The organism is Nocardioides sp. Z21_20, from assembly GCF_059766585.1.
In genome coordinates, this window is record NZ_JCBAJX010000002.1 from 500,681 (window position 1) to 556,231 (window position 55,551).

The 55,551-nt window shown below is 73.1% G+C and carries 56 protein-coding genes (2 of these 56 only partly in view); 36 read left to right on the plus strand and 20 right to left on the minus strand.

Features of this window, described 5'->3' with window-relative positions; genetic code table 11:
* Positions 1-1,467 carry the 3' portion of a VanW family protein gene (locus tag AC6EH9_RS06085; protein WP_498421566.1) on the plus strand. The gene continues 369 nt to the left of window position 1, outside the view, so the window shows 1,467 of its 1,836 coding nt (coding positions 370-1,836); the start codon falls outside the window, past its left edge; the stop codon is at positions 1,465-1,467.
* Here the strand turns inward: AC6EH9_RS06085 and AC6EH9_RS06090 are convergent.
* Positions 1,449-2,447, minus strand: coding sequence for a GNAT family N-acetyltransferase (locus tag AC6EH9_RS06090; RefSeq protein ID WP_498421568.1), 999 nt, complete (start codon positions 2,445-2,447; stop codon positions 1,449-1,451). The two genes, AC6EH9_RS06085 and AC6EH9_RS06090, sit on opposite strands and share 19 nt — an antisense overlap.
* Before the next feature lie 58 nt (positions 2,448-2,505).
* On the opposite strand from AC6EH9_RS06090, the gene fdxA reads away from it, so the two are divergent.
* Together fdxA and dapC are read left to right on the plus strand one after the other, a co-directional pair.
* A complete protein-coding gene (gene fdxA, locus AC6EH9_RS06095; protein WP_498421570.1) occupies positions 2,506-2,829 on the plus strand; it encodes a ferredoxin in 324 nt (107 codons plus the stop codon).
* Positions 2,826-3,947: a succinyldiaminopimelate transaminase gene (dapC, locus tag AC6EH9_RS06100; protein WP_498421572.1), complete on the plus strand. Its 1,122-nt coding sequence runs from the start codon at positions 2,826-2,828 to the stop codon at positions 3,945-3,947. Before fdxA ends, dapC begins: the two co-directional genes overlap by 4 nt.
* A gap of 37 nt (positions 3,948-3,984) precedes the next feature.
* On the opposite strand, the gene AC6EH9_RS06105 is transcribed toward dapC, so the two are convergent.
* Positions 3,985-4,956 carry a VldE C-terminal domain-containing protein gene (locus tag AC6EH9_RS06105; RefSeq protein ID WP_498421574.1) on the minus strand — a complete coding sequence of 324 codons (972 nt, stop codon included), beginning with the start codon at positions 4,954-4,956 and terminating at the stop codon, positions 3,985-3,987.
* Between the two features lie 64 nt (positions 4,957-5,020).
* Entirely contained in the window at positions 5,021-5,965 is a 945-nt protein-coding gene (gene dapD / locus AC6EH9_RS06110; protein ID WP_498421577.1) for a 2,3,4,5-tetrahydropyridine-2,6-dicarboxylate N-succinyltransferase, read from the minus strand.
* Between the two features lie 193 nt (positions 5,966-6,158).
* Here dapD and AC6EH9_RS06115 point away from each other — a divergent pair, with 193 nt between their 5' ends.
* From AC6EH9_RS06115 to AC6EH9_RS06145, 7 genes are all read left to right on the plus strand, one after another.
* Entirely contained in the window at positions 6,159-6,989 is an 831-nt protein-coding gene (locus AC6EH9_RS06115; RefSeq protein ID WP_498421580.1) for a hypothetical protein, read from the plus strand.
* Positions 6,990-7,358: 369 nt separating this feature from the next.
* On the plus strand, positions 7,359-10,700 hold the full coding sequence (gene ileS / locus AC6EH9_RS06120; RefSeq protein ID WP_498421582.1) for an isoleucine--tRNA ligase: 3,342 nt from the start codon (positions 7,359-7,361) through the stop codon (positions 10,698-10,700).
* 27 nt (positions 10,701-10,727) lie between these two features.
* Positions 10,728-11,810 carry a succinyl-diaminopimelate desuccinylase gene (dapE, locus tag AC6EH9_RS06125; protein WP_498421584.1) on the plus strand — a complete coding sequence of 361 codons (1,083 nt, stop codon included), beginning with the start codon at positions 10,728-10,730 and terminating at the stop codon, positions 11,808-11,810.
* The gene (locus tag AC6EH9_RS06130; protein ID WP_498421587.1) at positions 11,807-12,610 is read left to right on the plus strand and encodes an LOG family protein; all 804 of its coding nucleotides are present in this window, start codon (positions 11,807-11,809) and stop codon (positions 12,608-12,610) included. Before dapE ends, AC6EH9_RS06130 begins: the two co-directional genes overlap by 4 nt.
* A gap of 4 nt (positions 12,611-12,614) precedes the next feature.
* Positions 12,615-12,917, plus strand: a complete 303-nt coding sequence (locus AC6EH9_RS06135) for a DivIVA domain-containing protein (RefSeq protein WP_498421589.1) — start codon at positions 12,615-12,617, stop codon at positions 12,915-12,917.
* Between the two features lie 14 nt (positions 12,918-12,931).
* Positions 12,932-13,357 (plus strand): hypothetical protein, encoded by a 426-nt coding sequence (locus AC6EH9_RS06140; RefSeq protein ID WP_498421591.1) that lies wholly within the window; start codon positions 12,932-12,934, stop codon positions 13,355-13,357.
* 23 nt (positions 13,358-13,380) lie between these two features.
* Entirely contained in the window at positions 13,381-14,157 is a 777-nt protein-coding gene (locus AC6EH9_RS06145) for a DUF2817 domain-containing protein (RefSeq protein WP_498421593.1), read from the plus strand.
* A gap of 6 nt (positions 14,158-14,163) precedes the next feature.
* Here AC6EH9_RS06145 and AC6EH9_RS06150 read toward each other — a convergent pair whose 3' ends face one another.
* Positions 14,164-14,973: an enoyl-CoA hydratase/isomerase family protein gene (locus AC6EH9_RS06150; RefSeq protein WP_498421596.1), complete on the minus strand. Its 810-nt coding sequence runs from the start codon at positions 14,971-14,973 to the stop codon at positions 14,164-14,166.
* A gap of 259 nt (positions 14,974-15,232) precedes the next feature.
* Between AC6EH9_RS06150 and AC6EH9_RS06155 the strand changes: the two genes are divergently transcribed.
* Genes AC6EH9_RS06155 through AC6EH9_RS06165 form a run of 3 tightly spaced genes read left to right on the plus strand, consistent with a single transcriptional unit; the run spans position 15,233 to position 17,333 of the window.
* On the plus strand, positions 15,233-15,400 hold the full coding sequence (locus AC6EH9_RS06155; protein ID WP_081795029.1) for a DUF3117 domain-containing protein: 168 nt from the start codon (positions 15,233-15,235) through the stop codon (positions 15,398-15,400).
* 5 nt (positions 15,401-15,405) lie between these two features.
* Positions 15,406-16,998 carry a leucyl aminopeptidase family protein gene (locus tag AC6EH9_RS06160; RefSeq protein WP_498421599.1) on the plus strand — a complete coding sequence of 531 codons (1,593 nt, stop codon included), beginning with the start codon at positions 15,406-15,408 and terminating at the stop codon, positions 16,996-16,998.
* Positions 16,995-17,333, plus strand: a complete 339-nt coding sequence (locus tag AC6EH9_RS06165) for a hypothetical protein (protein ID WP_498421602.1) — start codon at positions 16,995-16,997, stop codon at positions 17,331-17,333. Before AC6EH9_RS06160 ends, AC6EH9_RS06165 begins: the two co-directional genes overlap by 4 nt.
* Before the next feature lie 185 nt (positions 17,334-17,518).
* Here the strand turns inward: AC6EH9_RS06165 and AC6EH9_RS06170 are convergent, their stop codons facing one another.
* Positions 17,519-18,079 (minus strand): O-methyltransferase, encoded by a 561-nt coding sequence (locus AC6EH9_RS06170; RefSeq protein ID WP_498421604.1) that lies wholly within the window; start codon positions 18,077-18,079, stop codon positions 17,519-17,521.
* Between the two features lie 334 nt (positions 18,080-18,413).
* Here AC6EH9_RS06170 and sigE point away from each other — a divergent pair, with 334 nt between their 5' ends.
* Genes sigE through AC6EH9_RS06185 form a run of 3 tightly spaced genes read left to right on the plus strand, consistent with a single transcriptional unit; the run spans position 18,414 to position 21,005 of the window.
* Entirely contained in the window at positions 18,414-19,013 is a 600-nt protein-coding gene (gene sigE, locus AC6EH9_RS06175; RefSeq protein ID WP_498421606.1) for an RNA polymerase sigma factor SigE, read from the plus strand.
* Positions 19,010-19,591, plus strand: coding sequence for an anti-sigma factor (locus tag AC6EH9_RS06180; protein WP_498421608.1), 582 nt, complete (start codon positions 19,010-19,012; stop codon positions 19,589-19,591). Before sigE ends, AC6EH9_RS06180 begins: the two co-directional genes overlap by 4 nt.
* 1 nt (position 19,592) lies before the next feature.
* Positions 19,593-21,005: a S1C family serine protease gene (locus AC6EH9_RS06185; RefSeq protein WP_498421610.1), complete on the plus strand. Its 1,413-nt coding sequence runs from the start codon at positions 19,593-19,595 to the stop codon at positions 21,003-21,005.
* A 12-nt stretch (positions 21,006-21,017) separates the two neighbouring features.
* Here AC6EH9_RS06185 and AC6EH9_RS06190 read toward each other — a convergent pair whose 3' ends face one another.
* Positions 21,018-21,260: a helix-turn-helix domain-containing protein gene (locus tag AC6EH9_RS06190; RefSeq protein WP_498421612.1), complete on the minus strand. Its 243-nt coding sequence runs from the start codon at positions 21,258-21,260 to the stop codon at positions 21,018-21,020.
* Positions 21,261-21,359: 99 nt separating this feature from the next.
* On the opposite strand from AC6EH9_RS06190, the gene AC6EH9_RS06195 reads away from it, so the two are divergent.
* Both AC6EH9_RS06195 and AC6EH9_RS06200 read left to right on the plus strand, forming a co-directional pair.
* Positions 21,360-22,022 carry a hypothetical protein gene (locus AC6EH9_RS06195; RefSeq protein WP_498421615.1) on the plus strand — a complete coding sequence of 221 codons (663 nt, stop codon included), beginning with the start codon at positions 21,360-21,362 and terminating at the stop codon, positions 22,020-22,022.
* Positions 22,023-22,025: 3 nt separating this feature from the next.
* Positions 22,026-23,315, plus strand: a complete 1,290-nt coding sequence (locus tag AC6EH9_RS06200; protein ID WP_498421617.1) for a CpaE/TadZ family protein — start codon at positions 22,026-22,028, stop codon at positions 23,313-23,315.
* On the opposite strand, the gene AC6EH9_RS06205 is transcribed toward AC6EH9_RS06200, so the two are convergent.
* Entirely contained in the window at positions 23,278-24,624 is a 1,347-nt protein-coding gene (locus AC6EH9_RS06205; RefSeq protein ID WP_498421620.1) for a hypothetical protein, read from the minus strand. The two genes, AC6EH9_RS06200 and AC6EH9_RS06205, sit on opposite strands and share 38 nt — an antisense overlap.
* Position 24,625: 1 nt before the next feature.
* Positions 24,626-25,078, minus strand: coding sequence for a hypothetical protein (locus AC6EH9_RS06210; protein WP_498421622.1), 453 nt, complete (start codon positions 25,076-25,078; stop codon positions 24,626-24,628).
* Between the two features lie 117 nt (positions 25,079-25,195).
* Between AC6EH9_RS06210 and AC6EH9_RS06215 the strand changes: the two genes are divergently transcribed.
* From AC6EH9_RS06215 to AC6EH9_RS06230, 4 genes are read left to right on the plus strand one after another with little or no spacing between them, the layout of a single operon-like run.
* The gene (locus tag AC6EH9_RS06215; RefSeq protein ID WP_498421624.1) at positions 25,196-26,641 is read left to right on the plus strand and encodes a WS/DGAT/MGAT family O-acyltransferase; all 1,446 of its coding nucleotides are present in this window, start codon (positions 25,196-25,198) and stop codon (positions 26,639-26,641) included.
* On the plus strand, positions 26,638-27,060 hold the full coding sequence (locus AC6EH9_RS06220; protein ID WP_498421626.1) for a DUF6912 family protein: 423 nt from the start codon (positions 26,638-26,640) through the stop codon (positions 27,058-27,060). Before AC6EH9_RS06215 ends, AC6EH9_RS06220 begins: the two co-directional genes overlap by 4 nt.
* 37 nt (positions 27,061-27,097) lie before the next feature.
* Positions 27,098-28,726: an L-glutamate gamma-semialdehyde dehydrogenase gene (pruA, locus tag AC6EH9_RS06225; protein WP_498421627.1), complete on the plus strand. Its 1,629-nt coding sequence runs from the start codon at positions 27,098-27,100 to the stop codon at positions 28,724-28,726.
* Between the two features lie 30 nt (positions 28,727-28,756).
* Positions 28,757-28,960 (plus strand): hypothetical protein, encoded by a 204-nt coding sequence (locus AC6EH9_RS06230; protein ID WP_498421628.1) that lies wholly within the window; start codon positions 28,757-28,759, stop codon positions 28,958-28,960.
* On the opposite strand, the gene AC6EH9_RS06235 is transcribed toward AC6EH9_RS06230, so the two are convergent.
* Together AC6EH9_RS06235 and AC6EH9_RS06240 are read right to left on the minus strand one after the other, a co-directional pair.
* A complete protein-coding gene (locus AC6EH9_RS06235) occupies positions 28,939-30,012 on the minus strand; it encodes an alkene reductase (RefSeq protein WP_498421629.1) in 1,074 nt (357 codons plus the stop codon). The genes AC6EH9_RS06230 and AC6EH9_RS06235 overlap by 22 nt on opposite strands.
* A gap of 87 nt (positions 30,013-30,099) precedes the next feature.
* Positions 30,100-30,582 carry a DUF2505 domain-containing protein gene (locus AC6EH9_RS06240; RefSeq protein WP_498421630.1) on the minus strand — a complete coding sequence of 161 codons (483 nt, stop codon included), beginning with the start codon at positions 30,580-30,582 and terminating at the stop codon, positions 30,100-30,102.
* A gap of 110 nt (positions 30,583-30,692) precedes the next feature.
* Between AC6EH9_RS06240 and AC6EH9_RS06245 the strand changes: the two genes are divergently transcribed.
* From AC6EH9_RS06245 to AC6EH9_RS06260, 4 genes are all read left to right on the plus strand, one after another.
* Positions 30,693-31,508 (plus strand): tryptophan 2,3-dioxygenase, encoded by an 816-nt coding sequence (locus AC6EH9_RS06245; RefSeq protein ID WP_498421631.1) that lies wholly within the window; start codon positions 30,693-30,695, stop codon positions 31,506-31,508.
* A 68-nt stretch (positions 31,509-31,576) separates the two neighbouring features.
* Positions 31,577-36,499 (plus strand): NAD-glutamate dehydrogenase, encoded by a 4,923-nt coding sequence (locus tag AC6EH9_RS06250; protein WP_498421632.1) that lies wholly within the window; start codon positions 31,577-31,579, stop codon positions 36,497-36,499.
* A 30-nt stretch (positions 36,500-36,529) separates the two neighbouring features.
* Positions 36,530-37,045 carry a DUF2238 domain-containing protein gene (locus tag AC6EH9_RS06255; protein WP_498421633.1) on the plus strand — a complete coding sequence of 172 codons (516 nt, stop codon included), beginning with the start codon at positions 36,530-36,532 and terminating at the stop codon, positions 37,043-37,045.
* Positions 37,042-37,827 (plus strand): glycosyltransferase family 2 protein, encoded by a 786-nt coding sequence (locus tag AC6EH9_RS06260; protein ID WP_498421634.1) that lies wholly within the window; start codon positions 37,042-37,044, stop codon positions 37,825-37,827. Before AC6EH9_RS06255 ends, AC6EH9_RS06260 begins: the two co-directional genes overlap by 4 nt.
* Here the strand turns inward: AC6EH9_RS06260 and AC6EH9_RS06265 are convergent.
* The 7 genes from AC6EH9_RS06265 to idi are packed head-to-tail and all read right to left on the minus strand — an operon-like array spanning position 37,790 to position 43,486.
* Entirely contained in the window at positions 37,790-38,695 is a 906-nt protein-coding gene (locus tag AC6EH9_RS06265) for a prenyltransferase (RefSeq protein WP_498421635.1), read from the minus strand. The genes AC6EH9_RS06260 and AC6EH9_RS06265 overlap by 38 nt on opposite strands.
* Positions 38,692-38,997 carry a lycopene cyclase domain-containing protein gene (locus tag AC6EH9_RS06270; RefSeq protein WP_498421636.1) on the minus strand — a complete coding sequence of 102 codons (306 nt, stop codon included), beginning with the start codon at positions 38,995-38,997 and terminating at the stop codon, positions 38,692-38,694. The genes AC6EH9_RS06265 and AC6EH9_RS06270 overlap by 4 nt, the downstream gene beginning before the upstream one ends.
* Positions 38,994-39,353, minus strand: a complete 360-nt coding sequence (locus AC6EH9_RS06275) for a lycopene cyclase domain-containing protein (protein WP_498421637.1) — start codon at positions 39,351-39,353, stop codon at positions 38,994-38,996. Before AC6EH9_RS06275 ends, AC6EH9_RS06270 begins: the two co-directional genes overlap by 4 nt.
* A complete protein-coding gene (crtI, locus tag AC6EH9_RS06280; protein ID WP_498421638.1) occupies positions 39,350-40,933 on the minus strand; it encodes a phytoene desaturase family protein in 1,584 nt (527 codons plus the stop codon). Before crtI ends, AC6EH9_RS06275 begins: the two co-directional genes overlap by 4 nt.
* Entirely contained in the window at positions 40,930-41,844 is a 915-nt protein-coding gene (locus AC6EH9_RS06285) for a phytoene/squalene synthase family protein (protein ID WP_498421639.1), read from the minus strand. The genes crtI and AC6EH9_RS06285 overlap by 4 nt, the downstream gene beginning before the upstream one ends.
* A complete protein-coding gene (locus AC6EH9_RS06290) occupies positions 41,841-42,944 on the minus strand; it encodes a polyprenyl synthetase family protein (protein ID WP_498421640.1) in 1,104 nt (367 codons plus the stop codon). Before AC6EH9_RS06290 ends, AC6EH9_RS06285 begins: the two co-directional genes overlap by 4 nt.
* Positions 42,917-43,486 (minus strand): isopentenyl-diphosphate Delta-isomerase, encoded by a 570-nt coding sequence (idi, locus tag AC6EH9_RS06295; protein ID WP_498421641.1) that lies wholly within the window; start codon positions 43,484-43,486, stop codon positions 42,917-42,919. Before idi ends, AC6EH9_RS06290 begins: the two co-directional genes overlap by 28 nt.
* A gap of 86 nt (positions 43,487-43,572) precedes the next feature.
* Between idi and AC6EH9_RS06300 the strand changes: the two genes are divergently transcribed.
* The 4 genes from AC6EH9_RS06300 to AC6EH9_RS06315 are packed head-to-tail and all read left to right on the plus strand — an operon-like array spanning position 43,573 to position 47,503.
* Positions 43,573-44,094 (plus strand): MarR family winged helix-turn-helix transcriptional regulator, encoded by a 522-nt coding sequence (locus AC6EH9_RS06300; protein WP_498421642.1) that lies wholly within the window; start codon positions 43,573-43,575, stop codon positions 44,092-44,094.
* A gap of 9 nt (positions 44,095-44,103) precedes the next feature.
* Positions 44,104-45,525 carry an amidase gene (locus AC6EH9_RS06305; protein ID WP_498421643.1) on the plus strand — a complete coding sequence of 474 codons (1,422 nt, stop codon included), beginning with the start codon at positions 44,104-44,106 and terminating at the stop codon, positions 45,523-45,525.
* Positions 45,522-46,439: an ABC transporter ATP-binding protein gene (locus AC6EH9_RS06310; protein ID WP_498421644.1), complete on the plus strand. Its 918-nt coding sequence runs from the start codon at positions 45,522-45,524 to the stop codon at positions 46,437-46,439. The genes AC6EH9_RS06305 and AC6EH9_RS06310 overlap by 4 nt, the downstream gene beginning before the upstream one ends.
* Entirely contained in the window at positions 46,436-47,503 is a 1,068-nt protein-coding gene (locus AC6EH9_RS06315; RefSeq protein WP_498421645.1) for an ABC transporter permease, read from the plus strand. Before AC6EH9_RS06310 ends, AC6EH9_RS06315 begins: the two co-directional genes overlap by 4 nt.
* A gap of 64 nt (positions 47,504-47,567) precedes the next feature.
* Here the strand turns inward: AC6EH9_RS06315 and ku are convergent, their stop codons facing one another.
* Positions 47,568-48,497 (minus strand): non-homologous end joining protein Ku, encoded by a 930-nt coding sequence (ku, locus tag AC6EH9_RS06320; protein WP_498421646.1) that lies wholly within the window; start codon positions 48,495-48,497, stop codon positions 47,568-47,570.
* A gap of 121 nt (positions 48,498-48,618) precedes the next feature.
* Here ku and ligD (AC6EH9_RS06325) point away from each other — a divergent pair, with 121 nt between their 5' ends.
* From ligD (AC6EH9_RS06325) to AC6EH9_RS06345, 5 genes are all read left to right on the plus strand, one after another.
* Entirely contained in the window at positions 48,619-49,557 is a 939-nt protein-coding gene (gene ligD, locus AC6EH9_RS06325; protein WP_498421647.1) for a non-homologous end-joining DNA ligase, read from the plus strand.
* Positions 49,554-50,462 (plus strand): non-homologous end-joining DNA ligase, encoded by a 909-nt coding sequence (gene ligD, locus AC6EH9_RS06330; protein WP_498421648.1) that lies wholly within the window; start codon positions 49,554-49,556, stop codon positions 50,460-50,462. The genes ligD (AC6EH9_RS06325) and ligD (AC6EH9_RS06330) overlap by 4 nt, the downstream gene beginning before the upstream one ends.
* A gap of 70 nt (positions 50,463-50,532) precedes the next feature.
* The gene (locus tag AC6EH9_RS06335) at positions 50,533-51,228 is read left to right on the plus strand and encodes a response regulator transcription factor (RefSeq protein ID WP_498421649.1); all 696 of its coding nucleotides are present in this window, start codon (positions 50,533-50,535) and stop codon (positions 51,226-51,228) included.
* Positions 51,229-51,268: 40 nt separating this feature from the next.
* Complete coding sequence (locus AC6EH9_RS06340) at positions 51,269-52,060, plus strand: HAD-IIA family hydrolase (protein WP_498421650.1); 792 nt, start codon at positions 51,269-51,271, stop codon at positions 52,058-52,060.
* A 59-nt stretch (positions 52,061-52,119) separates the two neighbouring features.
* A complete protein-coding gene (locus AC6EH9_RS06345) occupies positions 52,120-52,755 on the plus strand; it encodes a DUF2238 domain-containing protein (RefSeq protein WP_498421651.1) in 636 nt (211 codons plus the stop codon).
* Here AC6EH9_RS06345 and AC6EH9_RS06350 read toward each other — a convergent pair.
* Positions 52,752-53,687, minus strand: a complete 936-nt coding sequence (locus tag AC6EH9_RS06350) for a GGDEF domain-containing response regulator (protein WP_498421652.1) — start codon at positions 53,685-53,687, stop codon at positions 52,752-52,754. The genes AC6EH9_RS06345 and AC6EH9_RS06350 overlap by 4 nt on opposite strands.
* Positions 53,688-53,791: 104 nt before the next feature.
* Positions 53,792-54,244 carry a MarR family winged helix-turn-helix transcriptional regulator gene (locus AC6EH9_RS06355; protein ID WP_498421653.1) on the minus strand — a complete coding sequence of 151 codons (453 nt, stop codon included), beginning with the start codon at positions 54,242-54,244 and terminating at the stop codon, positions 53,792-53,794.
* A 73-nt stretch (positions 54,245-54,317) separates the two neighbouring features.
* On the opposite strand from AC6EH9_RS06355, the gene AC6EH9_RS06360 reads away from it, so the two are divergent.
* On the plus strand, positions 54,318-55,551 hold the 5' portion of the coding sequence (locus AC6EH9_RS06360) for an MFS transporter (protein ID WP_498421654.1). 308 nt of this gene lie beyond the right edge of the window; 1,234 of the gene's 1,542 nt are visible here — the first part of the coding sequence; the start codon lies at positions 54,318-54,320; its stop codon lies beyond the right edge, outside the window.

Here is a 55,551-nt window from a genome sequence, read left to right on the forward strand (position 1 = left end):
ACCGGCGGCGACGCGCTCGACGCCGTGGTGAGCACCGACGACGACGCCCTGGCCCGGGTCGTGACGCGGCTGGACAAGGGCGTCGGCACGCCTCCGGTCGAGGGCGCGATCGCGTTCAAGGCAGGCAAGGTCAAGGTCACCGAGCCCGTCGTCGGCGAGGGCGTCGACCCCGACGAGGCCCGCGACGCCCTGGTCGCGGCGTACCTGTCCATCGACGGGCGCGCCGAGCTGGACCTGCAGCCGGCCCAGCCCGAGATCGACGCCGACGACCTGCAGGAGGCGCTCGACGGGTTCGCGAACCCGGCCGTCTCGGCGCCGATCACGCTGGTCTTCGACGCCACCCGGGTCACCCTGCGCCCCGTCGACATCGGCCGCGTCGTCACGATGGTCGCCGAGGACGGCGAGCTGGTGCCCGAGCTCGACGAGAAGCGCCTCACCGCCCGCGTCGACCGCCAGATCGGCGACGCCGGTGCGCCCGTGGACGCGCGCGTGGAGCTGGTCAACGGCAAGCCGAAGGTGATCCAGGGCAAGCCCGGGATCGACTACGACCCCGCCGACATCAGCGACGCCTTCCTCGAGACCGCGGTCGCGGCCTCGGGCAAGCGCGAGATCGCGGTCGAGGCCAAGGTCGCCGAGCCCGAGTTCACCACCCAGGACGCCCGTGACCTGAAGATCACCGAAGAGGTCTCCTCGTTCACCACGTACTACCCCTACGCGGAGTACCGCAACATCAACATCGGCCGGGCCGCGGAGCTCATCGACGGCACCGTGCTCGAGCCCGGGGAGACGTTCTCGCTCAACGACACGGTGGGGGAGCGGACCCGCGAGAACGGCTTCACCGAGGGCTTCATGATCAGCAACGGGATCTTCAAGGAGGACCTCGGCGGCGGCGTCTCGCAGATGGCGACCACGCTGTTCAACGCGATGTTCTTCGCCGGTCTCGAGGACGTCGAGCACAAGCCGCACTCGTTCTACATCGACCGCTACCCGGTCGGGCGCGAGGCGACCGTGGCCTGGGGCTCGGTCGACCTGCGGTTCAAGAACGACACCCCCTACGGCGTGCTGATCAGCGCGAAGGTGTCCCCGGCCAGCTCGGCCGGCCAGGGCGCGGTCACCGTCAGCATGTGGTCGACGAAGGTCTGGGACGTCTCGTCGGTGACCGGGGAGCGGCACAACTTCACCCAGCCGCAGACCCGGACGATGACCACCCCCGACTGCTACCCCAACAGCGGGTACGGCGGCTTCGACATCGACGTCACCCGGATCTTCAAGAAGCCCGGCTCCTCGGCCGTCGAGCGGCGCGAGGTCTTCTCGACCACCTACACGCCCTCGGACTCGGTGATCTGCCAGGACCCCGAGCCGGAGCCCAAGCCGAAGCCGAAGCCCAAGCCGAACGCGAAGCCCAGCACCGAGCCCGCGGCCGAGCCGGCCGGGCGTCAGGCGGGGCGTCAGGCCGGGGTGAGGTAGCGCGCGGCGTGGTGGCGCACCAGCCCCAGCGCGCCGTAGAGCGCCACCGCGGCTGAGTTGTCGGGCTCCACGTGCAGCCACACGGTGCCGGCGCCGGACTCGCCGGCCCAGTCGAAGAGCTCGTCGAGCACCAGCCCGGCCAGGCCGCGGCGCCGGTGCCCGGGCTCGACCTCCAGCGCGTGCAGCCCCAGCCAGTCGCCGTGCAGGGTGCCGCGGCCGACGGCGACCAGGGCGTCGCCGTCGTGGGCCTGGACCAGGGCGTGGTCGCCGTCGGCGGTCAGCTCTGTCTGGAACCGGGGGCCTGGAGAGGAGGAGCGCCGGGAGGAGGCGCGTCGGGAGCGCCTGGCCTTGGCTAGCGAGCCGACCCAGAACTCCGAGTCCCCGTGGCCCAGCGGACGCCAGCCGCGGTCGAGGAACGCGCGCTCGGCCTCGCTGCCGACCTCCACCTGGGCCAGCGGCTCGCGGCCGTGCTCGGAGTAGAAGGCGCCCACCGCGGCGACCGCCTCGTCGTACGACGTGCCGGGCTCGCCCATCGCCAGGCACGAGTTGGCCCGCTTCAGCGGCCGCCCGCGCGGCGCCGGGTCCAGGCGCAGCACCCACTCGCCGCCGTCGGCCACCGCGACGCGCTCCAGGCCCGGCCACAGGGCCAGGGTGTGCTCCTCGCAGGCGCGCGCCGAGAGCCGGTGGTGCACCGAGGGGCGCGGCGGCACCGGCTTGCCCGAGACGATGTCGGCGATCGCGATCCGCACCGCGACGCCGTCCTCGCGGCGTACCACCACCTCGCCGGAGCCCCAGGACTCTGCCGTGCCGAGCACGTCGGTCATCGCCGGGCCGCCGGTGGGCCCGCTCTCGCCGCGGACCAGGCGCCGGATCACCACCCGCTGCCCGACCACGTGCGGGCCGAGCAGGTGCTCGCCGGTGGCGGGCTGGTCGGGGCCCCGTTCGGTATCAGGAATGCCGGGTTCCGAGTGATCAGGCATGGGGGGATACTAGGGTTTGCCGAGCATCCGCTCTCGCAAGTGCTCTCAGGAGGAACTGGTGACCTACGTCATCGCCCAGCCGTGTGTCGACCTCAAGGACCGCGCGTGTGTCGACGAGTGTCCGGTCGACTGCATCTACGAGGGCAAGCGGATGCTCTACATCCACCCCGACGAGTGCGTGGACTGCGGCGCCTGCGAGCCGGTGTGCCCGGTCGAGGCGATCTTCTACGAGGACGACACGCCGGAGCAGTGGAAGGACTACTACACCGCCAACGTCGGGTTCTTCGAGGACCTCGGCTCGCCCGGTGGCGCGGCGAAGATGGGTGAGATCGACAAGGACCACCCGTTCATCGAGGCGCTGCCCCCGCAGAACCAGGAGTGAGCTCGCGCCGGGTCGGTGACGACCCCGTCTCGCGACGGCTTCCGGACTTCCCCTGGGACAAGCTCACCTCGTACGCCGCGCAGGCGCGCGGGCACGCCGAGGGGATCGTCGACCTCTCGGTCGGGACGCCCGTCGACCCGACCCCCGAGGTCGTCCAGGCGGCGCTGCGTGGAGCCGCCGACTCGCCGGGCTACCCGCAGACCATCGGCCTGCCGGAGACCCGCCAGGCCGTGATCGACTGGCTCCAGCGGCGCCTGGGCGTCACCGGCGTGGGCCTGGATGCGGTGCTGCCGGTGACCGGCTCCAAGGAGCTGATCGCGAACCTGGCCCTCCAGCTCGGGATCGGCGCCGGCGACCTGGTCGCCTACCCGGAGCTGGCCTACCCGACCTACGAGGTCGGCGCCGCGCTGGCGGGCGCCCGGGCGGTGGCGACCGACTCGCTGACCGCGCTCGGCCCCGAGGTGCCGGCGCTGCTGTGGATCAACTCGCCGTCCAACCCGACTGGCAAGGTGCTGCCGCTGGAGCACCTGCGCAAGGTCGTCGCGTGGTGCCGTGAGCGGGGCACCGTGCTGGTCTCCGACGAGTGCTACATCGAGATGGCCTGGGACCCGAGGAACCGGCCGATCTCGGTGCTGCACCCCGACGTCTGCGGCGGCTCCCACGAGGGGATCCTCGCGGTGCACTCGCTGTCGAAGCGCTCCAACCTGGCCGGGTACCGCTGCGCGTTCGTGGCCGGCGACCCGGCGCTGGTCGGCGAGCTGCTGGCGGTGCGCAAGAACCTCGGGCTGCAGATGCCCGGACCCCAGCAGGTCGCGATGGCCGCCGCGCTGGACGACGACGCCCACGTCGCCGAGCAGCACGCCCGCTACGCCGAGCGCCGGGCGGCGCTGGGTGCGGCCTTCGAGGGTGCTGGCTTCCGCATCGACCACTCCGAGGCCTCGCTGTACCTGTGGGCGACCCGCGACGAGGACTGCTGGGAGACCGTCGCCTGGCTCGCCGAGCGGGGCATCCTGGTCGCGCCCGGCGCCTTCTACGGCCGGGCCGGTGGGCGGCACGTCCGGATCGCCTTCACCGCCACCGACGAGCGGGTCGCTCAGGCTGCTCGCCGGCTGGCCTGAGTCGCTGCTCAGTCGGCTCTGGTCTGTCGGCTCTGCTTCAGTCGGCGACGTCGACGTGCACGTGGTCGCGGTGCTCGAGGATCGCGGCCGTGGCGGCGTCGCGCCCGCTGGTGTCGATCTTGTAGTCGCGCCAGCCCGCGGTGGAGCGCCGCGCGGTCCAGATCTTGCCGTCGAAGATCACGGTGTCGATGTCGAGGCGCTGGGCCTGGGCCACCAGGTAGCCGGCGATCGCCCAGCCGCGGCGCTTGTTGTCGCGGTTGATCGGGCGCACGAACACGTCCACCGCGCGGCCCTCGTAGTGCGCCGAGCCCTCCTTGTGGCCGCTGGAGACGCCCTCGGGGTCGAAGCCGCCCATCGGCAGCGGCCCGAAGACGGCGCGCAGGTCGCGTCGTACGGCGGCGGCGCGGTCGGTGAGCCCGGCCTCGTCGAGGTCGTCGGACTCGCGCTCCCGGTCCCCGCTGACCACGCAGGTGAAGGTGCCGCCCGGCGAGTTGCCGGTCAGCGCCGAGGCGAGCGCCCGGCCGTCGGCGGCGTGGTCGGCGTAGGCGTCGGGGAACCCCGAGCGCTGCACCTCCTGGGCGGCCTCGGTGATCGGCATCGACTCGTAGCCCTCGACCCGCTCCAGCGCGTCGTAGAACTTGTTGGTCGCGTAGACCGGGTCGAGCACCTCCTCCTCGGTGCCCCAGCCCTGCGAGGGGCGCTGCTGGAACAACCCGAGGGAGTCGCGATCGCCGAAGTCGATGTTGATGATCTTCGACTCCTGGTAGGCGGTCGCCAGTGCGATCGACGCCGCCCGGGCCGGCATCTGGCGCTGCACCGCGATCGCGGTGATCAGCGCGGCGTTCTCGGCCTGGTCGGTGGTCAGCTCGACCTCGCGCCCGTCCACGCTCGCCGTGCAGCCGCTCTGCCCGGGCAGCCGGACGACGCCCTCCTGGACCGCGAGGACCGAGACGGCGAGGACGGCGAGCAGGCCGACGCCTGCTCCCGTCCAGCGCAGTGCCTTGCCCATGCGTGTTCCTCGGGTGACTGGGGGAGTGGGTGTTGCGGGGGTGGGTGTGGGAGCGGGGCGGGGCTCAGTTCGCGTGCAGGATCGCGTTGAGCTCGACGCCCTCACCGCGCCACGGCACGGCCTCGATCGCGCCGGTCACCGAGTTGCGGCGGAACAGCACGTTCGAGGCGCCCGACAGGGTGACCGCCTTGACCACCTGCGGCTTGCCGTCCATGTCCTTGACGGTGACCTTGGTGCCGGCGGTGACGTAGCAGCCCGCCTCGACCACGCAGTCGTCGCCCAGCGAGATGCCCAGGCCGGAGTTGGCGCCCAGCAGGCAGCGCTCGCCGACGCTGATCACCTCCTTGCCACCGCCGGACAGGGTGCCCATGATCGAGGCGCCGCCGCCGACGTCGGAACCGTCGCCGATCAGCACGCCGGCCGAGATCCGGCCCTCGACCATCGAGGCGCCGAGGGTGCCGGCGTTGAAGTTCACGAAGCCCTCGTGCATCACCGTGGTGCCCTCGGCCAGGTGCGCGCCGAGGCGGACCCGGTCGGCGTCGGCGATGCGCACCCCGGACGGCATCACGTAGTCGACCAGGCGGGGGAACTTGTCCACCCCGTACACCGTCACGTGCTGCCCGGCGGCCTGGAGCCGGGCCCGGGTGCGCTCGAAGCCGGCGACCGCGCAGGGGCCGGCGGAGGTCCACACCACATTGGTGAGCAGCCCGAAGACGCCGTCCATGGAGATCTGGTGCGGCACCACCAGCCGCGAGGAGAGCAGGTGCAGGCGCAGCCAGGCGTCCTCGGTGCTCGCGGGGGCGGCCGAGAGGTCCGTGATCTGCACCAGCCGCACCTCGCGCCGTACGGCGCGCACGTCGTCCTCGCCCTCCAGCGCGCTCAGCTCGGCGGGCGCCGTCGGGTCGGCGGGGGCCGCGCCGAGCGCCGGCTCGGGGAACCACACGTCGAGGATGGTGTCGTCAGCGGTCACGGTGGCCAGGCCGAAGCCCCAGGCGTTAGCAGCAGTCACGCTCCCCAACTCTACGTAACGCCATCCACCCCGGCCGCCCCGCCGCGCCTCCACCCGGCTGTAACGCGGGGTTATGCCCACTCCCTCAGTGAAATAACGCTGGGGTAGGAGTGATAACCCCGCGTTACAAGCGGGTGGGGCGCGGCGGTGGCAGGATCGGGAGGAGGAGCGGGATCACACACACGGGGGCGACATGAGGCGACGTACGACGCGGTGGATCGGTACGGGGGCGGCGGTCGGGCTGCTGGCTGGGGGACTGGTGCTCGCAGGCCCTGCGGCGTCTGCCGATGTCCAGGTCACCTATGACTATCCCGAGCACGCGGCGGACATGCCGACCTCGGTGATCCCGGCGCAGACGCTGGTCTCGGCCCGGTCATCCGAGCACGTCGGTCCAGAGGGCCGGCGCGTACGGGCGACGGTGGTGCTCGGTGGTGTCCCGGACGCGGACACCGACGCCGACCTGCACCTGGTGTTCGGGACGCTGGCCGAGGACGGACAGTGCGTGGCCGAGGACGAGGTCGTCGTGTCGACCTTCGCGCCGAGCGGCGGGGCCACTCGGGCAGTCGACACGATCTCGCTGGAGACGGACCGGCCGGCCCGCCCTTTGGGGCAGGGGCTGTGCACGTTCGTCAGCCTGACGCCCGGTGACAGCGGCGTCTCGCCCTACGACCGGCTCGACGGGAAGCTCAAGTGGTACGTGATTGCGGACCCCGCCGGAGTGATCTCGATGGATCGGATCCCGGCCCGGACGGTACGCACCAAGCGCTGGACGACGGTGCGGGTGCGGATCACCGCGGTGACCGACGCGAGCCACTTCCGAGTGCGGGGCTACGGGAAGGGGCTGAAGACGCGGGAGGTGCGCGTGAATGACTCCGTCGAGGCGGGCGAGCGGATCGTCGTACGCCTGCCCGTCAAGCTCCTCGTCAACCGGAAGCGGAAGCTGAAGATCACCGCCACCGCCGCGGCCAGGGCCTTCGGCGCCCAAGCGAGCCGCCAGGTCTGGATCAAGCCCCGCCGCCGCTGACCGCCGCCCGCCAGCGCCCGCACCGCCCGCCCGCGCCTCCACCCAGCTGTAACGCGGGGTTATGCCCACTACCTCAGTGAAATAACGCTGGGGTAGGAGTGATAACTCCGCGTTACAAGGGGGGTTGGGGCCGGCAGGGGCGCGGGCGCGCGGCGCGGGCGGCGCGGGGCCGCGCGGTGGGCGGGAATGGATTGGTGGGGCGGGGATGCGCGGGCTAATCTGGGAGGCAAGGCGTCTGAGCCGTCATCAGCGGCGAGCCTCCGGAAGAACGGCGCGCGAGCGCTCACTAGAACCGGACGGGTGGGCCCGTCACAGCCTGCGATGAAGTGGTCGCCCGCGTGCGGGTGGCAAGCGAGGTGGTACCGCGGCGTGAGTCGTCCTCGTGGTCTGGACACGATCGACCCGACCCGCCACCAGGAGAAGCCACCGATGACCTACCCGAAGGTCGCCACCAGCGGCACCAGCAACGTCCCGTCCTCCCCGCGCTTCCCGGAGATCGAGGAGCGGGTGCTGGCGTACTGGAAGGACGACGAGACCTTCCAGGCCAGCGTGCAGGCGCGCGAGGCCGGTGCGAACGGCGAGAACGAGTTCGTCTTCTACGACGGCCCGCCGTTCGCCAACGGGCTGCCGCACTACGGCCACCTGCTGACCGGGTACGTCAAGGACATCGTGCCGCGCTACCAGACGATGCGCGGCAAGCGCGTCGAGCGCCGCTTCGGCTGGGACACCCACGGCCTGCCCGCCGAGCTCGAGGCGATGCGCCAGCTCGGCCTGAAGACCACCGACGAGATCCACGAGCTCGGCGTGGAGAAGTTCAACGCCGCCTGCCGCGAGTCGGTGCTGCGCTACACCGGCGAGTGGCGCGAGTACGTGACCCGCCAGGCGCGCTGGGTCGACTTCGACCACGACTACAAGACGCTCAACCCCGACTACATGGAGAGCGTCATCTGGGCGTTCAAGAGCCTGTACGACAAGGGGCTGGTCTACGAGGGCTTCCGCGTCCTGCCCTACTGCTGGAACGACGAGACGCCGCTGTCGAACCACGAGCTGCGGATGGACGACGACGTCTACAAGAGCCGCCAGGACCCGGCCGTCACGGTCGGCTTCCGCCTCGAGCCGCTGCCCGGGCGCCCCGACCCGGTCCTCGACGGCGCGCACGTGCTGATCTGGACCACCACCCCGTGGACGCTGCCCTCGAACCTCGCGGTGATGGTCGGCTCCGACATCGACTACGTCGTGGTCGAGGCGCCCGTGCCCGGCACCGAGGAGACGGCGCGCTACCTGCTGGCCGAGGCCCGGCTGGCGTCGTACGCCCGCGAGCTGGCCGGCGAGGACGGCGAGTTCACGATCCTCGGCCGCTACCGCGGCGCCGACCTGGTCGGGCGCCGCTACACGCCGCCGTTCTCCTACTACCTGGGCCACGAGAACGCCTTCCGCGTGGTCGCCGCCGACGACGCGGTCACCACCACCGACGGCACCGGCGTGGTGCACACCGCCGGCGCGTTCGGTGAGGTCGACAAGGAGGTCACCGACCGCGAGCACATCGAGGCGGTGATGCCGGTCGGCAAGGACGGGCGCTTCACCCACCCCGTCGACGACTACGCCGGGATGCTGGTCTTCGACGCCAACCTGCACGTGATCGACCACCTCAAGGCCGCCACCCGCGGCGCGAGCGAGGGGACCGGCTCGGTCACCCCCGGCACGGTCCTGCTGCGCCGCGAGACCTACGACCACTCCTACCCGCACTGCTGGCGCTGCCGCGAGCCGCTGATCTACAAGGGCGTCTCGTCGTGGTTCGTCGAGGTCACCGCGATCAAGGACCGGATGGTCGAGCTCAACCAGCAGATCCACTGGGTGCCCGAACACATCAAGGACGGCCAGTTCGGCAAGTGGCTGGAGAACGCCCGCGACTGGTCGATCACCCGCAACCGCTTCTGGGGATCGCCGGTGCCGGTGTGGAAGAGCGACGACCCGGCCTACCCCCGCATCGACGTCTACGGCTCCTTCGAGGAGCTCGAGCGCGACTTCGGGGTCACCGTCACCGACCTGCACCGCCCCTACATCGACGAGCTGACCCGGCCCAACCCCGACGACCCGACGGGGCGGTCCACGATGCGCCGCGTCGAGGACGTCCTCGACGTCTGGTTCGACTCCGGGTCGATGTCGTTCGCGCAGGTGCACTACCCGTTCGAGAACGCCGAGTGGTTCGAGCACCACTTCCCCGGCGACTTCATCGTGGAGTACATCGGCCAGACCCGCGGCTGGTTCTACACGATGCATGTGCTGGCCACCGCGCTCTTCGACCGCCCGGCGTTCAGCTCGTGCATCAGCCACGGCATCGTGCTCGGCTCCGACGGCGCCAAGATGAGCAAGTCGCTGCGCAACTACCCCGACGTCAGCGAGGTCTTCGACCGCGACGGCGCCGACGCGATGCGCTGGTTCCTGATGTCGAGCCCGATCCTGCGCGGCGGCAACCTGGTCGTCACCGAGGCCGGCATCCGCGACTCCGTGCGCCAGGTGCTGATGCCGCTGTGGAGCAGCTGGTACTTCTTCACCCTCTACGCCAACGCCGCCGGCGAGAGCGGCTACGAGGCGACGCCGCGCACCGACTCCGCGCACCCGATGGACCGCTACATCCTGGCCAAGCTGCGCCAGTACGTCGCGCAGGCCACCGGCCAGCTCGACGAGTACGACATCGCCGGGGCCTGCGAGTCGACGCGGACCTTCGTCGATGTGCTCACCAACTGGTACATCCGCCGCTCGCGCGAGCGGTTCTGGGCCACCGGCGCGGTCGAGGAGAGCGAGGCTCACGACGCCTTCGACACCCTGGCCACCGTGCTGGACGTCCTCTGCCGGACCACCGCTCCGCTGCTGCCGCTGACCACCGAGGAGATCTGGCGCGGGCTGACCGGCGGGCGCTCGGTGCACCTCACCGACTGGCCGACGCTCGACACGCTGCCGGCCGACGACGCGCTGGTCGCCGCGATGGACGCGGTGCGCGAGGTCTGCTCGGCGGGCTCGGCGCTGCGCAAGGCCGCCAAGCTGCGCAACCGGCTGCCGCTCGCGCAGCTCACCGTGGTGGTGGGCGACGCGCAGGCGCTGGCCGGCTTCGAGGAGATCATCGCCGACGAGCTCAACGTGAAGTCGGTGCGGCTGCTCGACCTGGCCGCCCCCGAGGCCGCGTCGTACGGGGTGTCGCAGAAGCTCAACGTGAATGCCCGCGCCGCCGGCCCGCGGCTGGGCAAGGACGTGCAGCGCGCGATCAAGGGCTCGAAGTCCGGGGACTGGTCGGTCGCCGAGGACGGCACCGTGACCTCCGGCGGGCTGGCGCTGGTGGAGGGGGAGTACACCCTCGAGACCGTCGCCGCGGGCGCCGCGGACGGCTCGGCCACCGGGGTGCTGCCCGGCGGCGGGTTCGTCGTGCTGGACACCGGCGTCTCGCCGGAGCTGGCCGCCGAGGGCCTGGCGCGCGACCTGGTCCGCGCCGTGCAGCAGGCGCGCCGCGAGGCCGGTCTGGAGGTCTCCGACCGGATCACGCTGACGGTGGACGGCCCCGGAGCCGTGCTCGAGGCCGTGCGCACCCACCAGGCGCTGGTGGCCGGGGAGACCCTGGCCACCGAGGTCGTCATCGGCGCCGGCGCGCCCGAGGGCGCCACCGAGGCGCCGGTGGGCGAGGGGGAGACGGCCACGATCTCGGTCGCCCGGCGCTGAGGGGGCGGTGGCTGGTTGGATGGCACCATGACGCAAGCCGCTGTGACCCCGCTGGACCTCGAGGCCGACGTCGTGGCCCTGACCGAGCAGCTGGTCAACATCGAGTCGGTGAGTCGTGCCGAGGGCCCGATCGCGGACGCGGTCGAGGCCGCCCTGCGCGCCTACCCGCACCTGCGCGTGACCCGGCACGGTCACACGGTGGTGGCCCGCACCGAGCTGGGGCTGCCCGAGCGGGTGGTGATCGCCGGTCACCTGGACACCGTCCCGCTCAACGACAACCTGCCGGCGCGCCGCGACGGCGACCTGCTGCACGGCCTGGGCACCTGTGACATGAAGGGCGGCGACGCGGTCATCCTGCACCTGGCCGCGACGCTGCCCGAGCCCAACCGCGACGTCACCTACATCCTCTACGAGGCCGAGGAGATCGAGGCGGTGCACAACGGCCTCAAGCTGCTCGCCGAGAGCCACCCCGAGCTGCTCGAGGCGGACTTCGCGATCCTGATGGAGCCCTCCAACGCCTCGGTCGAGGCGGGCTGCCAGGGCACGCTGCGCGTCGAGGTGCGCACCTCAGGGGAGCGCGCCCACTCCGCGCGCAGCTGGCGCGGCGTCAACGCCATCCACAAGGCGGGCGCGATCCTGCGCACCCTGGAGGAGTTCGAGCCCCGCAAGCCGGTGATCGACGGGTTGGAGTACCACGAGGGCCTCAACGCCGTCTTCGTCTCCGGTGGCGTCGCCGGCAACGTGCTGCCCGACGAGTGCGTCGTCACCGTCAACTACCGCTTCGCCCCGGACCGCTCCGAGGCCGAGGCCGAGGCGTTCTGCCGCGAGCTCTTCGCCGGCTACGACGTACGCCTCACCGACACCTCACCCGGAGCGCTGCCCGGCCTGACGGTGCCCGCCGCCGCGGCGTTCGTGGAGGCGGTCGGCGGCCAGGTGGCGCCGAAGTTCGGCTGGACCGACGTGGCGCGCTTCAGCGCGCTGGGCATCCCGGCGGTCAACTTCGGCCCCGGCGACCCGGTGCTGGCCCACAAGCAGGAGGAACACGTGCCGATCGAGCACATCACCCGTTGCGAGCAGCAGCTGCGGCGCTGGCTGGGAGGCTCCCGATGACCACACCCCCGGCCACCGACCCCGTCGGAGAGCACGACCGCACCCGGGTGCGCCGTCGCGGCGCCGAGGTGATGCGGCGCAGCCAGGTCGACCACGGCACCACCGACCAGCGGCTGCTCGACTCGCGCGGGCCCAGCGACTGGGTGCACACCGACCCGTGGCGGGTGCTGCGGATCCAGGCCGAGTTCGTCGAGGGCTTCGGCGCGCTGGCAGAGCTGGGCCCGGCCATCGGCGTCTTCGGCTCCGCGCGCACCAAGGCCGACCACCCGCACTACGCGATGGCCGAGGAGGTCGGGCGCAAGCTCGCCGAGGCCGGCTTCGCGGTCGTCACCGGCGGCGGTCCCGGCGCGATGGAGGCCGCCAACAAGGGCGCCTCGGAGGCCGGCGGGGTGAGTGTCGGACTCGGCATCGAGCTGCCCTTCGAGACCGGGCTCAACCAGTGGGTCGACAAGGGCATCAACTTCCGCTACTTCTTCGCCCGCAAGACCATGTTCATCAAGTACTCCCAGGGCTTCGTGGTCCTGCCCGGCGGCGTCGGCACCTTCGACGAGCTCTTCGAGGCGCTGACCCTGGTCCAGACCGGCAAGAAGACGTCGTTCCCGATCGTCCTGCTCGGCGTCGACTACTGGCAGGGGCTGATCGGGTGGCTGCGCGAGACGGTGATGGCCGAGGGCAAGATCTCGCCGCAGGACCTCGACCTGATCACGCTGACCGACGACGTCGACCACGCCGTCTCGCTGATGGTCGAGGCCCGACACGGCGACTGGCCCGCCGACCCCGTTCCCGAGCAGCCGGAGTGACGCCATGGTCTGGTTCTTCGCGGTCCTGATCGTGCTCGCCATGGGCGGGGTCGCGCTCGTCGCCGCCGGGCGGGGCGACCCGCTCCTCGACGTGTACGACGACCGTCCCGACGCCCTGGTGCCGGCCGAGGGGCCGCTGCGCCCCGAGGACCTGCGCCGGGTGCGCTTCTCGGTGGCCTTCCGGGGCTACCGGATGTCCGAGGTCGACGCCCTGCTCGACCGGCTGGCCCGCCAGCAGGAGGACGCCGCCGGCGGGCCCGGCGCCGTACCGCCCGCGGACTCGCGTGGCGGCCCCGACCCGGACTAGGGCACACTGCCCGGGTGTCCACGCAGGTGATCATCTACATCCTGACCGCCCTCGCCGCGGTCGTCGTCGTGCTCACGAGGGTCCGGCTGGGCTCGGAGACCGGAGGTGCGGGGCAGTTCCGGGTCGGCCGAGCGCTGCTGAACCTGCACACGGTGGTCGGTGCGCTGGCCATCGTGACATGGCTGGTCTTCCTCCTCGCCCCGAAGGACTCGGCGCTGGGCGGAGCCGGGTTCGGCGTCGTCTCGCTGGGCCTGTGGTGGGTGGTCGCGCTGGCCGGCCTGGCGATCCTGCTGCGCTGGGCGCCCACCCGCGGCAAGCACGCCTCCGGCAGCCGTGAGGACACCTGGAGCGACGGCCCCGCGCTGTCGCTCCTCGCCCACGTCGGCATGCTCGTCGGCGCCTGCGTGTTCACAGGCGCCTACCTGGTCGCCGCGGTCTGACCCGCGAAGGCTCAGGCTCTCGGATGCTGCGCTCACGTCTCCTGGTCCTCGTCGCCGCCCTCGCCCTGGCCACCGGGCTGACCACCGGGCTGGCCACGCCGTGGGCCCCGGCGGTCTCGGTTGAGGCCGCGTCGTCGCAGAGTGCCGCTGAGCGGTCCGCGGTGGTCGAGACCCGGGTGATCGGCCGCTCGGTGCGCGGGCGCGCGATCCGGGCCTTCCGCCTCGGCGAGCCCGGGCGGAAGCGGGTCGTGCTGATCTCGACCATGCACGGCAACGAGCGCCGGACCAAGCAGATCCTCGAGGCGCTGCGCGACGGCCCGGCGATCCGCGGGGTCGACCTGTGGGTGATCCCCACCTACAACCCCGACGGCTTCGCCCGAGGCACCCGCAAGAACGCCCGCGGGGTCGATCTGAACCGCAACTTCCCCTACCGGTGGGCCGACCTCGACGGCAACTACGAGTCGGGCCGGCGACCGGCCTCCGAGCCTGAGACCCGCGCCGTGATGGGCTTCCTCGACGACGTCGAGCCGCACCGCGTCCTGAGCTTCCACCAGCCGCTGCACGGGGTGGACACCGACACGAAGTCGAAGGGCTTCGCGCGGCGGGTGGCGCGTGGGCTGCGGCTGCCGCGCAAGACCTTCTCCTGCGGCAGCGTGTGCCACGGGACGATGACGATGTGGTTCAACCACACCTTCGCCGGGTCCGCGCTCACCGTCGAGTACGGCGCCGCCCCGCGCCGGCGCACGATGCGCGTCGACGCGCCCCGACAGGTGCTGAGGATCTTCGGGGCGCGTCGCTGACGGGCCTCAGCGGCCCTGGAACTCCGGCTTCTGCTTGGCGATGAACGCGGCCACCGCGCTCTCGTGGTCGGCGGTGGCCCCGGTGCGCTGCATCATCCGGCTCTCGAAGGCCAGCGAGTCCTCGAAGCCGTGACCGGCGGCGTAGGAGACCGACTGGCGGATCGAGGCGAGCGCGACCGTCGGGCCGGCGGCCAGGCGGACGGCCAGCTCGCGCACGGTGCTCTCGAGCTCGGCGGGGGGCACCACGCGGCTGGCGAGGCCGATCTCGAGCGCCTCGGCGGCCGGCACCGTGCGGGGGAAGTAGAGCAGGTCCAGCGCGCGGGCCGGACCGACGAGGCGCTGCAGGGTCCAGCTGGCGCCGGTGTCGCAGGAGAGCGCCACCCCGGCGAAGGCCAGGTTGAAGCCGGCGGTGTCCGCGACGATGCGCAGGTCGCAGGCCATCGCCAGGCTCGCGCCGGCCCCCGCGGCGACGCCGTTCACGGCCGCCAGCACCGGCTTGTCCATCGTGGCCAGTGCGGTGACGATCGGGTTGTAGTGCTCGTCGACGGTGCGGAACAGCTGCTCGCTGGAGTCGCTGTGCAGGATCTCGATGTGCTCCTTGAGGTCCTGGCCCACGCAGAACGCCCGCCCGGTGCCGGTCAGCACCACGCAGCGCACCGCGGGGTCCTCGGCGACGCTGGTGACGGTCTCGCGCAGGGCGACCTTCGTGGCCACGTCGAGGCTGTTCATCGCGCCGGCGCGGTTGAGGGTGATCGTGGCGACGCCCTCGGTGACGTCGAGCAGGACGGGGGACTCGGGTGACTGCGTGTCGGACATGGCGTGACCCTATCGGTGGGCGAGCGCTCGGAGGGTTCGATCCCGCGCAGGTGGGTACGGTGCCCAGCGCCCCGGGTGCCGCGACGAGCGTGTCGCAGCGCCGCGCAGACCCCCTCGCGAGACCGTGGCCCGACCTGTGGTCGGCGTCACTTCGCTGATGGGGGATAATGGTGCGGCGCACGGCCCCCCCCCGGACCTCCGGGGAGGACGCACGGGGCGCGCAGGTACCACAACACGTACTCACAGAAGAGGTGCACGGATGGCGGCAATGAAGCCTCGGACGGGTGACGGTCCACTGGAGGTCACCAAGGAGGGCCGGGGCATCGTGATGCGCGTGCCTCTCGAGGGCGGCGGCCGCCTGGTGGTGGAGCTCAACGCCGAAGAGGCCGGGGCTCTGGGCAACGCCCTCAAGGACGTCGTCGGCTGATCGCCGTGACATCCCCCGCATCGACCGCAGTGACGCCCCAGCTTCCCAGCCAGGTCTCGCCGCCGGAGTTCGCGCTCAGCGCCACCGCCGCCCACGCCATCCTCGGCGTGGAGGTGGTGGCGCTGCCCGTCATCCCCGCACCCGGCGCGTCCGCCTCCGAGGACAGCGGCGCAGTGCTGCTCGGCCCCGGGGGCGCGGAGCTCTCCGAGGCGCTCGGGGTGGACCTCCTCGAGCTGCTCGAGCAGCAGGAGGCGACCGGCCGCACCGGTGAGATCACCTCGTTCCCGGTGCTCGGCACCCAGGGACTCGACAACGACCGGCTGAGGACCGTTCTCCTGGTCGGCGTCGGCGAGCAGCAGCCCGTCGACTTCCGGCGCGCCGGCGCCGCGCTGGCCCGCGCCACCCGGGACCGCTCCAGCCTGGCCACGACGCTGCCCGCGATCGCCCCCGACGGCGGCCTGGAGGCCTTCGTGGTGGGCGCGATGCTGGGCTCCTTCGTCTTCCACTGGCGCTCGGAGGGACCCGAGCACCACCCGGTCGGCCGGATCGTGCTCGCCGGCCTGCCGGACGCGGACGACGACGCGCGGGCCCTGGAGCTCGACCGGGCCCTGGCCCTCGGCGGTGCCGGCTGGCGGGCGCGGGTGCTGGCCACGGTGCCCTCGAACCTGAAGAACCCGGGCTGGCTGGCCGAGCAGGCCCGCCTCGTCGCCGACGAGGCCGGCCTCGAGATCACCGTGCTCGACGAGACCGAGCTGGCCGCTGAGGGCTTCGGCGGCATCGTCGCGGTCGGGCAGGCCTCCGCCACGCCGCCGCGGCTGATCCGGCTCGACTACACGCCGCCCGGCGCCGATCGTCGTACGCCGCGGGTGGTGCTGGTCGGCAAGGGCATCACCTTCGACACCGGCGGCCTGTCGATCAAGCCCGGCGAGGCCATGGTCAACATGAAGCGCGACATGACCGGCGGCGCCGTGGTGATCTCGGTGCTCGCCGCGCTGGCCGACGTGGGCTGCCCGGTGCGTGTCACCGGCCTGATCGCGGCCGCCGAGAACGCCGTCAGCGGCAACGCGCTGCGCCCCGGCGACGTGATCCGTCACTACGGAGGGCGCACCAGCGAGGTCACCAACACCGACGCCGAGGGGCGCCTGGTGATGGCCGACGCGCTCGCCTTCGCCGCCCGCGAGCTGAAGCCCGCCGCGCTGGTCGACATCGCCACGCTGACCGGCGCGATGAAGGTGGCCCTGGGGCTGCGCACCGGCGGCTTCTTCGCCAACGACGAGGCGCTGGCCGCGTCGATCCGCGAGGCCGGCGAGGTCTCGGGGGAGACGCTGTGGCGGATGCCGCTGGTCGCCGACTACGAGGAGAAGCTCGCCTCGAAGGTCGCCGACGCCGACAACGCCGCCGGCGGGGCCGGCGCCATCACCGCGGCGCTGTTCCTGCAGCACTTCGCCGGTGACGTGCCGTGGGCCCACCTCGACGTCGCCTCGGTCGGCGACTCGCCCGAGGACGTGCACGAGTGGACGGCCGGTCCGACCGGCTTCGGCGCCCGGGCCCTGCTCACCTGGCTCGGCCGGCCCGACCCGCTGGACGGGGTCTCGTGAAGGGGCTGACCGTCCGCTGGTCGCTGCATGAGGCTCCGGCCGGAGTCGAGGAGGAGCTCGCGTCGTACGTCGCGGACTCCTCGCACGCCCGGTTCACCGGGATGGCCGGGCTGCGCTTCAAGACCTGGCGGATGCGCCCGGGGGAGTGGTTCGAGGGCTGCTACGTCTTCGCCACCGATCAGGCGCGCGCCGACTTCCAGGCTGGCTTCGCCGCCGGGGCCGCCGACGCCCCCGGCTCGAAGATCATCGGCAGCGCCCCGGTCCTCATCGAGGAGTGCGACATCGTCGCCATCGCCGAGGGCTGGGACGGCTTCCACGCCACCCCCCGCGCCTGACCCGCCGACTCGGCGCGAGCTCGCACCCAAAGCACGCCGAGTCGGCGTGAACTCGCACCCGCAGCGTGCCGAGTCGGCGCGAACTGCGGAGTTCGCGCCGACTCGCGTCGCACGGCGAGTGAGTTCACGCCGACTCGCGTCGTACGGCGGGTGAGTTCGCGCCGACTCGGCGTAGGGCGGGTGGGTCAGGCGCCGGCTTCGGGGGACCAGACCTTCTTGGCGGCGAGCAGGCCGTCGCCGACGGGGAGCAGGACCGAGAGCAGGGCGTCGTGCTCGGCGATGCGGTGGCCCAGGGAGCGGATGGCGACGGTGTCGGCGTCGCGCTGGGACGGGTCCGCCACCCGGTCGTGCCACAGGGCGTTGTCGAAGACCACGATCCCGCCGGGGCGCAGCAGGCGCAGCGCCTCGTCGAGGTAGGCGCCGTACTCCTGCTTCTCGCCGTCGCAGAAGACGAGGTCGTAGTGCCCGTCTGTCAGCCGCGGGAGCACGTCGAGGGCCGAGCCGGAGATCGTCCGGGCCCGCTGGGCGGGGATCCCCGCGTCGCTGAAGCTCCGCTTGGCCAGGCGCTGGTGCTCGGCCTCGATGTCCACCGTGGTCAGCACGCCGTCCGCGCGCATGCCGCGCAGCAGCCACAGCCCGGAGACACCCGTCCCGGTGCCGATCTCGACGACGGCGCGCGCCTCGAGCAGGGCGGCCAGGAAGCGCAGGGTGGCGCCGGCGCCGGGGCTGACCGGCACCACGCCCATCTCGTCGGCCCGGCTGCGGGCAGCCGCCAGGACGTCGTCCTCGGCGACGAACGCCTCGGCGTAGGACCAACTCGCGGGCTTGATCGGGGTGGTGATGATGACCTCCTGGGGCGAATGCCTGCACTGGCCGGGCAGACGACCGACTCGGGTGGACTCTATCGCGACCGGTCACAGGGAGGATCGGAACAATCGTGTCACCCCAGGCGTTGAACGCAGGGAAGTGGGGGAGCAACCCGTGGCTGGTTCACAGGCTCCTCTCAGCAGCGGTTCCTAGGGTGAGGAGGCACGACGCTTGTTCACCTCGAGCACGCGCAGCAACGCACAGGAGGCCCCGGTGGGCACCACCGAGACCGGCAACCAGTCCGGACTGAGCTGGGACGAGATCGTCGAGCAGCACTCGGGACGGGTCTACCGGCTCGCCTACCGGTTGACCGGGGACCGCCACGACGCCGAGGACCTCACCCAGGAGGTGTTCGTCCGCGTCTTCCGGTCGCTGTCGACCTACACCCCGGGCACCTTCGAGGGCTGGCTGCACCGGATCACCACGAACCTCTTCCTCGACCAGGCCCGGCGCAAGCAGCGGATCCGCTTCGACGCGCTCTCCGACGAGCGCGCCGGCCGGCTGGAGAGCAGCACCCCCAGCCCGGACGCGGCGTTCGCCGAGCGCACCTTCGACGACGACGTCGAGCGCGCCCTGGCCACCCTGCCGCCGGACTTCCGCGCCGCCGTGGTGCTCTGCGACGTCGAGGGCCTGAGCTACGAGGAGATCGCCGACATCCTGGGCGCGAAGATCGGCACGGTGCGCTCGCGGATCCACCGTGGCCGCGCCATGCTGCGTACGGCGCTCGCCCACCGCGCGCCCGCCGCCGGCCGGGTGCGCTACGCCGGTCCCGCTCTCGGCGAGAGCACCAGCGGCGCCGGAGGGGACCGATGAGGCAGCCGCTGGGCCACCTCGGCGACCGGGTCAGCGCCCTCCTGGACGGCCAGCTGCCGCCGGAGGAGGAGGAGCGCGCCTGGGCCCACGTGCACCGCTGCCACCCGTGCCGTGACCTCGTCGAGCGCGAGGGCTGGGTGAAGACCCGCCTGGCCGGGCTCGACCTCTCCTCCGCCGACCCCTGCCCGGACCGGCTCAAGGGGTCCCTGCTCGACGCCTCCCGCCTGCACGCCAGCGCGTACGGCTCGGCCGGCGATTCCGCGGCCGCGGAGCCGGGCGCCGTGTGGGTCGTCCACCGCTCGCGGCACCGCACCGGGCTCGTCGTGCTCGGCACCGGGGCTCTCGGCGCGGCGATGGTCGGGATGCTGGCGCTGGGCACGGTCTCCGGTGGCTCCACGGGCGTGGACCGTCGCACGCCGCCCGCCGAGATCAGCCCCGGCCGCCAGATCGCCCCCGCCTCCCCAGGCTCCGTGCAGAGCCCCAGCACCTCGCCTTCGCGCCCGAGGGCGAGCACCTCGACGCGGTCGCGTCAGCCACGCAGTGGTCCCGCTCTGGCCCGCCAGCACACGATGGAGTGAGATGGACCCCGTGAACCCGGACGACGAGCCCCGCCACCAGCGCGACGACGCCCCCAGCGACGCCCCCCGCGACGACCTCGCGGCGCCGTCGGCCGACGAGCCGCACGACGTCGAGCAGACCTTGCCCCTGCAGGGCCACCAGTGGACCCCGCCGGGCGCCCCGCCCCGCGTCCAGCAGCCCTGGGGCTCCCCGCCGCCCGCGCAGCCGCAGGACGGGCCGCCGCGTGGTGGCACGCAGCCGTACCCGATGGCACAGCCGCCCCCCGGCTCGCCGTACGTCTTCGCGCCCCGGCCGATGACGCCCCCGCCGCCGAAGGGCCGGGTGCCGGGCTGGCTCTGGCCCGCGGTCGCGGCGCTGGCCCTGGTGGTCGGACTGGCCGGTGGGACGATCGGCGGCGCCCTGGTCCAGGACTCCGAGGACGGCAGCGGCCTGGTCAGCGGCGGCCTCGACAGCGTCGACACCCGCACCGAGGCGCCGCTGGAGCCCGACAACGGCTCGGTCGCCGCGGTGGCCCAGGAGCTGCTGCCCAGCACCGTCCAGGTCGTCGCCGAGTACGGCGGGGAGGAGGGCGGCGCCACCGGCTCCGGCTTCGTGCTCGACGAGCAGGGCCACATCGTGACCAACAACCACGTCGTCGCCGAGGCCGCCCAGAAGGACGGCACGATCGAGCTGATCGACCACGAGGGCAAGCGCTACGAGGCCACCGTCGTCGGGCGCAGCCCGGTCTACGACCTGGCGGTCCTGGTGACGAAGAAGCCCGGCTCCCTGGTGCCCGCGGCGCTGGGTGCCTCGGAGTCGCTGCTGGTCGGCGAGAGCGTGATCGCGATCGGCTCCCCGCTCGGCCTGAGCTCCACGGTGACCTCGGGGATCGTCAGTGCGCTGAACCGCCCGGTGACCACCGGCGACAGCGACAACGAGTCGTCGTACATCAACGCGGTGCAGACCGACGCCGCGATCAACCCCGGCAACTCCGGCGGCCCGCTGGTGAACCTGAGCGGCCAGGTCGTCGGGGTGAACTCCGCGATCGCCACCACCGGCGGCGGCTTCGGCGGCGAGTCCGGCAACATCGGGGTGGGCTTCGCGATCCCGATCGAGCAGGTGCGCACCACCGCCGACCAGATCCTCCGGAGCGGCGAGGCGCGCTACCCGGTGATCGGCGCCGAGGTGCGCATCGGCGGCAGCGATGGCGCGGGCGCGGAGATCCAGAAGGTCAACGCAGGCACACCCGCCGAGAAGGGGGGCCTGCGTGAGGGGGACATGGTCACCGCGGTCGACGGCGACCCGGTCACCGACGGCATCTCCCTGATCGTGGCCATCCGGACCCACCAGCCGGGCGAGACGATCGCGTTCACGGTGCAGCGCGACGGCTCCGAGCGGGAGGTCGAGGTCACCCTCGGCTCCGAGGTGGGCTGAGCCCGCCGCGGCTCAGGCCTCGGGGCGACCCTCGGCCTCCACGAACGGGTGCTGGTCGACGAAGTCGCGGGTCTCGGCGTACATCCGCTCGATGAACTGCTCGAGCTGCGCGGCCTCCACGCGCCACTGGCCCCGCCCGCCGATCTTGATCGCGGGCAGGTCTCCGCGGCGCACCAAGGCGTAGACCTGGGCGCTGGAGGTGTTCAGGACCTCGGCCACGTCGGCCAGCGTGAGAAAACGGGGGGATGCGGCCATAGGACAACTCTGCCACCTTGCCGGGCAGCGGGGCGCGCTGGCGGGTCCCCTGTGGACAATCGGATGACCGAAGCGCCCCTCTGACGCCATGATGAGCGGGTGAGTCAGTCTCTCGAGGCGTACGACGCCCCCGCGGCCGTGCGGGCCACGGCGCCCGGCTGGCGCGATCCTCGGCTGTGGATCGGTCTCGTCATCGTGGCGGTGTCGGTGCTGGTGGGGGCTCGCGTGGTGGGCGGCGCCGACGCGACCGTCGCGGTGTGGGCGGTCGCCGAGGAGATGGGCGCCGGCGACACGGTGCTGCCCGAGGACCTGGTCCAGCGCCGGGTCCACTTCGACTCCGACGACGACGCGGCGCGCTACCTCGCCGCCGCGGAGCCGCCCCCCGACGGCAGCCGGCTGACCCGCAGCGTCGGCGCCGGGGAGCTGCTGCCGGTCTCGGCGCTGGGCTCGCAGGAGGACAGCGGCGCGGTGGAGGTGCCCCTCGCGGCGGCGCTGGTGCCCCCGTCGGTCGGGTCCGGCTCGGTGGTGAACGTCTGGGTGACGCCCCCGCCCGGCAGCGCCGACGCCGAGGGTCAGACGGACGACGCGGTGCTGGTCCTCGAGGAGGTCGTGGTGATCGAGGCGCCCCGGGCCAGCGCCGAGTTCGGCGGCAGCGGGCAGCGACAGCTGGTGGTGGCGGTGCCCCCCGAGCAGGCCGAGCGGCTGGGGGACGCCCTCGGCGCTGCGGCCGCCGGCACCGTGACCGTGACCCGGCAGGGCTGAGCGGTGATCTGCGTGCTGGTGGTCGCCTCGGGCGCGACCTGGGAGTCGGGCGCCCTGCGCGTGCTGCAGGAGCGCCCCGGCGTCGTGGTGCTCAAGCGCTGCGTGGACGTCGACGACCTGCTGGCCTGCGCCGCCGCCGGACAGGCCGACGTCGCCGTGGTCGCGCTCGACGCCCCGGGGCTCGACGTGGCTGCCGTGGACCACCTGCGCCGTCACCGCGTCCGCGCCGTCGGCGTCGTACCGGACCCGCTCGCCGAGGAGGCCGCCCGGCTCCGGGCCGGACGGATCGGGATCCACATGCTGGTGCCGGCGCGCGCGCTGGACCAGCTGGCCGACACCGTCTCCGCGCTCGGCGCGGACCCCGGTTGGGGCCCCGGTCCGCGCGTCGAGCTGCCGCCCAGCCTCACCCCGGAGCCGGGTGCCGCCGACCCGGAGCCGGCGGACCCGCCCGAGGAGGGGCGCGTGGTCGTGGTGTGGGGTCCTGCCGGAGCTCCCGGGCGGACCCTGCTGGCCACCTCGATCGCCGCCGAGCTGGCCCGCCGTGCGGTGCCCACCACGCTGGTCGACGCCGACCCGCAGGGCGCGTCGGTGGCCCAGCAGCTCGGCATCCTCGACGAGGTCTCCGGGCTGCTCTCCGCGTCCCGGCTGGCGGGCAGCGGCGAGCTGGCCGGCAGGTTCGCCACGGTCCAGCGCGCCCTCGGCGCGCACCTGCGCGTGGTCACCGGGCTGCCGCGCCCGGACCGCTGGGTGGAGGTGCGCTCCGGCACCGTGGAGCACCTGCTGGAGCTGGCCCGCGCGAGCGGCCACGTCGTGGTCGACACCGGCTCCGGGCTGGAGGACGACCTGGGCGCCGAGATCGGCGGCCGGCCGGGGCGTCACCAGATGACGCTGGCGGCCCTCGAGTGCGCCGACGAGCTGGTGGTGGTCGGCAACGCCGACCCGGTCGGGCTGTCCCGGCTGGCCCGCGGGCTGGTCGAGCTGCGCGAGGTCACCGGGGGAGTGCCGGTGCGGGTGGTGATCAACCGGATGCGCCCGACGCTGGGTTGGGCCGAGCGGGAGATCGCCGCGATGGTCGAGGGGTTCGCCCGGCTGCGCGGGCTGCACTTCCTGCCCGAGGACCGGGCCGGCGCCGACCGGGCGCTGGTCGCGGGACGCAGCGTGGTGGAGACCGGCGACTCGGCGCTGGCCCGGGGGCTGGTCGCGCTCACCGACGCGCTGGCCCCGCACACCGTCGCCGCCGGCCCGCGGCGCACGATCAGGAGGAGAACAGCAGGTACAGCCCGCCTCCGGTGAACGCCACCATCGCGATCAGCATCGGCAGCTGGCCGACGAGCTGGTGACGCTTGGGCAGCAGCCGCACCGCCCGGTCGTGGCTGGCGATCACGCCGAGCACGTGGCCGATCACGATCGCGATCACCTTGGTGTTGGCCAGGAACGTCGGGTGGTAGGTCAGCCAGGTGTTGGGCTGCAGGTCGGCGGTGCCGAGCAGGTCGCTGCCGTTGCTGAGCGGGTCGCTCATCTGGATCAGCGTCTGCTGGCCGTAGCCGACCAGCATGCTCAGGTAGTGGGCGACGATGTAGCCCACGATGATCGGCACCATCGCGTGCGCGAAGAGGTCCGGCAGCGTGCCGCGCCGTACCCCGGGGCCGACGCCGGTGGCCATGCTGGCGACGCTGAGGATGACGCCGACGCCGACGCAGAACGCGAGCAGCGCCAGGTTGTTGAGCAGGCCGGTCGCGATCTCGCTGGACTGGGTGTAGCTGACCCAGGTGGGGGACTCGCTGAAGGAGTCGTACGCCGTGCTGCCGAAGAGCACGGCGGCCACCGCGACCAGCCCCGGCCTCACCTCGACGGTGTCGAGGTTGGCCAGCGGGCTGCGCAGCACCAGCTCGCGCGAGTCCTCGCCGCTGCGATGCCACCCGAAGACCGACAGCTTGCCGACCAGCGTCGAGTAGACCTCGAAGGGGTCCGCGCTCTCGTAGAAGCGGTTGCCGAACAGCGCCCCGCCGATCAGCATCGCCGCCACGTAGACCGCGCACCACAGGCGGGTCGGGCCCACCTCGCTGGAGTAGGGGTAGACCAGCTCCAGCCAGACGAACGCGAACAGGCCCAGCGCCGCCGGCCAGTAGCCGAGCCGCTCGGGGTAGCGGAACAGCCCGTGCCCGGGGTCGGTGCCGCTGACCCGGGCGATCAGCGCGTTGATCGTGCGCAGCGGGCTGATCGCCTTCCAGAACGGCCCGAACAGCAGCGAGAGCGGGACCAGCCCGACCCAGACGTAGACGTAGAAGATGCCCAGGAACGGGTTGGTGGCCAGGTCCTGGCCGAAGATCGCGGCGACGGCGGTGTAGAGGAAGAAGGCCAGGCCGAAGACCCGCAGCGCGCCGCGGAACCACGGCGACGCCACCAGCTCCCCGAGCCAGGCCGGGGCCGGGCGCCCGCCGCTCTCGCCGGTGTAGCGCGGCGAGCGCCAGGCCAGCGCCAGCACCGTGAACGACACCACCAGCGCGGCGACGGCGCCGACGATCGCCAGCTCGGGCGGGATCGGGAGGTCCTTGGCGCCGCCGATGCCGTGCGCTCGGAGCGCGGAGGAGGGGTCGCCCACCTCAGCGGACTTCGAGCTGGACCACGGTCAGCGCCGGGTCGTGCAGCTCGACGGCGACCACGCCCGGGGTCTCGATGGTGAGCTCGTGCTCGGTGGTCCCGGGCGTGAAGGCGATCTCCTGCTCCGGGGCGGAGTGCACGTGCATCTCGCCGGCCACGTCGGAGGTGATCGCGAAGACGATGGTCTCGCCCACGGCCGCCTTGACCCGGTCGCCGCTGGGGGAGACCTTGCCGTCCTCGATGGTGACGTCGATGGTGTTCGCCGCCGGGGCCTCGGCGCTGGCGCTGGGCGAGCCGCTCGCGGCCGACTCCGAGCCGGACTCCGCCGGGGCCGACGAGGACGAGCCGGACGCCGGTGCGTCGCTCTCCTTCGAGTCGTCCCCGCAACCGCCGGTCACCAGCACCATCAGCGCGGCGACGGCGGCAGCCGACACCTTTCCGGCCCGAACCACCACGTCTTGCTCCGTTCTCGTCAACCAACTCTGTGTCTACGCCAACCGCTCGGTCGCGGCTCTGCCAGAATGCCATGTCCGTGTATCGCCGGACGAAGCGGCGCGACGAAAGGGAACCCCATGACCGAGCGGCTCCGACCGCGCGACCTGGCGTTCCTCGCCGGGGAGTCCGCGACCGCTCCGCTGCACAACGCGACCCTGGAGATCTTCGAGCCGGGCCGCTCCGGCTTCGAGTACGGCCAGGCGGTGGACCTGGTCCGCGACCGGATCGCGTTCGTGCCCCGTTACCGCCAGCGGATCCAGCCGGTCCCCGGGCGGCTCGCGAACCCGCTCTGGGTCGACGACCAGTCCTTCGACCTCGGCTACCACGTGCGCCGCTCGGCCCTGCCGCGCCCCGGCACCATGGACCAGCTGCGCGAGCTCACCGCCCGGATCGTCTCGCGCCCCCTCGACCGCAGCCGGCCGCTGTGGGAGATCTACTTCATCGAGGGCCTCGAGGGCGGCCGGGTGGCGGTGCTGGCCAAGTCCCACCAGCTGCTGGTGGACGGGGTCGAGACCGTCGACCTGGGGCAGGTGGTGCTCGACGTCACCCCCGACGTCGCCGAGCTCGACGCCGACGAGTGGCGCCCGCGCAGCCACCCCAGCCCGGCCGCCCTGGTCGTCGACGCGCTGCGCGAGTCCGCCGCCGACCCGTCGCTGGTCGCCAGCACCGTGATCGGCAACACCGAGTCGGCGCTGCGGGCGGTCGGCTCCGTGGCGCACGGGCTCGGGGTGGTGGCGAGCGCGCTGGCCAACCGGCGTACCACCCCGGAGTCGCCGATCCACGCCGAGCTGTCCCAGCAGCGGCGCATCGTCACCGTGCGGACCAGTCTCGAGGACTACCGCAAGGTCCGCCGGGCGCACGGCGGCACGGTCAACGACGTCATCCTGGCCACCGTCACCGGAGGGCTGCGGGCGTGGCTGATGGCCAGCGAGGAGGTCGTCCGCCTGCCCCGGCAGCTGCGCGCGATGGTGCCGATGTCGGTGATCGACGACGAGCTCGAGGCGACCTCGCTGGGCACCCAGATCGCCGGGCACCTGGTGGACCTGCCGGTCGGCGAGCCCAGCCCGGTGGTGCGCCTGCACCAGGTCTCCTACTCCTTCAAGGCCCACGGCGAGACCGGCCGCGCCGTCGGTGCGCGCCGTCTCGCCGGGATCGCCGGCTTCGCGCCGACGACGTTCCACGCGCTCGGCTCGCGGGTGGTCGCCAGCGAGCGGCGGGCCTTCGACCTGTCGGTCACGAACGTGCCCGGGCCGCAGTTCCCGCTCTACGCGGCCGGCGCCCAGATGCTGGAGAGCTACCCGCTGCACCCGCTGCTGCCCGGCCACGCGCTCGCGATCGGCGTCACCTCCTACGACGGCTGCGTCTACTACGGGATCACCGCCGACCGCGACGCGCTGCCCGACGTCGACGTGCTGGGCCAGTGCGTGCTGGAGGCGCTCGACGAGCTGGTCGACAGCGCCAGCGAGACCCGCCCGCGAGCCCCCCGCGGACGGCGTACGACGAGGAAGAAGACGGAGCCATGAGCGTGCGGATCTACCTGCCCACCACCGCGACCGGGCTCGCGACCCTGGTCGAGCAGGGCCGCCTGGCGGGCCCGCTGCGCGCCCACGCGGTCACCGAGGGGCTGCGCCGCGAGTGGAGCGAGGGTGACGACGAGGGCTGGGAGTACGCCGCGCTGATGGCCGCCGCGGCCGACTCGGCGCGCCTGCGCACCGGCTCGGAGCGCCCGCGTCGCTACGTCGTCGCCGCGGACGTGCCCGAGGCCTGCGTCGCGCCGGCCACCGGGGACGCGGACGTCACGCTCGTCGAGGTGAGCGCGGACGTGGTCTGGAAGAACGTCGCCGCCGCCCACGTCGACACCGAGGACTGGCCCGGCGACGCACCCGACCCCGACGAGGACCTGGCCTGGTTCGCGACCCAGGAGATCCGCCACCTGGTGTGACGTTGAGCGCGTCGTGCGGGTCTGACACCATCACACGATGGACGCCATCTCGTTCCCGCCGCCCCCCACCAACGAGCCGAACCTGACCTACGCACCCGGCAGCGCCGAGCGCGAGACGCTGGTCGCGGAGCTGGACCGGCTCGAGGCGCACCAGCGCGAGCTGCCGGCGTACATCGGCGGCGAGTGGCGTCCCGGCGGCGGCGCGGAGATCCAGGTCGTGCAGCCCCACGACCACGCGCACGTGCTGGGGGTGACCCACGACTCGACCACGGCCGACGCGCGGGCCGCCGTCGAGGCCGCCGCGCAGGCGGCCCCGGGCTGGCGGGCGATGCCCTACACCGAGCGCGCCGCGGTGCTGTTGCGGGCGGCCGACCTGCTCGCCGGGCCGTGGCGCCAGCGGCTCAACGCGGCCACCATGCTCGGTCAGTCCAAGACCGCGGTGCAGGCCGAGATCGACGCCGCCTGCGAGCTGATCGACTTCTGGCGCTTCAACGTCCACTACGCCGGCCAGATCATGGCCGAGCAGCCGATCGCGCACGCGCCGGGCGTGTGGAACCGCACCGACCACCGCCCGCTGGAGGGCTTCGTCTACGCGATCACGCCGTTCAACTTCACCGCGATCGCCGGCAACCTGCCCACCGCGCCCGCGCTGATGGGCAACACCGTGATCTGGAAGCCGTCGCCGACCCAGCAGCTGGCCGCCAGCCTCACCATGGAGCTGCTCGAGGAGGCCGGGATGCCGCCGGGCGTGATCAACATGCTGCCCGGTCACGGCCGCGACGTCTCCGAGGTCGCGCTCGCGCACCCCGACCTGGCCGGCATCCACTTCACCGGCTCCACGCCGACCTTCCAGCACCTGTGGGGCACGGTGGGCGCGAACATCGCCGGGTACCGCTCCTACCCGCGGATCGTGGGGGAGACCGGTGGCAAGGACTTCATCCTGGCCCACCCCTCGGCCGACCCGGACGTGCTGCGCACCGCGATGGTGCGCGGCGCCTTCGAGTACCAGGGCCAGAAGTGCTCCGCCGCCTCGCGCGCCTACGTCCCGCGCTCGCTGTGGAGTCGCATCGGCGACGACCTGGTCGCGGAGGTGGAGGCGATCGAGATGGGCGACGTCACCGACCTGTCGAACTTCATGGGCGCGGTCATCGACGCCCGCGCGTTCGCCAAGCACCGTGAGGCGATCGCCCGGGTGCAGGGCGTGGCGCACCTCGACCTGGTCGCCGGCGGGCAGACCGACGACTCCAAGGGCTGGTTCGTCCGGCCCACGGTCGTGGTCTCCACCGACCCGACCGACGAGATGTTCTCCACCGAGTACTTCGGGCCGATCCTCGTCGTGCACGTCTACGAGGACGACGAGTTCGAGGCGGTGGCCCGCCAGCTCGAGTCCGTCGCGCCGTACGCCCTCACCGGCGCGATCATCGCCCGCGACCGGCGCGCGGTGGCGTGGGCGGCCGAGGAGCTGCGCTTCGCGGCCGGCAACTTCTACGTCAACGACAAGCCCACCGGCGCCGTCGTCGGCCAGCAGCCCTTCGGCGGGGCCCGGGCCTCCGGCACCAACGACAAGGCCGGCGCCCCGGCGAACCTGCTGCGCTGGACCTCGCCGCGCTCGATCAAGGAGACGTTCGTGGCGCCGACCGACTACCGCTACCCGCACATGGGCTGACAGCGGGCCCCGGGACTACCATCGGGGGCGATGAACACCGTCTCGCTGCCGTTGCACATGGGGGCCCTGCACGCCTACGAGCAGGCGCTGGTGGTGGGCCTTGCGTTCGGGCCGTTCGTGCTCCTCGGCGTGGTCGCGTTCTTCCTGCGCCGCCGCGACGCCCGTGAGGAGAGCGGCACGGCCGACGGGCCCGCCCAGACCCCGCCCTCGGATCAGCCCTCCAAGAACGGGTAGTCGGTGTAGCCCGCGGCCCCGCCGGAGTAGTAGGTGTGCGAGTCGGGCCGGTTGAGCGCGGTGCCCAGCGCCCAGCGCCGCGGCAGGTCCGGGTTGGCGAGGAACGGGCGGCCGACCGCGACCGCGTCGGCGAGGTCCTCGTCGACGAAGGCCTCGGCCTCCTCGCAGGTGGTGATCGAGGCGAAGCCGGTGTTGACCACGGTGAACCCGTCGAAGCGCTTGCGCAGGTGCTGCACCAGCTCCAGGCGCGGGTCCGCGAGGATGCTGAGGTAGGCCAGGCCGAGGGGCGCGAGCGCCTCCAGCAGCGTCGTGTACGTCGCCTCGACGTCGGCCGGGTCGTCCTCGCCTGCGCCCTGGATGTTGTTGGCCGGGGAGATCCGGATGCCCACCCGCTCGGGACCGATCGCCGCGGCGACGGCCTGGGCCACCTCGATGGTGAGCCGGGCCCGGTTGGCCGGCGAGCCGCCGTACTCGTCGCGGCGGTGGTTGGCGCCGGGGGCGAGGAACTGGTGGAGCAGGTAGCCGTTGGCGGCGTGGAGCTCCACCCCGTCCAGCCCGGCCTCCACGGCGTTGCGCGCCGCCTGCACGTACTCCGCGACGATGCCGGGCAGCTCCTCGGCCGCCAACTCCCGCGGGACCGGGTAGGCCTGCATGCCGGTGGCGGTGAAGATCTGCCCGGGTGCCGCGACGGCGCTCGGCGCGACCGTCTCGGCGCCCTGCTTGTTGTCGGGGTGCGCGACCCGGCCGGCGTGCATCAGCTGCATCACGATGCGCCCGCCGCGCGCGTGCACGGCGTCGCTCACCCGGCGCCAGCCGGCCACCTGCTCGGCGGTGTGGATGCCGGGGGTGTCGGCGTAGCCCTGGCCGACGGCGCTGGGCTGGGTCCCCTCGGTGACGATGAAGGCCGCCGAGGCCCGCTGCGCGTAGTACTCCACGGCCAGGTCCGTGGGGACCATGCCCGCGCCCGCCCGGCTGCGGGTCAGGGGCGCCATCACCACCCGGTGGGGCAGCTCGCCGAAGGCGGTGCGGACGGGGGTGAAGAGGTCGGTCACGTGGATCAGGCTCCTGCCGGTGGGGGATGCTCGTGCCCTGGGCCCAACCCGGGCCGGGAGCGGACCATTCCCGCGCCGCGTCGGGCCTCAGCCGGCGAGGTGCTCTCGCCCGACCTGCTCCTCGATGCGCAGCGCCTTGAGCAGCAGGTCGCTGACCAGGCCCTCGATCTTGCCGCCGACGATCGGGATGGCGACCTTGATCTCCAGGTCGACGGTCTCGGTGGTGCGGCCCTCGGCCTCGACCAGCCGGATCGTCCCGTGGATCTCGCCGGGCTTGTGCGGGATCGTCACGTGCACGTCGGCGTGCTCCGGCGACGTCCAGGTCTCGGTCTGCACGACGTTGATCTCGTCGCCGACGAACTTCCGGGCGAAGCCGGGGATCGACTCGGCGCTCTCGTGCTCGTCGACGGTGACGACGGTGGCCGCGCCGTCGGGCACCACGCTCACCTGGTGGCGCAGCACGTGGCGGGCCTCGCAGACCCGGTCGCGGAAGCCCTGGTCGCGCAGCATCGCGGAGACCTGCGCCAGCGGCGCGTCGTAGGTCAGCTCGTGGGTCAGCCGCCGGGCCATCTCAGCGGACCCCGTTGCGGCGGGAGGGGACGGGACAGGACACGACGACTCGATTCATGGGGGACATGATGACCTAACCACCGGCACCGGCGCGGGGTTACGGTCGGTGGATGACCACCGAGGAACGGTCCCGCCGGCACGACAGCGACGTCTCCTTCGGCGAGCAGGGCGCCCAGCTCACCTACGGCAGCTACCTTCGCCTGCCGCAGCTGCTGGACTGCCAGCACCTGGAGTCCGAGCCGCCCGCCCACGACGAGCTGCTCTTCATCACCGTCCACCAGGTCTACGAGCTGTGGTTCCAGCAGCTGCTGCACGAGCTGGACGCCGCCCGCGCCGCGCTGGTCCGCGGCGAGCTGTGGTGGGCCCAGCACCTGCTCGCCCGGGTGCACGTGATCGAGCGGACGCTGATCGGGCAGATCGACGTGCTGGAGACGATGACGCCGCAGGACTTCCTCGAGTTCCGCCAGCGCCTCGCCCCGGCCAGCGGCTTCCAGTCGGTGCAGTTCCGCGAGCTGGAGTTCCTCTCCGGGGCCGGCGATCGCGGCTACCTCGAGCGGTTCCGCGCGATCACCGACGAGGAGCGGGCCCGCCTCGAGCGCAGGCTGGCCGAGCCGACGCTGTGGGACGTCTTCGTCGAGGTGCTCGCCGCGCACGGGCTGGACGTCGACGACGACGCGGAGGTGCTGTCCGCGCTGCACACGATCGCCCACGACCGCGCGGCGTACGCCGAGCTGTGGGCGCTCGCCGAGGCCCTGCTGCAGCACGACGAGCTCGCCGCCGCCTGGCGCGCCCGGCACGTGGTGATGGTGGAGCGGATGATCGGCGACCGGTCGGGCACCGGCGGCTCCAGCGGCGCCGGGTACCTGCGCTCGCGCCTGGATCTGCGCTACTTCCCGCTGCTGTGGCAGGCCCGCTCCGGGCTCTGAGCGGCCCCTGGGCCGGCCGCCACCGGGCGGTGTTGTCCCGCTCACGGCGGCGTCCTAGGGTCGGGTACGTGCCCATCACCCTCGAGGACGACAAGGCAGAGCTGCTCCGGAGGGCCACCGACCTGGCCCTGGAGGACACCAGGCCCGGCGGCCCACCGCGCGAGGACGTGGCGGCGCTGTTGCGCAGCTACTACCGCCACGTGGCGCCGGAGGACGTCTGCGATCGCGAGGACGTCGACCTGTACGGCGCGCTGGCCTCGCAGTACCGGCTCGCCGCGGACCGGCCCCAGGGCACCGCCCGGGTCCGGGTAATCACCCCGACCGCGGCCGAGCACGGCTGGACGGCGTGCGGGCACTCGGTCGTCGAGGTGGTCACCGACGACATGCCCTTCCTGGTCGACTCGCTGACGATGGCGCTGGCCGGGCAGGACCGCGGCGTGCACGTGGTCGTGCACCCCCAGTTCGAGGTGACCCGCGACGTGGCCGGCGCCCTGCGCTCGGTCACCCCCGCCGAGGAGGGCGTGGTGCCCGGCGGCCGGGAGGACCCCAGCCGCAAGGGCCCGGTCCCCGGCGGCGAGTCGCTGCGCGAGTCGTGGATGCACATCGAGATCGACCGGCTGGGCGAGGACGAGGACGTCGCCGCGCTGGAGGCCCAGCTGCAGAGCGTGCTGCGCGACGTGCGCGAGTCGGTCGAGGACTGGGACAAGATGCGGGCCCGGGCCCTGCAGATCGTGGCCGACGTCGAGCAGTCGCCCCCGGCGCTGCCCGCCGACGAGCTGGAGCAGAGCCTCGGCCTGCTGCGCTGGCTGGCCGAGGAGCACTTCACGTTCCTGGGCTTCCGCGAGTACGACCTGGTCCGCGACGGCGAGGACGACGTGCTGCACGCCGTACCCGGCTCCGGGCTCGGCATCCTGCGCGCGGACCCGGACCTGAGCGACACCACGCCGCTGCCTGCGGAGGTCGCCAAGCGGGCCCGCGAGAAGACGCTGCTGGTGCTGTCCAAGGCCAACTCGCGCGCCACCGTGCACCGGCCCGTCCACCTCGACTACGTGGGCGTCAAGCGCTTCGACGCCTCCGGTGAGGTGGTCGGCGAGCACCGCTTCCTGGGCCTGTTCTCCAGCGCCGCCTACACCGAGTCGCTGACCCGCATCCCGCTGCTGCGCGAGAAGGCGCTCGACGTGCTGCGCCGGGTGGGCTTCGACCCCCGCAGCCACGCGGGCAAGACCCTGCTCTACACGTTGGAGAACTACCCCCGCGACGAGCTCTTCCAGGCCCCGGTCGAGGAGCTGGCCCCGATCGCCGAGGCGGTGATGTACACCCGCGAGCGCCGCCAGCTGCGGGTCTTCGTGCGCCGCGACACCTACGGCCGCTACCTCTCGGTGCTCATCTACCTGCCGCGCGACCGCTACAACACCGGCGTCCGGGAGAAGTTCGCGGCGATCCTCACCGAGCACCTGGGCGGGGACAACATCGAGTTCAACGCGCGCGTCGCGGAGTCCTCGCTGGCCCGCGTCCACTTCGTGGTGCGGCCCCCCGAGGGCCAGCTGATCGCGGACGCCGACATCGAGGACCTCGAGCGGGCCCTGGCAGAGGCGGCGCGCTCGTGGCGCGACGACTTCATGGCGGCCGTCGTCGCCGAGTACGGCGAGACGCTGGGCGCCCGGCTGGGGCGCCGCTACGCCGGCTCCTTCCCCGAGGCCTACAAGGAGGACTTCAGCCCCCGGGTGGGCGCCAGCGACGTCGGCCGTCTCGAGGAGCTCGCCGCTCGGGCGGGCGACGAGGGCCTGGACCTGATGCTCTACCGCCCCGAGGGTGCCGGGCCGCGGGAGGGCCGGCTCAAGGTGTTCCGCACCGGCTCGCCGCTCTCGCTCTCGCAGATCCTGCCGATGCTGTCCTCGATGGGCGTGGAGGTCGTCGCCGAGCGGCCCTACGCGCTCGAGGGGCTGGACAAGCCGGTCCACGTCTACGATTTCGGCCTGCGCTACGCCGCCGAGCCGCGCCCGGGCTCGGCCGAGCTCTTCGAGGAGACCCTGCTCGCGATCCGCGACCGCGCCGCCGAGATCGACGGGTTCAACCAGCTGGTGCTCGCCGCCGAGCTGAGCTGGCGCCAGGTGACGGTGCTGCGCGCCTACGCCAAGTACATGAAGCAGGGCGGCACGCCGTTCGCGCTCTCCTCCATCCAGAACGCGCTGGTCGCCAACGTCGACATCACCCGTCTGCTGGTGCGCCTCTTCGAGGCGCGCTTCGACCCCGGTCTCGCCGGCGCCGGCGCGGACGACGAGGCGCGCCACGCCCTGATGGCGGAGGTGGAGCACCGCATCGAGCAGGCGCTCGACGACGTGGCCAGCCTGGACCACGACCGGATCCTGCGCTCCTACCTGGTGCACATCCGCAGCACCCTGCGCACGAACTTCTACCAGCAGCGCAGCACCGGCGGGTGGCACCGCTACCTCTCCCTCAAGCTCGACCCCACCGAGATCCCCGACCTGCCCCAGCCGCGGCCGCGCTTCGAGATCTTCGTGCACTCCCCGCGCGTCGAGGGCGTCCACCTGCGCTTCGGGCCGGTGGCGCGCGGCGGCCTGCGCTGGTCGGACCGGCGCGACGACTTCCGCACCGAGGTGCTCGGGCTGGTCAAGGCGCAGATGGTGAAGAACACCGTGATCGTGCCGGTCGGCGCCAAGGGCGGCTTCTACTGCAAGGACCTGCCCGACGCCGGCGACCGCGACGCGTGGATGGCCGAGGGGATCGCCTGCTACCGCACGTTCATCTCCGGCCTGCTCGACATCACCGACAACCTCGTCGAGGGGCGCACGGTGCGCCCCAGCGACGTGGTCTGCCACGACGGCGACGACGCCTACCTGGTGGTGGCGGCGGACAAGGGCACCGCGACGTTCTCCGACATCGCCAACGAGGTCGCCGCCCAGTACGGCTTCTGGCTGGGCGACGCGTTCGCCTCCGGCGGCTCGGTCGGCTACGACCACAAGGCGATGGGGATCACCGCTCGCGGCGCGTGGGTCTCGGTGCGCCGACACTTCCGCGAGATGGGCATCGACTGCCAGCGCGAGGACATTACGGTGGCCGGCATCGGCGACATGTCCGGCGACGTGTTCGGCAACGGGATGCTGTGCTCGGAGCACATCCGCCTGGTCGCGGCCTTCGACCACCGCGACATCTTCCTCGACCCCGCTCCCGACGCGAAGACGTCGTACGCCGAGCGCCGGCGGCTCTTCGAGCAGCCCCGGTCGAGCTGGCGCGACTACGACCCCGAGCTGATCTCCGAGGGCGGCGGGGTGCACAGCCGCACCGCCAAGTCGATCCGGATCACCCCGCAGGTCCGCGACGCGCTCGACCTCGACGACTCCGTGGTCAAGCTGACCCCCGCTGAGCTGATCCGCGCGATCCTGCTGGCGCCGGTCGACCTGCTGTGGAACGGCGGCATCGGCACCTACGTCAAGGCCTCCACCGAGAGCCACGCGGACGCCGGGGACAAGGCCAACGACGCGATCCGCGTCGACGGGGGACAGCTGCGCGCGCGCTGCGTGGGCGAGGGCGGCAACCTCGGCCTGACCCAGCGCGGCCGCATCGAGTACGCCGTCGGCGGCGCGGACGGGCGCGGCGGCCGGATCAACACCGACTTCATCGACAACTCCGCGGGCGTGGACACCTCCGACCACGAGGTCAACATCAAGATCCTGCTGGACCGGGTGGTGACGGCCGGTGAGCTGAGCGGCCCGGAGCGCGACACGCTGCTGGCCTCGATGACCGACCAGGTCGCCGAGCTGGTGCTGCGCGACAACTACGAGCAGAACCTGGCGCTGTCCAACGCCGCCAGCCTGGCCGCGCCGCTGCTGCACGTGCACGAGGACTGGATCAAGCGTCTCGAGCGCGAGGGGATCATCGACCGGGACCTGGAGGGGCTGCCCTCCCGCTCGGAGGTGCGCCGCCGCCTCGAGGCCGGCGAGGGGCTCAGCGTCCCGGAGCTCTCGGTGCTGCTGGCCTGGACCAAGATCGTGCTGGCCGACCAGCTGCTCGCCTCCGACCTGCCCGACGACCCGTTCCTGCGCGCCGACCTGTACTGCTACTTCCCCGAGAAGATGCGCCACGCCTACCGCGAGCAGATGGACCAGCACCCGCTGCGCCGCGAGATCGTGGTGACCCAGGTGGTCAACGACCTCGTCAACGGAGCGGGGATGACCTTCTGGCCCCGGCTGGAGGGCGAGACCGGGGCCGGCCCCGCGGAGCTGACCCGCGCGAACTTCGTGGCGCGCGAGATCTTCGGCTCGCTGGCCATGCGCGACGAGCTGGCCTCCTACGACAACGTGCTGGACGCGCAGGTCCAGACGCACATGCGCCTGGAGATGCGCACGCTGGTGGAGCGCGCCTCGCGCTGGCTGGTCGACAACCGGCGCCCGCCGATGGACTCCGAGGCGGTGGTGGACTTCTTCGACGTCACCGTGCAGCAGGTGATGGCGCAGCTGCCCGAGCTGCTCACCGGCCACGAGGCCCAGGCGTTCACCACGCGCCGCGACGCGCTGGTCGAGCGCGGCGTGCCCGAGGACCTGGCCACCCGCGTCGCGGTGCTGCCCCCGGCGTACATGCTGCTGGGGATCGTCGAGACGGCGACCCGCGAGGAGCTGGACCCGCTGGAGGTGACCCGGGTGCACTTCGCGGTGGGGGAGCGGCTCGGCCTGCCGCCGCTGGTCGGGCGGATCCTGGCGCTGCCGCGGGGCGACCGGTGGCAGACGATGGCCCGCGCCGCGCTGCGCGACGACCTGCACGCCGTGCACGCCCAGCTCACCGCGCAGGTGCTCGCCTCCACCCCGGCCGGCGGGGCACCCGAGGAGCGGGTCGCGGCCTGGGACGTCCCCGGCAGCGTCCACGTCGAGCGCGCGGCCGCGACGCTGGAGGAGATCTGTGCCGACGACGGGGCCGACCTGGCCCGGCTCTCGGTCGGGCTGCGGGTGGTGCGGGGCCTGCTCGCGCACGGGTAGCGGTGTGAGCCGGCTGGCTAGGGTCGAGGCGTGAACCGCCCGCTCCTCGCCTGCGACCTGCTGCGGGGGGCGACCGCGCTCAGCGTCGTGGTGGCGGCTCTGGAGTACGGCGCGGTGCCCGCCGCGCTGTTCTTCCTGGTCCTCGGCGGGGCGATGGTGCCGCGGGCGCTCGGCGCCCCGTGGCCGCTGGACCTGTCCTACGTCGCCGCGCTGCTGCTGGCCGGGTGGGCGGCGGTGCTCGACCTCTACCGCAGCGTGCCCGGCCTCGACCTCGTCGTGCACGCGGTGGCGACCGGGCTGGTGGCGCTGATGGTGCACCTGCTGCTGGTGCGGGTGGGCCCGCGCGCGGGCCTCGGCGGTGAGCCCGGCTCGGCGTTCCTGGCCGTCGGCCTCGCGCTGGTCCTCGCGGTGCTCTGGGAGGCGGGGGAGTGGTGGGGACACCTGACCCTCGACGACCGGATCCAGGTGGGGGTCCGCGACACCCTCGGTGACCTGGGGGCCGGCGCGCTCGGGGCCGTGGGCGCGCTGTGGGTGGCGCGGCGATGAGCCGGCCCAGCGTGTCGGTGGTGATCCCGGTCCGTGACGACGCCGAGGCCCTGGCGCACTGCCTGGCCGCGCTGGCCCGCCAGCGGGTCGCGCCGCTGGAGATCGTGGTGGTGGACAACGCTTCCAGCGACGACAGCGCCGCCGTCGCCGCGGCGTACGGCGCGCGGGTGGTGCGCGAGCCGGTGCGCGGCATCCCGCCGGCCGCCGCCACCGGCTACGACGCCGCCCGCGGTGACGTGATCGCGCGCTGCGACGCCGACTCGCTGCCCGGCCCGGACTGGGTGCGGCGGATCGCCGACACGATGGCGCGCGACCCCGGCCTCGACGCGGTCACCGGCACCGGGTTCTTCCACGACGTCGCGCCCGCGTGGCGCTGGCTGCTCGAGCTCGGCTACCTCGGCTCCTACTACCTGTTCACCCACCTGGCGCTGGGCCACACCCCGATGTGGGGCTCCAGCATGGCGCTGCGCCGGGCGACCTGGGAGCAGGTGCGCTCCGACGTGCACCGCGACGACCCCGAGGTCCACGACGACATGGACCTGGCCTTCGTGCTGGGGCCCACGCGGCGGATCCGCTTCGACGCGCGGCTGCGGGTCGGCGTCTCCGGGCGCTCGCTGGTCGGACGCGTCCAGCGCCGGCGCCGGCTGGAGCGCGCGCGCCGCACGCTGGCCGCCAACTGGGCCGTCGCCCCGCCGTGGGTCCGCTGGCAGCGACGCCTGGAGCGGGCGGCTGCGTCGAGGAGTATCAGTCGAGCAGGGCGGCGAAGAGAAAGAGCTGGGTGAGCAGGAACCCGCTCAGGTAGTTGAGCCACAGGAACCGCCGCCAGCCGGCGTTGGCCCGCTCACAGTCGTCGTCGGCCAGGCCCAGGTACGGCGCCACGTTGGCCAGGTAGGGCAGCGCCAGCACCGCGCTGAGCAGCCACGGCCAGCCGGTGCTCAGCAGCAGCGCCGCCGCCGCGAGGTACGCCGCGGCGGCCAGCCGCACGGTCCGGGCCGCGCCGAGCACCGTGGCGATCGAGGCGATGCCGGCGCCGCGATCGGCCTCGATGTCCTGCACCGCGCCGAAGGCGTGCGAGGCCATCCCCCACCCGAAGAAGCCGGCCAGCGCCGCGAACGCGGTCCAGCTCAGCGGCGCCCCGGCCAGCGCCAGCCCGTAGACCGCGGGGCTGACGAAGTGGGTGCTGGAGGTCAGCGAGTCGAGGAACGGGCGCTCCTTGAAGCGCAGCACCGGGGCCGAGTAGGCGATCACCGCGAAGACGCTGAGCGCGAGCACCAGGTTCGCGCCCACCGAGCCGATCGCGACCAGCACGAGGAGGAACGGGAGGTTGAGCCCGGCGGCCAGCCACAGCGTCAGCCGGTGCACCCGGCGGTCGAGGACCACGCCCTCCACGCCGCCCTTGCGGGGGTTGCGCAGGTCGGACTCGTAGTCGAAGACGTCGTTCACGCCGTACATCAGCAGGTTGTAGGGGACCAGGAACCAGATCGTGCCGAGCACCAGCGCCAGGTCGGGCCCGCCCCCGTCGAGCCCGCCGGCCAGCAGGTACGCCGCGGCGAAGGGGTAGGCGGTGTTGACCCAGCTCAGTGGGCGGGAGGCGCCGACGACCTGGCCCAGCAGCCGGGCCGGGCTGCGCTCGGTGAGGTCCGCGCTCATCGCCGGCTCCCGCCGAGCAGCAGCCACAGCGCCGGCAGCCCGGCGACCACCGCGACCGGCCAGGCGAAGTCCTCGATCGGCGCCAGCCCGACGTGCAGGCCCGAGATCTGCGCGTCGGAGTAGCGGAACAGGTCCAGGCCGATCATCAGGTTGTCGAAGACGCCGGTGAGCACCAGCAGCACGACGGCGGTGGCGCCCATCGCCGCCCACCAGGCGCGCCCCGGTCGGCAGCGCAGCGCCGCGGCGAGCAGGACGAGCAGGCTGGCGGCCACGAAGAGCGCGGAGAGCGCGAGGTAGGTCATCGGGGCTGCACCGCCCGATGGACGCCGGCCCGAGGCCGGCTGCGGGCGGTGAGCAGGCGCAGGGCGCCGGTGTGCACGACCATCGTGTGGTAGCACAGGAAGACGATGAAGAAGAGCTCCTCCAGGGGCAGCTCGGGGGCCAGCTCGAGGCCGGTCATCGCCGCGGACTCCCCGCGACGGTAGATCTCCAGGCCGATCGCCAGCAGGTCCCAGAGCAGGAACGCGACGGTGCCCGCGCCGAGCACCAGCAGGGCCGGCCCGGGCCGGGCGAACAGGAAGAGCCGCCAGCGCCGGTCGATCAGCCCCATGCAGAAGGTCGCCCCCACGATCGCGAGCAGGTAGAGCCACTCGGTCATCGCCGGGCTCCCGCCGGGGCCGCCGGGCCGGTCGAGCGGTCCCCGCGCAGCCGCTTGAGGACGAGCTCGGCGCTGATCAGGCACATCGGCAGGCCGATGCCGGGGATGGTGCTGGAGCCGGCGTAGTAGAGGCCGTCGACGCGCTTGGAGACGTTGCCGGCGCGCAGGAACGCGCTCTGGCGCAGCACGTGGCCGGGGCCCAGCGCGCCGCCGGACCAGGCGTTGAGGTCGGCGGCGAAGTCGCCGGGACCGAGCGTGCGGCGCACCTCGATGCGCTGGGCCAGGTCGGGGATCCCCGCCCAGTCGGCCACCTGCGCGATCGCCGCGTCGGCGACCTTCTCCACCGCGGGGTCGCCCGCCCCGTCCACCCCGCCGCGGCCCAGGGTGACGTCGGCGGGCACCGGCACCAGCACGAACAGGTTCTCGCTGCCGGGTGGCGCCACGCTCGGGTCGGTGGCCGAGGGGCGGCACACGTAGGTCGAGGCGGGGTCGGGCACCCGCGACGGCGAGCCGAAGATGTCGGCGAAGTTGCGCGCCCAGTCCGTGGTGAAGAACAGCGAGTGATGCTCGAGCTCGGGCAGCTCGCCGCGGACCCCGAGGTAGGCGAGCACCGCGCCCGGGCCCGGGTCGCGCCGGTCCCACCACGACTGCGGGTAGGTCTGCAGGGCCCGCGGCAGCAGCCGGGTCTCGACGTGGTGCAGGTCGGCGGCGGCGACGACCACGTCGGCGGGCAGCCGGTGCTCGACGCCGTCCGCGCCGGTGTGCACCACGCCGGTGACGCGCGCGCGGCGCCGCCCGGGCCGGGTGGTGATCGCGGTGACCTCCGCTGAGGTGTGGATCCGCACGCCGTGCGCGCGGGCCAGCCCGGCGATCGCGTCGATGAGCCGGCTGAACCCGCCCTGGGGGTAGTGCACGCCGTCGGCGAGGTCCATCCAGCTCATCAGGTGGTACAGGCTCGGCGTCCGGTCGGGGGAGGAGCCGAGGAACACGGCCGGGTAGCCGAGGATCTGGCGCAGCCGCGGGTCCTCGACGTACGACGCGACGTGGGCCTGCAGGGAGCGGGTGAGCAGGCGGGCCAGGCGCGGCCCGCGGCGCAGGATGTCGGGGTGCAGCAGCGAGGTGGGCGACTCGAAGCTGGTGTAGAGGAAGCGGCGCACCGCCATCTCGTAGGCCTCGCGCGCCGAGGTCAGGTAGTCGCGCAGGCGCTGCCCGGCGCCGGGCTCGAGGGACTCGAAGAGCGCGACGTTGGCCTCCGCGGTGGCGCCGATCAGCACCGGCTCCCCGCCGGACTCGAAGCGGACCTGGTAGCCCGGGTCGAGGCGGACCAGGTCGAGCTGCTCGGCCGCGGAGGTGCCCATCAGCGCGAAGAAGTGGTCGAACACCTCCGGCATCAGGTACCAGGAGGGGCCGGTGTCGAAGCGGTACCCGCCGTGCTCCCAGGACCCGGCCCGGCCGCCGACCTCGTCGCGCTGCTCGAGCAGGTCGACCGACCAGCCGTCGCGGGCCAGCAGCGCGGCGGTGGCCAGCCCGGAGATGCCGGCGCCGACGACCACCGCGGTGCGGGCCGGCGGCGGGCTCACCGGGCGCCTCGCAGCAGCGACGCGGCGACCACCCGCGCCTTGACCGGGTTGGGCACCCGGACCCGCTCGGAGCGGATCCGGGTGGCCGGCAGCCGGCGCATCCGGTGGGAGAGCTCGGCGAAGAGCGCGTGCGCGGCGCCCACCGCGCGACGGCTGCTGTCGGGCAGCTGCGGGATCACCCGGGCGGCCTGCGCGAGGTCGGCGTCGATGTCGTCGAGCAGCGCGTCGCGCTGGGCGTCGGTGAGCCGGGCCGGGTCCAGGCCGGGGAAGTAGCGTCTGCCGAGCGCGTCGTGGTCCTCGGCCAGGTCGCGCAGGAAGTTGACCTTCTGGAACGCCGCGCCGAGGCGCTGCGCGCCGGGGGCCAGGTCGGCGTAGGAGACGCTCGCGGCCGGGTCGGTGACGAAGACCCTCAGGCACATCAGCCCGACCACCTCCGCGGAGCCGTAGACGTAGCGCGCGAAGCTCTCCGGGTCGTGGCGGTCGGTGACCAGGTCGGTGCGCATCGCCTCGAAGAAAGGCGTGACCAGGCCGGGCTCGATCCCGCAGCGCTGGGCGGTGCGGGCGAACGCGTGGACCACGAGGTTGGCGCTGTGGCCGCTGCACATGGCCTGCAGGGTCTCGCGCTCGAGGGCGTCGAGCAGCCGGGCCTGCTGCTCGGCGCTGCCGCCGGGGCGGGGCGCGTCCACGATCTCGTCGGCGACGCGGACCAGCGCGTAGACGTTGCGCACGTGGGTGCGCACCGGCTCGGCGAGCAGCCGTGAGGCCAGGCCGAAGGAGGTGGAGTAGATCCGGATCACCAGCGCGGCGGAGGCGTCCGCGGCGGCGTCGTAGGTGAGGTGGGCGGGCGCGGTCGCGCGGCCGGCGCGGGTCGCGCCCCCGGACGCACGCTCGCGAAGACCCATGACGCTCATGCTGCCCCCTTGACCAGCTCGTCGGACAGAGCGCCGACCCAGCTGGTCAGGTCGGCGACGCCCAGCTCGGCCGCCTGGGCGGCGGCGGCGTCGAGGTAGCCCTGGGCCAGCTGCTCGATGAAGGCGCGCGACCCGCCCGCCTCCAGCGCGCGTCGTACGGCGGCGGCCTGGTGCTCGTCCAGGTCCGGGTCGCCGAGGTGCGGCTGCACTTGCGCCCAGGTGGGCGTGGTCCGGGCGTGCACGATCAGCGGCGTGCGCTTGCCCTCGCGCAGGTCGCCCAGGGCGCTCTTGCCGGTGCGCGACTCCTCGCCGAAGACGCCGAGCAGGTCGTCGAGGAGCTGGAAGGCCACGCCGAGCTGGCGGCCCACCTGGCCGAGCGCCGCGACGGTGTCCGGCGCGGCCCCGGCGAGCACCGCGCCGGCCTGCATCGGCAGCTGGAAGGAGTAGACGGCCGTCTTGTGCTCCTCCATCGTGAGCACCTCGCCCAGCGAGGGCTCGGAGCCGGGCACCGCCGTGGCCGGCAGCTCCAGGCTCATCCGCACGTCGGCGAGCTCGCCGACCGCCGAGACGTGCAGGGCGTGGTCGAACAGGTCGAGCAGGCGCGCGATCACCGCCGGGGGAGCCGAGCAGGTGGCCACCGTCCGCAGGGCGGCGGCCAGGGCCAGGTCACCGGTGAGCACCGCCCCGGCCACGGCGTACCCGCGGGCGGCCCGGGTGTCGGCGCCGCGGGCGTGGGCGGCGGCCAGGAACCGGCCGGGCGCGCTGGGCCGGCCCCGGCGGACGTCGTCGCCGTCGAGGACGTCGTCGTGGATCACGAACGCGGTGTGCAGCAGCTCGAGTGCCGCGCCGACCTCGGCCACCGCGGCCGGTGGGGCGGGCGCGGGGGAGCCGGTCTCGGTGAGCCGGTCGTAGACGGCGCTCAGGAGCGCCGGCCGGAACCTCTTGCCGCCGGCGGTGGCGTCGCCGAGGGCCTGCCACAGGGCGGCGTGGTCCTCGCCCAGGGCGGCACCGCGGGCGGCTCCGGCGGCCAGCACGTCGTCGAGGGCCGCCTGCACGTCCGGCCCGGCGGGTGTCATCTCGAGCCCTCCGCGCTCGGCCACCCGGCTCCCTCGATGCGCGGCAGCTGCTCGAGCAGCCACGGGCTCAGCGCCCACGGGGCGGCCGCCGCGGCGGCGCGCAGCTCGTCGATGCTCACCCAGCGCAGGTCCATCACCTCGTCGGGGTGCGGCCGCGGGGCGTCGGTGCTGCGGGCGGCGTAGACCGGGCAGACCTCGTTCTCGACGATGCCCGAGGCGTCCACCGCGCGGTAGCGGAAGTCGGGGACCAGGCTGACCACGTCGGTGACCTCGACGCCGAGCTCGTGCGCGGCGTAGCGGCGCAGCGCCTCGACGCTGTCCTCGCCCGGGCGCGGGTGGCCGCAGAAGGAGTTGGTCCACACCCCCGGCCAGGCGCGCTTGCCGAGCGCGCGGCGGGTGAGCAGGAGCCGGCCGGCGTCGTCGAAGAGGTAGCAGGAGAACGCCAGGTGCAGCGGGGTGTCGCGGGTGTGCACCTCGGCGCGCGCGGCGGCGCCGAGGGGCCGGCCGTCCTCGTCGAGGAGGACCACCTCGTCGGCCGGGGCCTGTGCCGCGGACGGGCTCGTCATGGGATACCTCGCTCCATCGTGGGGCTCCATCGTGGTCCCGCCGATATTACTAGATAATCTAGTAATACGTAAAGTAAGATATCAAGGTGAGTGACGACGAGGCGCGGATGACCGCGTCCTACGACCCGGGCGTGCGCGAGCTGCTGACCGCGCTGCGCGACTTCACCCGCGCCGACCAGGAGATGCGCCGCCGGCTGAGCGCCGAGATGCGGATGAACCTCACCGACCTGCAGGCGCTGCGCCACGTGATCGACTCCGAGCGCGACGCCGACTGGACGACCCCGCGCGCACTCGCGGCCTACCTGGGCATCTCCACCGCCTCCACCACCAAGCTGCTGGATCGGCTGACCGCCTCGGGGCACCTGGCGCGCTCGGCGCACCCCAGCGACCGCCGCTCGGTGGTGGTCACCTCCACCCCGCACGCGCGCGCCGAGGTGCGTGAGCGGCTGGGCGCGATGCACGAGCGGATGCGGGTGATCGCCGAGGCTGTCCCGCTCGAGGCGCGCGACGCGGTGGTGGCGTTCCTGCAGGCGATGGCGCACGAGGTGGCCCAGGCCGGCACCCCCGACCCGCTGCTTTCGGCTCCTCCGGGGCCCGCTGCTGACTAGGCTGCGGCCATGTCGCTGCCGTCGTCCCCGCCGTCATCGCCCACCGCGCCCTGTGCCGGGGTAGCCGAGCAGGCGCGCAGTGTCCGCGACGCGGAGGTCTCCGCGCGCGAGCTGGTGGAGGCCTCGCTGGCGCGCATCACCGCGCTCGACTCACGGCTCAACGCGTTCAGCGTGGTGCTGGCCGAGGCCGCGCGCGCCGAGGCCGATGACCGCGACGCCGCGCTGGCGGCCGGCGCCGAGCCCGGCCCGCTGCACGGCGTGCCGATCGCGGTCAAGGAGGAGACCGACGTCGCCGGCTGCGTCACGACGTACGGCGGGCGCGGCAACAGCACCGCCGCCGCCGGGGACTCCGAGGTGGTGCGCCGGCTGCGTGCGGCCGGCGCCGTCATCGTCGGCAAGACCACGATGCCCGAGTTCGGGGCCTGGCCGTTCACCGAGTCGGTGGCCCAGGGCATCACCCGCAACCCCTGGGATCCGACCCGCACGCCCGGCGGCTCCAGTGGCGGCTCGGCGGTGGCGGTGGCCACCGGCATGGTCGCGGCGGCGATCGGCGGAGACGGGGGCGGCTCGATCCGCATCCCCAGCGCGTCGTGCGGCCTCTTCGGTCTCAAGCCGCAGCGGGGCCGGGTCTCCGCGGCGCCGATGCGTCACCTGTGGTGGGCGCTGGGCACCATCGGCCCGCTGACCCGCAGCGTCGGGGACTCCGCGCTGCTCTACGACGTGCTGAGCGGCAGCCTGGGCAGCGACCTCTACCGCGCCGGCGCGGCGCCCTCCTTCGCCGCGGCGGCGGACCGCGACCCCGGTCGGCTGCGGATCGGCTGGTCGGTGCAGCCGGTGACCCGCGGGGTGCGCCCGGACCCGGTGCACGTGCGGGCGGTCGAGGAGACCGCGGCGCTGCTGAGCGAGCTGGGCCACGACGTCTCGCGGATCGACCCGGGCTACCCGGACCCGACCGCGGCGTTCGTGCCGCAGTTCTTCGCCGGCATCCGGGCCGAGGCCGACGAGGTGGAGCACTTCGAGCGGCTCGAGCGGCGCACCCGGCAGACCTGCCGGCTCGGCAGCTGGGTGCGCCCGGCGGTGCTGAACCGGGCGCTGGGCGAGACCGAGCGCATCTCGCGGCGCGCCAACCGGGTCTTCGGGCGCGTCGACGTGCTGCTCACCCCGACCACCGCGCACCGGCCGCGCCCGGTCGGGGTGCTGGACGGGGTCGGCACGGTGCGCGCCGCGCTGCGGGCGATGCCCTCGATCGCCTACGCCGCGCTGTGGAACGTCGCGGGCAACCCCGCCGCGTCGGTGCCCGCGGGGATGGCGCCGGACGGGATGCCCACCGCCGTGCAGCTGGTCGGGCGCACCGACGACGAGGCCACGCTGTTCAGCCTCAGCGCGCAGCTGGAGCGGGCCCGGCCCTGGGCGCAGCGGTGGCCGCTGTGAGCCCTGCGGCCGGCACCGCGGCGATCGAGGTGAGCGGCCTGACCAAGGTCTACGGCACCACCCGTGCCGTCGACGACGTCACCTTCACCGTGGGCGCGGGGGAGTTCTTCGGGATCCTCGGGCCCAACGGTGCGGGCAAGACCACGGCCCTGGAGATGATCGAGGGCCTGCGTCGTCCCGACGCGGGCGAGATCCGCGTGCTGGGGCGGAGCCCCTGGCCACGCGACCCCGCCCTGCTCCCGCGCATCGGCGTCCAGCTCCAGGCGTCGTCGTTCTTCGAGCGGCTGAGCGCGCGCGAGCAGATCCGCACCTTCGCCGCGCTCTACGACGTGCCCGCCGCTGCCGCGGACCAGTGGCTCGAGCGGGTCGGGCTCGGTGACAAGGCCGACGCCCGCGTGGAGGACCTGTCCGGTGGCCAGGCCCAGCGGCTGTCGATCGCCTGCGCCCTGGTCCACGACCCCGAGCTGGTCTTCCTCGACGAGCCCACCGCGGCCCTGGACCCGCAGGCGCGGCGCAACCTGTGGGATCTGCTCTCGGGGCTCAACGACTCCGGGCGCACCGTGGTGCTGACCACGCACTACATGGACGAGGCCGAGGTGCTCTGCGACCGGGTCGCGGTGATGGACCACGGGCGGCTGCTGCGCCTGGACTCGCCCGCCGCGCTGGTGCGCGCCCTCGACGCCCCCACCCGGATCACGGTGGCCCCCGGCCAGCTCTCGGCCGAGGAGGCCGCCGCCCTGCCCGCGGTCAGCGCGGTCAGCGACGATCCGGACGGGGTCGTGCTCACCACGCGCGAGCCGGCGATGGTGCTGAGCACACTCGCCGGGACCGGGCGGCTGGCCGGCGTCCGGGTCACCTCCGGCACGCTCGAGGACGTCTTCCTCGACCTCACCGGACGGGAGTACCGCGCGTGAGCCTCCGCGCGTTCACCAGCCTGTCCGCCGCTATCACCAAGGGGTTCTTCCGCGACCGGGGCTCGGTGTTCTTCGCGATCGTCTTCCCGCTGATGTTCCTGGTGCTGTTCGGGGGCGTGCTGGCCAACCCCGGCCAGTCGCGCATCGACCTGATCCAGGTCGGCGACGTGCCGCTGCTGGACGGGTTCGACGAGAGGACCCGCGCGTCGTTCGACAGGACCTTCGAGGTGAGCCGGGCCGACGACGCCGAGGCGGCGATCGAGGAGGTCCGCACCGGCGACGCCGACGTGGCCCTGGAGATGGTGGACGGCGACCTGGTCGCGCACTACACCGAGACCGACCAGACGGGCGCCGCGATCACCCGCGGCACCCTGCAGGCCTTCGTGGACGGCGCCAACGTCGCCGCGTCGGGGCGACCCCCGGCGTACACGCTGCGCACCGAGCGGGTCGAGGACGACTCCCTGGAGACCATCCAGTTCGTGACCCCCGGGCTGCTCGGCTGGGCGATCGCGATGAGCGCCAGCTTCGGCGCCGCGGCCACCCTGCAGGGCTGGCGGCAGAGCAAGCTGCTGCGCCGGCTCCAGCTCGCCCCGGTCTCCACGCGCACCGTGGTCGGGGCCCGGATCGCGGTCACCATCGGCATCGCGCTGGTGCAGACGGCGATCTTCCTGGGGCTGGGCGTGCTGGCCTTCGGCCTGCAGCTCACCGGCTCCTGGCCGCTGGTGATCCCGCTGGTCGTGGTCGGCACGCTGTGCTTCATGGCGGTCGGGCTGCTGGCCGGCGCGGTGGCCAAGACCACCGAGGGCGCGGTCAACATGGCCAACTTCCTGGTGCTGCCGATGGCCTTCCTGTCCGGGTCGTTCTTCTCCCTCGACGGGACTCCCGACTGGCTTCAGGCGATCAGCCGGCTGATGCCGCTGCGCCACCTCAACGACGGGATGCTCGACGTGATGGTCCGCGACGAGGGCTGGGCCGCGCTCGGGGTGCCGATGGCCGTGCTGGCCGGCTTCGCGGTCGTCGTCACGCTGCTCGCCGCGCGGCTGTTCCGCTGGGAGAGCGACTGACGCTGCTCACTCAGGGATCGACTGGTCGCGCCGGCCGGGTCGGCGACCACGACCCGGCCCGTCGTCAGCTGGCCTTCTTGGCGGGCGCCTTCTTCGCCGGCGTCTTCTTCGCGGCGCTCTTCTTGGCGGTGCTCTTCTTCGCCGGTGCCCGCTTCGCGGGCGCCTTCTTGGCCGGGGCCTTCTCCTCGGCCTCCTCCTTCTCCTCGGCGGCCGGCTTCTCGCCGCGCGCGGTCTTCGCGGCGTCCACCGAGCGCTGCAGGGCGGCGAGCAGGTCGACCACCTCGCCGGAGGACTTCGTGGAGGTCTCGGTCCGCTTGACCTCGCCGCCCTCGATCTTCGTCTTGACCAGCGCCTCGACCGCCTCGGCGTAGTCGTCCTCGAACTCGCTGGCGTCAAAGTCGCCGGCCAGGGTCTCGACCAGCATGTGCGCCATCTTGACCTCGGAGTCCTTCACCTCGCCGGTGTCGATGCTGAAGTCGGGCGTGCGGACCTCGTCGGGCCACATCATCGTCTGCAGCACGATCACGTCGTCGCGCACCCGCAGCACCGCGACCGTGGTCCGCTGGCGCAGCGCGACGGTCACCACCGCCATCCGGTCGGCGTCCTTGAGCGCCTGGCGCAGCAGCGCATAGGCCTTGGCGCCGGCCTTCTCCGGCTCGAGGTAGTAGGACTTCTCCAGCAGCAGCGGGTCGATCTGCTCGGTCGGCACGAACTTCTCCACCGAGATCTCGCGGCTCGAGGTCGACGGCAGCTCGGCCATGTCCTCGTCGCTGAGGATGACCATCTCGCCGTCCTCGGTCTCGTAGCCCTTGGCGATGTCGGCGTAGGCGACCTCCTCGCCGTCGACCGAGCAGACCCGCTGGTAGCGGATCCGGCCGCCGTCCTTGGCGTGGACCTGCCGGAACGACACGTCGTGGGACTCGGTGGCGGCGTACAGCTTCACCGGCACGCTGACCAGGCCGAAGGAGACCGCGCCCTTCCAGATCGCACGCATCGCTCGAACCTTCCTTGCACTCGAAACTCGGGGGAGTCCAGACCAGTCCGGACCAGTATTGCCCTCTCTACCCCGTGGGCGCTGCCCCCAAGCCTGCGCACCGTGGGTGACAATGCGGTCCATGCGCCCGATGCTCGCCACCCGCGGCTCCCACGTCCCCACCGGCGAGCAGTGGGTGCACGAGGTCAAGTGGGACGGGATGCGGGTGCTGGCCCACCTGGACCCGGCCGGGGAGCGCCCGGTCCGGCTGACCAGCCGCAACGAGAACGACGTCACGGTGTCCTTCCCCGAGCTGGCCGAGCCGCCCGCCGGGCTCGCCGGCCGCGCCGCGCTGCTCGACGGCGAGGTCGTCGCCTTCGCCGACGGCGTGCCGACCTTCGCCGCCCTCGGGGAGCGGATGCACGTGCGCAGCGCCCGGCGCGCCGCGGCGCTGGCGAGCACCAACCCCGTCACGTTCATCGTCTTCGACGTGCTGTCCCTCGACGGCGAGGACCTCACCCGGCGCCCGCTCAGCGAGCGTCGCGAGCTGCTCGAGGGGCTCGGCCTCGGCTCGGCGACCTGGCAGGTGCCGCCGTGGTACGACGACGGGGAGATGCTGATGCGGGCCACCGAGGAGCAGGGCTTGGAGGGAGTGGTCAGCAAGCGGCTGTCCTCGCGCTACGAGCCCGGCGCCCGGAGCAAGGCGTGGCTGAAGTTCCCGCACCGCCGGCGCGCGTCGTACGTCGTGGGCGGCTGGCGCGTCGAGACCGGCTCCGACTCGCGGATCGGGGCAGTGCTGGTGGGGGAGCCGACCGCCGAGGGACTGCTCTTCCGCGGCCGGGTGGGCAGCGGGATCACCGGCCGCACCGGCCCGGTGCTGCTGGAGCAGCTGTCTCCGCTGACCCGGGCTACCAGCCCGTTCGCCGACCCGATCCCGAAGGTCGACGCGCTCGGCACCACCTGGGTGGAGCCCGTGCTGGTGGTCGACGTGGAGGCCCTCGGGCTCGGCGGGCAGGGCCGGCTGCGCCAGCCGTCGTACCGCGGCACCCGCCCCGACCTCGCGCCGGAGGACCTGCGATGAGCGACGTCCACGTCGAGGTCGACGGGCGCCGGCTGAAGATCAGCAACCTCGACAAGGTGCTCTACCCGCGCACCGGCACCACCAAGGGGGAGGTGCTGCACTACTACGCCCAGATCGCGCCGGTGCTGCTGCCGCACCTGGCCGACCGGGCGGTGACCCGGATCCGCTGGCCGCACGGGGTGCAGGACGGCAGCTTCTTCGAGAAGAACGCCCCGGCCGGCACGCCCGGCTGGGTGCGCACGGTGCGGGTGCCGACCACCGGGTCGCGCGCCGCCGCCTCCGGCTCGTCGCGCGGCGCCGAGGAGATCGTGTTCCCGATCGTCGACGACCTGGCCACGCTCACCTGGCTGGTCAACCTGGCCGCCCTCGAGCTGCACGTGCACCAGTGGACGGTGGGACGCAACGGGCGCCCGCGCAACCCCGACCGCCTGGTCATCGACCTCGACCCCGGGGAGCCCGCCGGCCTGCACGAGTGCTGCCAGGTGGCGCTGCGGGTGCGCGAGGAGCTCGCCGAGCGCGGGCTGGAGTGCCGGCCGGTGACCAGCGGCAGCAAGGGTCTGCACCTGTACGCCGACCTGCCGGGGCGCCGGCGCAGCTCGGAGGCCACCAGCGCGCTCGCCAAGGAGGTCGCCGAGGGGCTGCAGGCGCAGCACCCCCAGCTGGTCACCGCGACGATGACCAAGGCCAAGCGGCCCGGCAAGGTCTTCCTGGACTGGTCGCAGAACACCGGCTCGAAGACCACGATCTCGCCGTACTCGCTGCGCGGGCGCGAGCTGCCCACGGTGGCCACACCGGTGACCTGGGCGGAGGTGGAGGCCGGTGCGCAGGACCCGCTCGGCCTGGACCAGTTCCGCTTCGAGGAGGTCCTCGAGCGGGTGGCCGAGCACGGCGACCTGTTCGCCTGAGCCGACCGGTCCGGGAACGGGGCCGTGGGAATGGCGTCCACCTGCCGCCAAGCCACCTATGCTTCCCAGCGTGGACCCGCACGTACTCGTCATCGAGGACTCCGACGACATCGCGATGCCGTTGGTCCGGATGCTCGAGCGCGAGGGCTACGTGGTGTCCTGGACCCAGGACGGTGCCGGTGCGCTGAGCCACCTGGCCACCCAGCGCGTCGACGTCGCGATCCTCGACCTCGGGCTGCCCGACATGGACGGCCTCGAGGTCTGCCAGCGCGCCCGCGACGCCGGCTTCGAGGGCGGGATCATGATCGTCACCGCGCGCGCCGAGGAGCTGGACCGGGTGGTCGGCCTGGACTACGGCGCCGACGACTACCTGGCCAAGCCGTTCAGCGTGGCCGAGCTCCAGGCGCGGGTGCGCGCCCTGCTGCGGCGCAGCGCCCCCCGCCGGGCGGAGCCGGTGCCGGTGACCGACCCGGGCCAGCTGCGCATCGACGTGGCCGCCCGCCGGGTGTTCTCCGGGGGCCGGGAGATCCAGCTCACCACCAAGGAGTTCGACGTCCTGGCGCTGCTGGACGGGACCCGCGACGCGGTGGTGTCGCGCCAGCGGCTGATGGACGAGGTCTGGGACCTGAACTGGTACGGCTCGACGAAGACGCTCGACGTCACCGTGGGCCGGCTGCGCCAGAAGCTGGCCGAGGCGGGGGTGGCGGAGAAGGTCGTCACCGTGCGTGGGGTCGGGTTCCGGCTGGAGACGAGTGCCACAGTCTGAGCCTGTTCTCTCCCCGGCGCAGACGGTTCAAAATAGAAGTATGACGTCACCTCGACCAGTGCAGACCTGGCTCACCGACATGGACGGTGTGCTGGTGCACGAGGACGTCCCGATCCCCGGTGCGCAGGAGTTCATCGAGGCCCTCAAGGCATCGGGCCTGCGCTTCCTGGTCCTCACCAACAACTCGATCTACACCCCGCGCGACCTGCGCGCGCGTCTGCTCGGCAGCGGCATCGACGTCCCCGAGCAGGCGATCTGGACCTCCGCGCTGGCGACCGCGCAGTTCCTCGCCGACCAGCGTCCGCACGGTTCGGCGTACGTCGTGGGGGAGGCGGGCCTGACCACCGCGCTGCACGACGTGGGCTACGTGATGACCGACCGCAACCCCGACTACGTGGTGCTGGGGGAGACCCGGACGTACTCCTTCGAGGCGATCACGCGGGCGATCCGGCTGATCGCCGCCGGCGCGCGGTTCATCGCCACGAACCCCGACCCGAGCGGTCCCAGCCAGAACGGGCCGGTGCCGGCGACCGGCTCGGTCGCCGCGCTGATCAGCACCGCCACCGGCCGGCGGCCCTACTTCATCGGCAAGCCGAACCCGCTGATGATGCGCAGCGCGCTGAACCGGCTCGAGGCGCACTCGGAGACCACGGTGATGATCGGCGACCGGATGGACACCGACATCATCAGCGGTCTAGAGGCCGGGCTGCGCACGGTCCTGGTGACCACCGGCTCCACCCGCCCCGATCAGATCAGCACGTTCCCCTACGCCCCGACCCGGGTCTTCGACTCGGTGGCGGACCTCGTCGACCTGGTGGGGACCGGCGTATGAGCGTCCCATCTGCCCGGCGGCCGCCAATGGAGGAGGAGCACACCCGTAGGGTGGGGCCGGTGTATGACGTCCCGCCCGCTGTCCGTCACCCCGTCCCCAGCGCGATCCAGCACCTGGACGTGGGCGCGAAGGCGATCCTCCTGCTGCTGCTGGTCCTCGCGACGCTGAACCCCGAGCTCGGCAACGTGGAGGGCAAGGCCGCGGGCCTGCGCACGATCGGCTACTCGCTGCTGGCCTTCACGGTGCCGGTGATCTGGTACGTGCGCTGGCGCGAGCGGGCGTCGTTCCCCTGGCTCGCGGACCTGCTGGTGACGCTCACCTGCTTCACCGACACCCTCGGCAACCGGCTCGACCTCTACGACGCCGTGTGGTGGTTCGACGACTGGATGCACTTCATGAACACCGGTCTGCTCGCCGCCGCCGTGCTGATGCTCACCCTGCACCACAGCGCGACGCTGGCCGCCACCATCGAGCGGGCGCTGGCGTTCGGCGTCACGGCTGCGCTGGCCTGGGAGATCGCCGAGTACTTCGCGTTCATCAGCAAGTCCTCCGAACGGGCCGGGGCCTACGCCGACACCCTGGGCGACCTCACCCTCGGCACGATCGGCACGGTCGTCGCGGCCCTCGTCGTGCACGCGCTGTGGCAGCAGGGCCGGCTGCGCACCACCGCCCCGCAGCTGGTCGGCCGGCTCTAGGCGTACTCGACCCGGTTGCGGCCGGCCTCCTTGGCCCGATACAGCGCCTGGTCGGCCGCGCGCAGCATCTCCTCCACGGCGCTCTCGGCCGGCCCACCGTCACCGGTGTCGGCCACCCCGACGCTGGTGGTGACCACGCCCCACGGCGAGTTCAGCTCGTGGCCGATGGCCAGCGCTTCGATCGCCCGGCGCAGCCGCTCGGCCAGGGCCGCGGCGCCGGCGCGGTCCCGGGTGGGCAGGACGACGAGGAACTCCTCGCCGCCGTAGCGGTAGGAGGCGTCACCCACGCGGCACTGCGCGGTGATCGTCGCCGCGACGCGCTGCAGCACCTGGTCCCCGGCCTGGTGGCCGTAGTGGTCGTTGTAGCTCTTGAACCTGTCGATGTCGCAGAGCACCACGCTGCACCCGTCCCCGTAGCGGCGGATCCGGCTGGTCAGCACCTCGAGGTCCTCGCTCAGCCTCAGCCGGTTGCCCAGCGCGGTGAGCGGGTCGGTGCGCGACTGCTCGCGCAGCTGCGCGGTGAGCCGCTCCAGGTCGACGTTCTGCTCGCTGAGCCGGCGGTGCGCGGAGGTGACCCGGTCCGCGCTGCGCAGCCGCGCCTGCAGCTGCCGGGCGTCGAGGGGCTTGGTCATGTAGTCGTCGGCGCCGGCGTCGAGCCCCTGGACCAGGTGGGAGTCGCTGAGGCCGGTGAGGAAGATGAAGTAGGGGTAGGCCGGGTCGCCGCAGTCGCGCACCCGGCGGCACAGCTCGAGGCCGTCCATCTCGGGCATCATCCAGTCGCTGATCACCACGTCGATGCCCGAGGCGTCCTGGAAGAGCTGCCAGGCCTGCTGGCCGTCCTCGGCGAGCAGCACCTCGTGGCCCTCGGTGACCAGGTGGGTGTGCAGGACCAGCCTCGAGACCTCGTCGTCCTCGGCTACCAGAATCCTCACGCCCGCCTCGCTTTCCCCTGCACCCTAAGGGCGCAGCGTCGCTCAGGTGCGAGGTTCCGACGCCTGGATCGCAGTGACCACGCGCGGTGCGGGGTCCAGGGGGCTCAGGCGGAGCGGCGGGCGATCGCCGCGGCGATACCGGCGAGGACCGGCGCCGCGGCGACGCCGTCCGCCAGCAGGTCCTCGGGCACGTCCTCGAGCAGGGCGGCCCAGTAGGCGCTGATCCGCGCCACGCTGTCCGCGGCCAGCGGGGTCGGCACCAGCGCCACCGACCGGGCGTTGCCCGCGACGTGCTCGCGGACGACCAGCCCGCCCGCCTCCAGGGCGCGCACGGCCGTGCTCACGTTGCTGCGGCGCAGGCCGGTGACCTCGGCGATCTCGCTGGGGGTGGAGCGGGGAGCGCGGTGGATCTGGCGGATCACGGCGATCTCGGTGCCGGTCAGCGGGACCACGTCGCGCAGGTCCGGGTGGCGCAGGTCGAGCTGGTGGGCGAGTTCGAGGACGACGTCGGCGAGGTCGGCCAGCTGGGCGCTGGTGGGGGCGCTTCTCGGGGGCACGAGCCCACCCTATCGGCTGTTATGATTATGGAATCATAACTCAGTGATCACCCTGTGCAGAAAGAGGAGACGCGTGACCAACGCCGCCCCCCAGCTCGATCCAGAAAGCGCGGCCCTCCCGTCCCGTGGCAAGCCCGGCCTGACCCTGATCGCGGTCTGCTTCGGCCTCTTCATGGTCGGTCTCGACTCGACCGTGGTGCACATCGCCAACCCGGCCATCCAGGCCGACCTCGGAGCCTCGTTCGGCGAGCTCCAGTGGATCATCAACTCCTACCTCCTCGCCCTCGCCGTCTTCCTGATCCCCGGCGGCAAGATCGGCGACCGGCTCGGCCGCAAGCGGCTCTACCTGCTCGGGGTCGGGCTCTTCGGCGTGGCCAGCATCGCCATCGGCCTGGTCGGCAGCGTCGAGGGCGTCCTGGTCTTCCGCGCCCTGCAGGGCCTGAGCGCGGCGATGCTGATGCCGCAGACCATCTCCCTGCTGCGCGCGACGTTCTCGCGCGAGATGTTCGGCATGGCGGTCGGCATCTGGGGCGGGATCTCCTCGGTCGCCATCGCCGGCGGGCCGCTGGTCAGCGGAGTCATCGTGGAGCACTTCGGCTGGGAGTGGGTCTTCTACATCAACGCCCCGATCGCGGTCGTCGCGATCATCTTCGGCGCGATCGTCATCAAGGAGACGCCCAAGGTCGTCGAGGGCCGCCTCGACTGGGCCGGCGTGGTGCTGCTCGGGCTCTCGCTCTTCGCTGTGGTGTTCGGCGTCGTCCAGGCGCAGGCCTGGGGCTGGGCCTCGGTCGAGATCATCGCCACGTTCGTGGCGGCGCTGGTGCTGTTCGCGATCTTCCTGCGCGTCGAGAGCCGCGTCGAGTTCCCGCTGCTGCCGCTGAGCCTGTTCCGCTCCGCGGGGGTCAGCGTCGGTGGGCTGGTGTTCGTCGCGAACTTCTTCGCGATCCTCGGCGTCACCTTCCTGATCACGCTGTTCCTGCTCAACACGATGGGCCACTCCACCACCAAGGCCGGCCTGCTGATGCTGCCGATGAGCGCCTTCTCGATCCCGTCGGCCCCGCTCGGCGCGTTCCTGACCACCAAGATCGGTCCCCGCAAGGTGGCCGCGCTCGGTCTGGCGCTGATGGCGGTCGGCCTGCTCGTGCTCACCCAGGTCGACGCGACCACGTCGTACTGGTGGATGGCGGTGCCGTTCGTGGTGATCGCGTTCGGCTCCGGCTTCGCGATCCCCTCGGCCGCGGACCTGCTCGTCGGCGGGGCGCCGGTGCACCTGGCCGGCGTGGCCGGCGGCTTCCAGACCACCTGCA

Excerpts from the sequence above, each read along its gene's own strand:
- AC6EH9_RS06305 (WP_498421643.1), top strand. The coding sequence starts at position 44,104 with ATGTCGCTGCCGTCGTCCCCGCCGTCATCGCCCACCGCGCCCTGTGCC.
- AC6EH9_RS06090 (WP_498421568.1), bottom strand. The coding sequence starts at position 2,447 with ATGCCTGATCACTCGGAACCCGGCATTCCTGATACCGAACGGGGCCCC.
- AC6EH9_RS06190 (WP_498421612.1), bottom strand. The coding sequence starts at position 21,260 with ATGGCCGCATCCCCCCGTTTTCTCACGCTGGCCGACGTGGCCGAGGTC.
- idi (WP_498421641.1), bottom strand. The coding sequence starts at position 43,486 with ATGACGAGCCCGTCCGCGGCACAGGCCCCGGCCGACGAGGTGGTCCTC.
- AC6EH9_RS06135 (WP_498421589.1), top strand. The coding sequence starts at position 12,615 with ATGGTCTGGTTCTTCGCGGTCCTGATCGTGCTCGCCATGGGCGGGGTC.
- AC6EH9_RS06275 (WP_498421637.1), bottom strand. The coding sequence starts at position 39,353 with ATGACCGAGTGGCTCTACCTGCTCGCGATCGTGGGGGCGACCTTCTGC.
- AC6EH9_RS06240 (WP_498421630.1), bottom strand. The coding sequence starts at position 30,582 with ATGGCCCGGCGGCTGACCCACGAGCTGACCTACGACGCGCCGCTGGCG.
- AC6EH9_RS06130 (WP_498421587.1), top strand. The coding sequence starts at position 11,807 with ATGACCACACCCCCGGCCACCGACCCCGTCGGAGAGCACGACCGCACC.
- ligD (WP_498421648.1), top strand. The coding sequence starts at position 49,554 with ATGAGCGACGTCCACGTCGAGGTCGACGGGCGCCGGCTGAAGATCAGC.
- AC6EH9_RS06230 (WP_498421628.1), top strand. The coding sequence starts at position 28,757 with ATGAACACCGTCTCGCTGCCGTTGCACATGGGGGCCCTGCACGCCTAC.
- AC6EH9_RS06170 (WP_498421604.1), bottom strand. The coding sequence starts at position 18,079 with ATGGGCGTGGTGCCGGTCAGCCCCGGCGCCGGCGCCACCCTGCGCTTC.
- AC6EH9_RS06155 (WP_081795029.1), top strand. The coding sequence starts at position 15,233 with ATGGCGGCAATGAAGCCTCGGACGGGTGACGGTCCACTGGAGGTCACC.
- AC6EH9_RS06265 (WP_498421635.1), bottom strand. The coding sequence starts at position 38,695 with ATGAGCGCGGACCTCACCGAGCGCAGCCCGGCCCGGCTGCTGGGCCAG.
- ligD (WP_498421647.1), top strand. The coding sequence starts at position 48,619 with ATGCGCCCGATGCTCGCCACCCGCGGCTCCCACGTCCCCACCGGCGAG.
- pruA (WP_498421627.1), top strand. The coding sequence starts at position 27,098 with ATGGACGCCATCTCGTTCCCGCCGCCCCCCACCAACGAGCCGAACCTG.
- dapE (WP_498421584.1), top strand. The coding sequence starts at position 10,728 with ATGACGCAAGCCGCTGTGACCCCGCTGGACCTCGAGGCCGACGTCGTG.
- AC6EH9_RS06150 (WP_498421596.1), bottom strand. The coding sequence starts at position 14,973 with ATGTCCGACACGCAGTCACCCGAGTCCCCCGTCCTGCTCGACGTCACC.
- AC6EH9_RS06115 (WP_498421580.1), top strand. The coding sequence starts at position 6,159 with ATGAGGCGACGTACGACGCGGTGGATCGGTACGGGGGCGGCGGTCGGG.
- AC6EH9_RS06215 (WP_498421624.1), top strand. The coding sequence starts at position 25,196 with ATGACCGAGCGGCTCCGACCGCGCGACCTGGCGTTCCTCGCCGGGGAG.
- AC6EH9_RS06180 (WP_498421608.1), top strand. The coding sequence starts at position 19,010 with ATGAGGCAGCCGCTGGGCCACCTCGGCGACCGGGTCAGCGCCCTCCTG.
- ku (WP_498421646.1), bottom strand. The coding sequence starts at position 48,497 with ATGCGTGCGATCTGGAAGGGCGCGGTCTCCTTCGGCCTGGTCAGCGTG.
- AC6EH9_RS06340 (WP_498421650.1), top strand. The coding sequence starts at position 51,269 with ATGACGTCACCTCGACCAGTGCAGACCTGGCTCACCGACATGGACGGT.
- AC6EH9_RS06105 (WP_498421574.1), bottom strand. The coding sequence starts at position 4,956 with ATGGGCAAGGCACTGCGCTGGACGGGAGCAGGCGTCGGCCTGCTCGCC.
- AC6EH9_RS06185 (WP_498421610.1), top strand. The coding sequence starts at position 19,593 with ATGGACCCCGTGAACCCGGACGACGAGCCCCGCCACCAGCGCGACGAC.
- AC6EH9_RS06220 (WP_498421626.1), top strand. The coding sequence starts at position 26,638 with ATGAGCGTGCGGATCTACCTGCCCACCACCGCGACCGGGCTCGCGACC.
- AC6EH9_RS06245 (WP_498421631.1), top strand. The coding sequence starts at position 30,693 with ATGACCACCGAGGAACGGTCCCGCCGGCACGACAGCGACGTCTCCTTC.
- AC6EH9_RS06145 (WP_498421593.1), top strand. The coding sequence starts at position 13,381 with ATGCTGCGCTCACGTCTCCTGGTCCTCGTCGCCGCCCTCGCCCTGGCC.
- AC6EH9_RS06285 (WP_498421639.1), bottom strand. The coding sequence starts at position 41,844 with ATGAGCGTCATGGGTCTTCGCGAGCGTGCGTCCGGGGGCGCGACCCGC.
- AC6EH9_RS06260 (WP_498421634.1), top strand. The coding sequence starts at position 37,042 with ATGAGCCGGCCCAGCGTGTCGGTGGTGATCCCGGTCCGTGACGACGCC.
- AC6EH9_RS06270 (WP_498421636.1), bottom strand. The coding sequence starts at position 38,997 with ATGACCTACCTCGCGCTCTCCGCGCTCTTCGTGGCCGCCAGCCTGCTC.